This window comes from Phytoactinopolyspora halotolerans (genome assembly GCF_010550675.1).
In the GTDB taxonomy this organism is placed as follows: domain Bacteria; phylum Actinomycetota; class Actinomycetes; order Jiangellales; family Jiangellaceae; genus Phytoactinopolyspora; species Phytoactinopolyspora halotolerans.
The window spans coordinates 1-57,671 of sequence record NZ_JAAGOA010000020.1 but is presented as its reverse complement, the minus strand read 5'-3'; the positions used below and the strand labels follow the sequence as shown (position 1 = coordinate 57,671).

Genomic DNA, 57,671 nt, shown 5'->3' with positions numbered 1-57,671 from the left:
AGGCCAAGGACGCGATCGGACGCACCTGGCAGATGTCCACCATCCAGCTCGATTTCAACCTGCCTGAGTTGTTCGAGCTGGAGTACACCGCGGCGGACGGTAGCCGGCAGCGGCCGATCATGATCCATCGGGCCCTGTTCGGCTCGATCGAGCGGTTCGTCGGTGTGCTCACCGAGCACTACGCCGGCGCCTTCCCGCCCTGGCTGTCGCCGGTTCAGGTGGTCGGCATCCCCATCGCGGACGATCACGTGCCGCACCTGGACCAGGTGGCGGCGAAGTTGCGTGAGCACGGGGTGCGCGTCGAAGTGGACACCTCGGATGACCGGATGCAGAAGAAGATCCGCACGGCGCAGAAGCAGAAGGTGCCGTACATGCTGCTGGCCGGCGACGACGACGTCTCCAAGGGCGCGGTCTCGTTCCGGTACCGGGACGGTTCCCAGAAGAACGGCGTACCCGTCGACGATGCCGTCGCTGAGATCGTCGACGCAGTCCGTCGACGTGTCCAGATCTGAGCACACCCACAGCGCCGGAATACCAACGTCCTGAACATTGAGCGTCATAAGCCACGATCCGCAGGGCCTTGTGCGGTCGGTGTCCTGCACCGTGTGGCCGTCAGCACTCGCGTTTCGGGACGCTAGAGTCGGTCCGGGTAGAGGCTCTCGGACGTAGGCAAGGGGAGGAGCGACGTGCCGGATCGATTGCAGCGGCTGTGGACCCCCTACCGGATGGCCTACATCAAGGGCGAGCCCGGAAACGGCCGCGACGGTGACGAGTGCCCGCTATGCGCGATTCCGAAGAAGGCGGACGAGGACGGGCTGGTGGTCCGTCGCGGGGCCGAGGTGTACGCGGTGCTCAACCTGCACCCGTACAACCCCGGCCACCTGATGATCGTCACCTACCGGCACATCGGCGAGCTGGAATCGCTGACGGACGCCGAGTCGGCGGAGCTGAGTTCGATGACGCGGGACGCGGTCGTGGCGGTCAAGGCCGCGTCGAACCCGCACGGGTTCAACGTCGGCCTCAACCTCGGTGGGGTGGCCGGTGGGTCGCTCTCCGCGCACTTGCATCAGCACGTCGTTCCGCGGTGGAGCGGCGACGCGAACTTCATGACGGTGGTGGGAGACACCAAGATCATGCCGCAGCTGCTGTCGGAGACCCGGGCGCTGCTTGCGTCGAGCTGGCCCGTGGGGTGAGCGCCGGGACTTGCGTCCTCGCCCAGCGGATGGTCCTCGCACTGGTGTGAGGGGTGAGCGCCGGGACTTGCGTCCTTGCCCAGCGGCTCCTCCTCGCTGGAGCTCGTCGTCGCCGATGCCCACCACACCATGGACGCAAGTCCCGGCCCTCACCCCGCTGTGGTCGCCTCGGGTGCGCCGACCCTTCTCATCCGCGCGAGGTCACCTCGGGTGCGGCTTCTACACCGCACCTTGGCGACGACACGTCACCTTGCCATGCCGCCTGGCGTCGCGCATGTCACCTGGCGTCGCGCATGTCACCTGGCGTTACGTGATGGGCCGGAAATCGGAGCCTTCGCGATACAGGTGGTGACATGCGATACGCGAGGTGACATGCGCGTGGAGCAATCGAGCCGCGTGGTGTGCTCCGGGCATAGTCACGGGTAGAGCAGAGCACAGATCGGGCGGACTTACTCAAGGACCTTGGCGGCGAGGTTGTGCGGCATCGGTTCGTACCGGGCGAACTGCCGGGTGAACGTCGCGGTGCCGTGACTCATCGCGCGCAGCTCGATCGCGTAACGCAGCAGCTCGGTCTGCGGGACCTCGGCCCGGATCAGCGAGCGGCCCTGACCGACCGACTCGGTGCCGAGCACGTGCCCGCGCCGGCTGGACAGGTCACCCATGATGGTGCCCACATCGTCGTCATTGACCAGGATCGATACCTGATCGAACGGCTCGAGGAGGGTGACTCCGGCCGACTGTGCGGCATCCTTGAGGGCGAGCGCGCCGGCCATCTGGAACGCAAGGTCGGACGAGTCGACGCTGTGGGTCTTGCCGTCGAGCAGAGTGACCTTGATGTCCACCATCGGATAACCGACCGAGGTGGTGCCCTTCTCCATCTGGGCTCGGATGCCCTTCTCCACGGAGGCGATGAACTGCCGGGGGATCGCGCCGCCCACGATGCGGTCGACGAACTCGAAGCCTGCGCCCTCTGGCAGCGGCTCCGCCTCGATCTCGCACACGCCGTACTGTCCGTGCCCGCCGGACTGCTTGACGTGCCGGCCGCGACCCGGGGCGGAGCCGGCCAGCGTCTCCCGCAACGGCACGCGTACCTGGGTCTTGTCCACGTTGACGCCATACCGGCCGGACAGACGGTCGAGCAGGACGTCCACGTGTGCCTCGCCCATCGTCCACAGGATGAGCTGATGAGTCTCGGAGTTGTTCTCGATCCGCAGCGTCGGGTCCTCGGCGGCGAGCCTGTTCAGGCCCTGGGAGAGTTTGTCCTCATCGGCCTTGGTCCGCGCGACGATGGCCACCGGCAGCATCGGTTCCGGAACGTCCCACGGTTTCATCAACAGGGGAGCGGCGCAGTCGGAGAGTGTGTCGCCGGTCTCGGCGCGGGAGAGTTTGGCCACGGCGACGATGTCTCCGGCCCGGGCTTGCGGCACCGGGCGCTGGGTCTTGCCGAGCGGCGACGAGAGGGTGCCGACCCGTTCGTCCTCGTCGTGTTCCTCGTGGCCGCGGTCGGCCAGGAAATGTCCGGAGACGTGCACGGCGTCGTCCGGGCGGAGCGTGCCGGAGAAGACCCGGACCAGGCTGATCCGCCCCACGTACGGATCGACCGTCGACTTGATCACCTCGGCCAGCAGCGGGCCCTCGGGGTCACCGGTGAGTCCGGTCTTCGGCTTGCCGTCGACCGTCGTGACCTCGGGCATCGGGTGTTCGGCGGGAGAGGGGAACGCGCTGGTGATGACATCGAGGAGCTCCGTCACGCCCGGACCGCCGGCCGAACAGACCGGGATGACCGGGAAGAACGACGCTCGCGCGACGGCCCGCTCCAGGTCGTCGATGAGGACCTTGGGGTCGATGTCTTCGCCACCCAGATAGCGGTCCATCAGCGTCTCGTCCTCGGACTCTTCGATGATGCCCTCGATCAGCTCCCCGCGCGCCTCTTCCACCCGGACCTGATCCTCGTCGCCGAGTTCGGTCTCCTCCCGATGACCGTCGGCGTAGTTGTGCAGATGCTGACTGAGCAACCCGGCCAGGCCGGTCACCGTGCCCTTCTGAGGGCTCGGCAGGTAGAGGGGGAGGACCTTTTCGCCGAACGCGTCCTGGCACGCCTGCAGCGTCGCCGCATAGTCCGAGCGCGGGTGGTCGAGTTTGGTCAGAACGACGGCGCGCGGCATGCCGACGGCGGCGCACTCGTTCCAGAGCATCCGGGTGGTGCCGTCGACGGCGTCGGTCGTCGATACGACGAACAGGGCGCAGTCCGCCGCCCGCAGGCCGGCCCGAAGGTCGCCGACGAAGTCGGCGTAGCCGGGGGTGTCGAGAAAGTTGATCTTCACGCCGTGGTATTCGATCGGCACGAGCGCGAGGTTGACCGACCGTTGCTGGCGCAGCTCGGCCTCGTCGTAATCGCTGACCGTGGTCCCGTCCTCTACGCGGCCCGGCCGGGAGATCGTGCCGCTCGCGGCGAGCAGGGTCTCCAGGAACGTCGTCTTGCCCGCACCGGCGTGGCCGACCACCACGACGTTGCGGACGTCACCTACACCCGACGGCGCGGCATCACCGCCCGTCGCGGCTCCTGAATTGCGGTCGGTGGCGTGTCGAGTCGGCATGGCGCCCTGCCTCTCATCGTTGAGCGGCGCCGTCGCCTCCTCACCGTCGGGCGCTGAACGCGATGGCGCCGACTGTTCGTGCGTGGGTACTGACACTCTCCTGCGCAACGCGGCGATGTGCAAGTGGGTGACGGCATTCTTCCCCCGCACCAGTACGATGGCGTGGCCGGGTGGGTTCCGGGCGAGCTCAGCGTGCCCGGCAGACGACACGGATCATGCCGCTGTATTCTTGAAGAGACTGGACGAAGACCAGACAGATGCTGGACAAGTACACCCGGGTCTACACGACCCGAATACTGACGCCTACGGCGCGCGCACTGCTCAAGGCGCGGATCAGCCCCGACCTGGTGACGATGCTGGGCACCATCGGTGTCACCGTCGGCGCCTTCGCGTTCTACCCGCGGGGCGAGTTCTTCTGGGGGACGGTCGTCATCACCGCATTCGTCTTCTCAGACAACATCGACGGCATCATGGCCCGGTTGTCCGGACGCCAGAGCAATTGGGGCGCGTTCCTCGATTCGGTCTTGGACAGGTTCGGCGACGCGGCGATTTTCGGCGCGCTGGCGCTCTACTTCGCCGGAAGCGGTGACAACCTGCGGATGACCACGCTGCTGATCGCCTGCCTGGTGTTCGGCGCCGTCGTGTCGTACGCACGCGCCCGGGCCGAGAGCCTCGGCTACACGGCGTCGGGCGGAATCGCCGAACGGGCCGACCGGCTCGTGGCAATCCTGGTCACCACCGGGTTCGTCGGAATGCTCGACCTGCCGGTGGTGGTACTGGAGGTCGTGCTGTGGCTGTTGATGGCGGCGAGTGCGTGGACGGTGGTCCAGCGCGTGCGCGACGTGCACCGGCAGGCGGTGGAGGTATGACGAGCCTGCGGGACCGTCGGCAGCTGTGGATGTACAGCACCGGGTGGGCGATCGTGCGCGCCATGCCGGAGCGAGCAGCGTACGCCGCGTTCCGCACCATCGCCGACGTCGCCTGGCGCCGTCGAGCACCGTCGGTGCAGCGGCTGGAGCGCAACCTGGCCCGGATCGTCCACGGCGGCGAGGAAGAACTGCGGACGGTGAGCAAGGCCGCGGCCCGGTCCTACATGCGGTATTGGTGCGACGCGTTCCGGATCGGCGACTGGAGCCACGAGCGGATCACCGGCCGGGTGCGTACCGTCCACGAGGAGAGGATGCGGGAGCCGCTGGCCAACGGCCAGGGCGTGGTGATCGCGTTGCCGCACATGGCGAACTTCGATCATGCCGGGGGATGGGCGGGCCTGACCGGGACGCCGGTGGCCAGCGTCGCGGAACGGCTCAAGCCGGAGGGGTTGTTCCAGAAGTTTCTCGACTACCGCGCCCAACTGGGTATCACCATCTATCCGCTGACCGGTAGCGACGTGAACGTGATGGCCAAGCTCGCGGAACACCTGCAGGGCGGCGGGCTGGTGTGCCTGCCTGCCGAGCGTGACCTGTCCCAGCGGGGAGTGCCGGTGAAGTTCTTCGGCGAGGAGGCACGGATGCCGCCGGGGCCGGCCATGCTCGCGCTGCGCACCGGCTCCGTCTTGCTTCCGCTCACGCTGTCGTACGAGGGCAGGGAACCCAACCACGGCATTGTGCTGCATTTCCACGAGCCGGTCGAGGTCCCGCACGAACGGGCCAACCGGATCACCACCATGACGCAGCGGGTCGCCGAGGCCTTCGAGGAGGGCATCGGCCGGCACCCGGAGGACTGGCATATGACACAGCGATTGTTCCTGGCCGATCTGAAGCCGGACGATCCGCGACGGAACGAGCTTGTGGCGCCGTGAACATCGGGATCGTCTGTCCGTACTCCTGGAGCGTGCCGGGGGGCGTGCAGTTTCACATCCGGGACTTCACCGAGGAGTTGATGGCGCGCGGGCACAGCGTGTCGGTGCTGGCGCCGGGCGGTGACGAGGACGAGGTGCCGTCGTATGTGGTCAAGGCGGGACGTCCGGTGGCGGTGCCGTACAACGGTTCGGTGGCGCGCATCCTGTTCGGTCCCCGCGCGGCGACCCGGGTGCGGCGTTGGATGACGGACGGCAAGTTCGACCTGGTACACATCCACGAGCCGGAGACGATGAGCTTGGGGCTGCTGGCCACCTGGCTCGCCGATGTTCCGGCGGTGGGGACGTTCCATCAGGGCTCCACCCGGTCGCGGGCGATGACCGCGGCACACGGCATCCTGGTGTCTGCGCTGGAGAAGCTCAGCGCACGGATCGCCGTCTCGGAGGAGGCTCGGCGCACCGTGGTGGAGCATCTGGGCGGTGACGCCGTGCTGATCCCGAACGGCTTGTACGTGGACCGGTTCCAGGTACCGCCGCGGCCGGAATGGCAAGGTGAGACCGGAACATTGAGCTTCCTCGGACGGGTCGACGAGCAGCGCAAGGGTCTGCCGGTGTTGCTCGAGGCCTGGCCGGTGATCCATGCCCGGATGCCCGGCGTGCGGCTGCTGGTGGCCGGCCCGGGCGAGGTGGAGGAGATCCGTCGCGGTATCCCCGCCGAACACCGCGATGCCGTGACCTTCCTGGGCGCGATCAGCGACGACGAGAAAGCGGCCATGCTGGCCAGCAGTGATCTCTACATCGCGCCGCACACCGGGGGCGAGTCGTTCGGCATCGTGCTGGTCGAAGCGATGGCAGCCGGTGCGCCGGTGCTGGCGAGCGACCTGGTGGCCTTCCGGGCGGTGCTGGACGACGGCCGGCTGGGCGCACTGGTTCCGGTGGGGGACTCGGCGGCGCTGGCGGAGGAGGCGTGTGCGCTGCTGGCGGACCCAGAGCGGCGGAACCGGTACCGGCAGGCGGCGTCGGTGAGCGTGCGACGCTACGACTGGTCCGAACTGACGACGGAAGTGCTCGCCGTCTACGAAATGGTACTCGCGGTCGGTACACCGGCGAGCCGCCGGTTCTGGAAACCCGGCCGGTAACGCGCTGCCCGACAGGCAGGCCGCTGCCTGGCAGGCAGCCCCTCGTAGTCGGGCGCTGACGATAGCGTCGGGACCCGCCTCAGCCCGTTGACCGCTTCACCCCAGCGGCCACCTCTCACACGACCAACCGCACAGTTGGGGCCTTGCAGGCGACGGCCGCGGGCCCGCGTCCCAGCTCGGTTGAACCGTGCGGTTGATCGTGTGAAGAGCGGCCGCTCATCGAGTGTCGTGTGGCCCGTCGTGCGGGGTTTCGGCCGGTCGATGCAGCGGCGTGTGTCGAGTCGTGTGAGAACTGACCGTCGACGTCGCGGTCGTGTACCAGGTCGTGTGAAGAGTGGCCGCTTATCGGGCGTCGTGTGGCTGGTCGTGTGAGTGTGGGCCGGTTCTGGGGCGGTATGTGGCGTCGCGGGCGATGTCGTGTGAGAGGCGGCCGCCATACGCGGCCGGAACCCACACGGCCATCCGCACGAGGCGTCCGGGCGGCGTCCGCGCGGCCGAGCTTCACACAATCGATCGCACGGTCCCACCGTGCGCGTCCGTCACGCCGCACTGGGTGAGGCAGGGCGAGCACATCACGAACAGGGTGGGCAGCACACTCCCGCGACGCTGGTCCCCATCGGGCCGACCGCGCACCGCCCCGATAAGGTCTGACGTTGTGGTCTGGATCCCCGTCGTCATCCTCGTGCTGCTGTTGCTCGGCGTATACCTGTCGTGGACGGCGGGGCGTCTGGATCGGCTGCATGCGCGGGTGGACGCCTCGCGCGCGGTCCTCGATGCGGAGCTGCTGCGCCGGTCCGCGTCGGCACTTGAGCTGGCGACCCTGGGTCTGCTGGATCCGGCCACGTCGGTGGTGATCGCCGACGCCGCGTCACGCGCTCGCACGGTCGACGACGAGACCCGGTATCAGGCCGAGAGCGACCTCACCGCGGTGCTGTGTGCGGCCCTCGACGACCCAGAGGACGTCGCCGAGCTGAAGGAAGAGCAGCCCGGGCTCGCCGAGCCGCTGGACGAGCTGGGACTGGCCTGCCGTCGCGCCGCGCACGCCCGCCGGTTCCACAACGAGGTGGTGCGTGCGGCACAGCGGCTGCGTCGCAAGGTGCTGGTGCGCTGGCTGCACCTGGCCGGATACGCGCCCTGGCCGGAGACGGTCGAACTCGACGACACCGTCCCACGCGGCTTCAGCGCGTAGGACGGGAGATCCTCCCTGCCCGCCGGGCCGACGGGCGCGGGGGTCAGGTTTCGTTGCCGCGCCGGCGCAGGTAACGCTCGAACTCGCGGGCGATGTGCTCGCCGGACGCCTCGGGTAGGTCGATCGTGTCCGAAGCCTCCTCCAGGCGCTGCACGTACTCGGCGACGTCCGAGTCCTCCTGGGCGAGCTCCTCGACTCCGTGCTGCCACGCCTCCGCCTGGTCGGGCAGGTCGCCCAGCGGGATGGGCAGCTCGAGGATGTCTTCCACGCGGCGCAGCAGCACCACGGTCGCCTTGGGGCACGGCGACTGCCCGACGTAGTGCGGGACGGCCGCCCACAGCGAGAGCGCGTCCAGCTCGGCCCGCGCCGCCGCGTCCTGGAAGACCCCGACGATGCCGGTGGGGCCCTCGTACCGGGACGGCTCGATGCCGAGCGAGGTGGACGCATCCGGGTCGCTGGCGGCCACCGTCACCGGAACCGGCCGGGTATGCGGAACGTCGGCGAGGAGGGCCCCGAGCGTGACGACCTGCTCGATGCCGAGCTCGGCCGCGACACCGAGCAACTCCGCGCAGAAGCCACGCCAGCGCATGTTCGGCTCGATGCCACGGAGCAGCACGACGTCCCGATTCAGGTCCGGATGCTGGGCAAGGGAGATGCGGGTCGTGGGCCATTGCAGGGTGCGTCGGCCGTCGTCGCCGATGGATACGACGGGACGGTTGACCTGAAAGTCGTAGTAGTCATCCGGGTCGAGAGAGGCGAGTGTCTCCGCCTGCCAGGCCTGCTCGAGGTGCTCGACGGCCGCCGTGGCGGCCTCACCGGCGTCGTTCCATCCTTCGAACGCGGCGATGAGCACCGGCTCGTTCAGTTGTGGAACGCTCTCGAGTTCAATCACTTAGGCCGACCTTCCCCGCGTGTGCGTCGTATCGTCATGGGCCAGACTACGGCCAGATCGCCGACATGCGAACATGGAGCGCGTGACACAGCCTTACCCAGCCGCGGTCCTCTGGGACATGGACGGCACCTTGGTCGATACCGAACCCCTCTGGATCGCCGCGGAGAAGGAGCTGGTGGGCCGGTACGGTGGAACCTGGACCGACGCCGACAGCCTAGCCCTCGTAGGCAGCGACCTGCTTGCCGCAGGAGACTATATCCGGCGCAAGGCCGATCTGCCTATGACCGCCGCGCAGGTGCGCGATGCGCTGATGGAGCAGGTTCTGGACGGCGTGAAGCGTGGCGCCGATTGGCGACCAGGGGCGGTCGAACTGCTCGCCGCGCTCGATCTCGCCGCGGTGCCGTGTGCGCTGGTCACGATGTCGTACCGGCAGTTGGCCGAGACGGTCGTCGGACAACTGCCCGCGGGCCGGTTCACCACCATGGTGACGGGCGACGAGGTGAGCCGGGGAAAGCCGGATCCGGAACCCTACCTGGCGGCCGCCGCGGAACTCGACGTGAAGCCGGAGCAGTGCCTGGTGATCGAGGACTCGCCGCCCGGCGTCGAGTCAGGACTTGCCGCCGGGATGCGTGTGATCGGCGTGCCGAACGCGGTCGGGATCCAGCCGCGGCCGGGCCTCGTCCTCATGGAGACGCTGGCCGGACTCGGCGTCGACGACCTTCTGCTTGCCGTCGGTGATGCCGAGTCCGGACGCAGCGACCAGTAACGACCACATCAGTCCGTCATTCGGTGTTGATCGCTCTCAGCACGTCCAGCTTGGCGGCGCGGCGCGCCGGCCAGGCCGCGGCCAGGATCCCCACCAGCGCCGCCAGTATGACGAAGGTGATCAGCTGCCCGAACGGCACGGAGAGCGTGTCCAGCCCTTCGTCGGCGACCGCGCGCTGCAGCGAGACCCCGAAGATGAGCCCGAGACCGATCCCGAGCACCGCCCCGAGCACCGCGATCGCGACCGATTCCAGTCGGATCGTGGTGCGCAGCTGGCGCCTGCTGAGGCCCACCGCCCGGAGCAGCCCCACCTCGCGGGTGCGTTCCATCACGGACAGAGCCAGCGTGTTCACGATGCCCAGGATGGCGATCACGATGCCGAGCCCCAGCAGGGCGTACACGATGTACAGAAGCTGATTGACCTGGTCGCGCTGGGAGGCCTTGTACTCCTCCTGGTTCTGCACGGTCACCATCGGCAGTTCGGACGTCGCCTCTTCCAGATCGGCCTGGACGTGGCCCAGATCGGCTCCGGATTCGGTGACGACGTACACCGTCGAATCCGCCGGTGTGATGCCCAGCTCCTCGAGCGTCTGCAGCCCTGTGACGTACCCGGACATCAGAGGATGGTCGCCGTCGTAGACGCCGGCAACCGGCTGCTCGGTGCGACTTCCGCCAAGGTCCAGCGGAACCGTGTCGCCGACGGCGAGATTCTCGGAGTCGGCGGTGTCGCTGTCCACGATCAGGCCGCCACCGGAGAGGTCCATCGTGCCCTCCACCATGGTGAGCTCGCTGGCCTCGTTGAACGCATCGGGATCGACGGCGCTCAGGTAACTCTGCGAGCCGTCGATGACCGCGAACGAGCCGCGCATCACCGCCACCGTCGACACGCCGTCGATCTCACGCGCGGCGTCGGCGATGGCGGGCGAGAACGGCTGCCCGGACACGCTGGCGATCACGAACTCGGCGTTCATGCCGCGGTCGAGCGCTTCGTCGATGCTCTTGTTCGCCGACGCGCCGACGACGGAGATCGAGGAGACCAGCGCCAGCCCGATCATCAGAGCGGAGGCGGTCGCCGCCGTCCGGCGCGGGTTCCGCAGCGCGTTCTCCTTCGCCAGACGTCCCACCGTGCCGAACGTCTTCGGGTACCAGCCGGCGATCACGCGGACGATGGGCACCGAGATCACCGGTGCGAGCAGCGCCACCCCGATGAACACGGCCAGGATCCCGAGGCCGACGAACACGGCCGCCGACGGCGCGATGTCCAGCAGGCCGGCCGCCATCGCCGCGGCCCCACCGACGACGAGGACGCCGCCGGAGAGCACATGGTTCCGGCGGGACGAGCTCGGCAGCACCACGTCGTCGCGCATCGCCGCCACCGGCGGCACCTTGGACGCGCGCCGCGCGGGAACGAAGGCGGCGACCATGGTCACCAGGACGCCGACGACGTACGCCACGATCACCGTGCGTGGCTGCAGCACCAGACCGCCGCCGAAGTCCATGCCGAAGGCGGCGAAGATCGCCTGCAGACCCACCGCCACGGCGAGCCCGAGCAGCAACCCGAGCGTGGCGCCGACCAGGCCGACCACCACGGCCTCCAGCATGACCGACCGGGTGACCTGACGTCGGCTGGCGCCCAGCGCCCGAAACAGTGCCATCTCCTGGCTGCGTTGCGCCACCAGGATCGAGAACGTATTGAGGATGAGGAAGATCCCGACGAACAGCGCGATGGCGGCGAAGATCAGCAGGAACGTGTTGAAGAAGCCGAGACCTTCCTCCACGGCCGAAGCGGTCTCGTCATCGACCGCCTCTCCCGTCATGGCCTCGAGGTTGTCCGGAAGCAGGCCGGCGACGGTATCGCGCAGCGACTCGGCGTCGACCCCTTCGGCGGCCGTGACCGAGACCCGGTTGAAGGCGTTCTCACCGTCCAGGAAGAGTTCCTGCGCGGTAGCGGTGTCGAACGCGGCCAGGGTGGCACCGGCGAGGCTGCCGCTCTCCCCGAACCGGACGACACCCACCAGTTCGGCGGTGATCCGCGGCTGATCGCCGAGCGTGACCATCGGGATCTCGTCGCCGATCTGGTATCCGGTCGTGTCGATGGTCTGGTCGTCGAGGGCGACCTCCCCGGATCGTTCCGGCGCTCGGCCCTCGACGAGATCCAGGACCGGGTCCTCGTCGTCGCTGGTGGGTTCCTCGTACCAGTTCACGGCCACGCCGGGCGCACCGGCGACGCCGACCACGTCGCCGTCGCGGTCCAGGACATACAGGCTGGAGCTTTCGATCTCGCCGTCGGCGCTGGCGACCTCGGGCAGCGCGCCGATCTCCTCGACCGTCTGCGCGGGGATGGTCACCGAGGATCCGGCGCCGGCGAGCGTGGCCCAGCTCTCCTGGCCCTCCGGAGTGGCGGGCCGGACCACGACGTCGGCGCTGAGATCGCCGAAGATGTCGTTGAACGTGCGGTTCAAGGTGTCCGTGAAGACGTACGACCCGACGACGAACGCGACGCCGATCACGATCGCGAACGCACTCATCCCGAGTCGCAGCTTCCGGGCTGCGAGGCTCTTGAGGGTTGCTCTCAGCATCGGGTCAGGACACCTGCCCGATCGTGTCGAAGTTCTTCATCCGCTCCAGCACCTTCTCCGCGGTGGGTTCGGCCATCTCGTCGACGATCCGGCCGTCACCGAGGAACAGGACGCGGTCGGCGTACGCGGCGGCCCCCGGGTCGTGCGTGACCATGACGATGGTCTGCCCCAGCTCGCGGACCGAGTTGCGCAGGAAGGCGAGGATCTCGGCGCCGGAACGGGAATCGAGATTACCGGTGGGCTCGTCGGCGAAGATGATGTCCGGCTTGCTGACCAGCGCGCGGGCGCATGCCACGCGCTGCTGCTGGCCACCGGAGAGCTCACTGGGCTTGTGCTTGAGCCGGTCGCTGAGGCCGACCGTGCGGATCACCGTGTCGAACCACTCGGAATCGACGTCCTTGCCCGCGATGTCCAGCGGGAGAGTGATGTTCTCCTTGGCGTTGAGCGTCGGCACCAGGTTGAACGCCTGAAAGATGAAGCCGAGCCGATCCCGCCGGGTTCGGGTGAGATCCTTGTCGTTGAGCGAGCTGAGCTCGATGTCGCCGATGTAGACCTTGCCGGACGTCGGGGCATCGAGTGCGGCCATGCAATGCATGAGTGTCGACTTGCCCGAGCCTGACGGCCCCATGATGGCGGTGAAGTTGCCGGCGGCGAACTCGACGTCGACGTGGTCGAGAGCGACGACCTCGGTATCGCCCGATCCGTAGATCTTGGTCAGTTCGACCGCGGTGGCCGCGGCCGGCTGGTCATGTGTGTGGGTGGTCAAAGCGGAGCTCCTCATCGCAATCTGCTGAGTCTGTCGATCACGCTATTGCACGCGCGCGGGGGATCCGTCGGGTTCAGGGCGGGTTTCGACGATCCGACCGGCGGATGACCACGGCTCACGTTTCCTCCCTTGGGAGGAGACTCCCGGCCTCGTGATCAGCACGCGCCCCTTTGTGTCCATGCTGCCGCGGATCGGCCGCGGGCCGTCAAACACGGACCACTGGTATCGCGTTGCAACGGCGATGACCTGCTACCATGGGCTGGACTGAACCAGTGGTATGAGATTCTTGCTGACCGTGTGCGAACGCGACATGTGAGACATGTGAGGTGCCCGGCCCGATGGCTCGACCTTCGGTCAAATCCCGTCAGGTGCGTGACCTGCTGGTCCAGCAGTTCATCGCCAGCAGGCAGCCCGTAGACGTCTTGCCTTCCGAGCGGAGCCTGGCGGAGCTGTTCGGCGTGTCCCGCGTGACGGTTCGCACCGCGTTGAAGATGTTGGAGGACGAGGGGCTGCTGCGCTCCGCGCCGGGTGTGGGCACCTTCGTGGCGGCGCCACACGTCTCCACCAAGGCACCCGCGCTCAAGTCGTTCTCCGAGGAGATCCGGGAGCGAGGGTGGACCCCGGGTTCGAGGTTGGTGGAGACCAAGGTCGAGGCGGCCGATTTCGTCGTCGCACACGACCTGTCGATCGAGCCGGGCACGCCATACTACGAGATCACCAGGATCAGGCTGGCCGACGAGGTTCCGCTGTCCATCGAGCGGGTCCGGCTGCCCGAGGCGTACTTTCCGGGCCTGCTCGAGCACGACCTGACCGGATCCCTGTACGAGCTGCTGAGCACCGCGTACGGCGTGCGGGTCTTCCGGCACGAGCGGCGCATCAGCGCGATGAACGTCGACGCGCCGACCGCCGAACTCTTCGGTGTCGCCGAGCGGGCGGCCGGGCTCTACGTCGTGCAGACCGCCTTCGATCAGAACGGTAGGAAGGTCGAACACGGCCGATCGCTGTATCGGGGAGATCGGTACGACTTCAACACCGTGGCCTACGCGCATCAGGAGCAATGAGGGCTGTGACGGAGGAACTGGGCACCCGCGGTACGGCGTGGAACCCCGAGACCCGGCTGTACTCGGACGGCGTGGTGGTCGGGGACGACGGCGCGCCGCTGATCGTACCGCCCCACTCGGACCTGCGGCGGCTGCCGGGCACCGGCTACCTGGATCCCTCCAGCGGCACCTTGCCCGGTGCCGCCGTGCCGACCGCCGACGACGTCGACCGCGCGGTGGCCCGGTCGGCGGAGGCGGACTTGCCCGGCCGCGACACCCCGTACGTGCACATGGCGCGCGCAGCTCTGATCGACATCGAGGTGCTCACCTTCGACAACGGAGCCTTCGTAGCTGCCGGCAGCCCGTATTGGCGGTACGTGTGGCCGCGGGACACCGGGTTCGTCGCCGCGGCGCTGGCGATGTGCGGCCGGCACGGCGAGGCCCGGCGGCAGCTGGAGTACGTCGCATCGGTGCAGGAGGACGACGGCGGCTGGGAGGCGAGGTATCTGCCCGACGGCTCCGGTGACGTGCCGGATGGGCGCGGTCGCCAGCTCGACGGCATCGGGTGGACGCTGTGGGCCACCTGGGTCTGGTCCCGCACCGGATCCGGCGCTCCGCGTCGGGTGCCGGGCGGCCTGGCCCGTATGGTCCGCGCCGCCGTCGGGGCGGGCGTGGACGCGCTCCATCCGGAGACGTCATTGCCGCGCGCGTCTCAGGACTTCTGGGAGATGGACATCGAGGAAGCCACGCTCGGCTCAGCCGCGCCGCTACTGCTCGGGTTGCGGTGCGGGCGAGACATGCTCGCCGCGGGAGCGACCGGCACTACGGACGACGGCCCGGTCGGCGACGCGCGCCTTGCCGAGCGTGCCGACGATGCGGCACGCCGACTCGCCGAGGCCATCCGTACGACGTTCGGCCCGCACGGCTACACCCGCCGGAGCAGTGGCGACGGGGGCAGGGACGCATCGACGGCCTTCCTGCTGCCGCCGTTTGCGCCGCATGCCGACGACGTGGAGAGCGCATGGCGGGCGGCGCTGGCAGCCACCACCGTCGCGAACGGAGGTGTACGCCCGGGGGAGGAGTGGACCGATCTCTCGACCGCATGGACCCCCCAGGTCTCGCTGCACGCTCTGACCGCCGCTTCGGTGGGCGACGCGGCACTCGCACACCGGCTGCTGAGCTGGCTTGACGTCCGCCGCACTCGGCTCGGCTCGCTTCCGGAGAAGGTCACGGCGGCTGGCCTGCCGGCCGCCGTCGCCCCCCTGGGACTCACCGGAGCCACTGTGCTCCTCGCGCTGGCGACGCTCGAGGGCAGGCCGTCACTCGTACCACGATAGATGTCGCGTCTCGCCGGGCAGTGAGAGAACCAGTTACCGACCAGAGACCGTACAGCAAGCGCCGTTGACGCAATATCTCCAGGTCAGCGAGCGCGTATTGAATCGGGAAGCATTGTTCATGGTTTCTGATTGGTTTCCACCCGCGATTTTCCGAGGGCTATTCGCGAATGCGTCTTGTGGTGTTCACCTCGGCCTCCTACGTTGACTTCACAAATCCTCATCCGAGGTGCCGACGGAAGGAGACCACAGTGTCCGGAAGCGAAGAATTCATCCGCCCCGCCATGTCGCGGCGAAACCTTCTACTAGCTGGAACGGCCGGTGTCGCCGGCGCGGCCGGCCTGATCCATTCCAGTCAGGCGCTGGCAGCCGGGCCGTCCGCGCCACCCGGCGGGACGTCCGCGCCACCCGCACCCTCCGAGCCGCTGGACCTTGAGCCGTCGGAGGTCTCGGCGATGGCGTTGATCACGAGGGACTATCTTGGTACAACCGGTTGCAAGCTGTACTACGAGCCCAGCGGCAACCCGAACAGCTTCACCTTCAACGACACGTTCTACAACCAGTTGAGTTCTTGGAAGAATTTCATCTATAACAATGCGCCGGACAGTTGGGGCTGGCCGTCACGGATCTATTCCTATGGCGCCTACGTCGACAAGCCCGGAATGCATGGATCGGGCCGGGCATTCGACATCGGAAAGATTGTCTACAAGAACAGTAGCGGCACCACGCATACGATCAGCATGCGCTATGACGTATGGCACGGTGGGTCGAATGCGGCTTTGTATCGCAGGCGCTACTGGGGAGCGGCGGCCAGTTTCGCGCGCCGGTTCCGGCACGTGATCACCTACGCGGACAACAGCACCCATCACAATCACATCCACGCCGACAACGCGATCTACGGTTCCACGACCGATTGCTACTACAGCACCGGGTCCACGTCGCAGACCTACATCGTCCAAGGGTGCTGCCGAGTTGTGTGGGGACTCGGCACTGCGCTGGACGGCGACTACGGCCCCGAGACCGAACGTCACTCCACCCAGGTGCTGCGGCGGATCGGGCGGTCAAGCGGCAACATCACCAACAAGTACAACTTCCGGGCGTTCCTCACGGCCTCCTTCCGCAAAGCCGTCGGCACCCAGTCCTACTGACCGACCGCCCACCCGGCCCTAAATGATCATGTGAAGTAGGTTTCTTCGTGCACTACCAGGTCTGCAGGCATGGTAGTGCTGGAGAAAACCCACTTCACATGATCATTTAGGCGGAGTAGAGGATGGGGTTGGAGGGGGTGTCGGGGATCTCGCCGAGGGTGGCGCCGGGCATGAGGATGTCGAGGTCGTTCTGCTGCTCCGGCCGGACCAGTGGTCCTACGCGTATGTTCGCGTCCATGTAGATGACCGTCATCACGCGCCGGGGTTCGGTGCCGACGTTGCGCCCGGCGCGGTGGAACGTCCACCCCAGGTGGAAGCTGACATCCCCGAGCCGATACGGAGCCTCATCGACCTCGAACCGCTCCCGTTGCAGCGCCTCTTGGAGCGCTCGCTCCGACTCGTCGCTGATCTTCATGTCCCGGCCGAACTCGAACCGATGACTGCCGGCCGCGAACGACAGCGGCCCCATCTCCACCGGCGTATCCTGCAGCGGGATCCAGACCGTGCAGGTGCGATCGGATGACAGCGGCCAGTAATACTGGTCCGCGTGCCACGGGGTGATGCCTCCCGACGGTTCCTTGTAGAGCGCTTGGTCGGCGTAGAGCCGGACGCCGTCCACCTGCAGCAATTCGGCGGCGATGCGCGCCAGGCGGGGGGAGAACACTAGGTCCCGCGCTGCCTGGCTGTGCCGCCACAGGTTTCCGACCTGCAGGAACGCCTTCTGGGTGGTGGATCGCTCGTCCATCGGCGCATGGACCGTATTGAGCTCGAGGACCTTGCTGGTGATCTCCGGCTCGCGTTCGGTCAGCAGGTTAGGGTCGACGACGTTGGCCAGCCGCACGTAGCCATCGCGCTCGAACGCCTCGACGGCCGCGTCGGCGAGCGGGTACGGGTCGGTCAGTCCGGCGTCGGTCGCGCCGGTATCGGTCGCGGTCATGGCAGTGGACACCTCCGAACCATTGGTCTGCACTGTGACCTCATGTTTCGGCGAGCCTACCGCCTTGATTCCGTCATTACCAGACCAATGGACCGTTAATTTACAGAGCGCCGGGGGTGACCAGCCCACTCTCGTATGCGTAGATGGCCGCCTGGACCCGGTCCCGGACGCCGAGCTTGGTGAGGAGATTCCCGACGTGGGTCTTCACCGTGGTCTCGGACACCACCAGCTCGGCCGCGATCTCGGCGTTGGAGAGACCTCTGGCCACCATGGTGAGTACCTCACGCTCACGGGCCGTCAGGTGGTTCAGGCTGGCCGGCGTCGGCACGTCGCTGGCCGGCAGCCGGTTCGCGAACATGTCCAGCAGCCGGCGCGTCACGCTCGGCGCCACCACGGAGTCGCCACGCGAAACCGTACGGATCGCCTCCACCAATTGGTCCGCGGGCACGTCCTTGAGCAGAAACCCGCTGGCGCCGGCGCGCAACGCCTCGACGACGTACTCGTCGAGGTCGAACGTCGTGAGCACCAGCACGCGCGGCGGTCGTTCACGTGCGGCGCCCGTGATCGCACGGGTCGCCTCGACCCCGTCCATCCTCGGCATGCGGATGTCCATCAGGACGACGTCGGGCTGCAAAGCGCGGGTATCCGCGACGGCGGCCTCACCATCGCCCGATTCGCCCACGACGGCGATGTCCGACTCGGCCTCGAGGATCATCCGGAAGCCCGTGCGCAGCAGCGGCTGATCGTCGACGAGCAGCACCCTGACGGGTGGGGTGAGCGTCATGATGGCACCGCCGAATGTTCTGAGTAGTCCACTGGTATCCAAGCCCGGACCTGGTAACCGCCACCGCGGCGAGGTCCGACCGCCAGTTTGCCACCATAGAGCGTGACCCGCTCACGGAGGCCGACGAGCCCCAGGCCGGGCTGGTGCCCGTCCAGCTCGGCCGCGATGCCGCGCCCGTCGTCGCAGACGGCGACGGTGATCGCGTCACCGTCCCTGGCCAGCCTGACCTCGGCCGACGACGGCCCGGCATGTTTCAACGTATTGGTCAGCGCCTCCTGGACGATCCGAAAGATCGTGACGTCCACGCCCGCCGGCAGGTCAGCGCATCCGGGCTCGACCGTCAGATCGACGGACACACCGGCGGCTCGCATCTGCTCGACGAGAGTCTCCAGATCTCCGACGCCCGGCTGTGGACCCCGATGCGAACCGGCGGGCTCGAGCCGTCCACTGCGATCCGGACTGCGCAACAGGTCGACGATCCGCCGCATCTCGGCCAGCGCCGCGCGGCCGGTGTCCTCGATCGACTGCAGCGCGTCTCCGCTGCGCTGAGGATCCCGCTGCATCGCACGCCGCGCTCCGGCTGCCTGGACGGTCATGACCGATACGTGATGTGCGACGACGTCGTGCAGCTCACGAGCGATCCGGGAACGCTCCTCGGCGAGCGCCACGCGGACCTCGGCGTCCCGGGTACGTTCCAGACGGTATGCGCGATCCTCCAGCTCCGAGGTGTATCGCCGGCGTCGCTGCATCGCCCGGCCGAACGCCCACAGCCCGGCGTATCCGAACGCGGCGAAGGTCAGGTTCAGTGCGGCCGCGCTGCGCGGGCCGAAGTCCTCGGAGTGTTGAGCGACGTACGTGACGGTGACGGCGAGATGCGCGACGACCACGGCCAGGCCACGGTCCAGGCGAGCGTAGGCCCCCGCGCTGTAGACCGCGACCAGCATGGCGACGGTGACCGACATCGACGCATAGTCCCAGAGCAGGTATCCCGTGGTCGTGCCGGCGACGAGGAGGCCGGCGAACGCCGGGTGCGTCCGGCGGAACAGCAGCGGCGACACGTTGAGCACCGTCAGCACCGCGCCGATCAGGTCCGGATCGCGGTAGGTGTCGGACAGGTCCGCGTACAGCACCATCGAGACGACGCCGAGCGCGATCAGCAGCACCACGAGTGCTCCGTCGAAGACCACGGGTTTGACTCGTGGCTGGTGATCGACGGCGTCGCTCATACACCCAACGGTAAACGGACGCACCACGCCGACCGTCCTACTCCATGGCGAAGTGCTCCCTCCGACCCGAGGATGATCCGGCGCGTTCCCGCGCGCTACGTGATGGACCTGGTCGGCCCGATCGACGGGACGAGGCGGGAGGGGTGAATTCCCGGCCTGGGTAGGCTCGGGCATCGGCGAGGGAGGAGCCCTGCGACGACTTCGCCGCGGGCGGGGCCGGGAATTCACCCCTCCCGCCGGACTGGCCTACAGGTCGGCGCCGGAGGTCCGCGGCGACGGAGCGTCCGCCTCCGCGTCCGGCACCACCGGCGTGTCCGGCACAGGCGGGGGAGTACCTCCGTACGACGGACACAGGGCCTGGTGCGCACACCAGTCGCAGAGCTTGCTCGGACTCGGCCGCCAATCCTTACGCTCCGTGGCGCGTTCGATGGCGCTCCAGAGCGCGGCGAGCTTGCGCTCCGTCGCGCGCAGGTCGGCCTCGTCCGGCTCGTACCGGAGTACCTCACCGCTGCCGAGATAGACCAGTTGTAGGAGACGCGGAACCGAACCGTGCAACCGCCAGAGCACGAGCGCGTAGAAGCGCATCTGGAACATGGCGCGCTGCTCGAACCCGGCGCGCGGGGCCTTGCCCGTCTTGTAGTCGACCACGCGGATCTCTCCGGTGGCCGGCGCACGATCGACCCGGTCGATGTAGCCGCGCAGTCGTAGCCCGGACTCCAGTGTCGTCTCCACGTACAGCTCGCGCTCGGCAGGTTCGAGCCGCCGCGGGTCTTCGAGCGTGAAGTATCGCTGAACAAGTGCCTCCGCGCTGGTCAGCCACTCCTGGAGGGCGCTGCCGTCATCGTCGGAGTCGAACAGGGACGCGGCGTCCGGCTCCTCGGCGAGTAACCGGTCCCACTCCGGGCGGACCATCCGGACCGCCTCTTCGGCCGTACGCTCCTCGGCCGGCAGATCGAACAGGCGCTCCAGAACACCGTGCACGACCGTGCCGCGCGTCGCCTCTGGACTGGGCGGCTCGGGGAGCCGGTCGATGGTGCGGAACCGGTACAGCAGCGGACACGTCATGAAGTCCGCGGCGCGCGACGGCGACAGGCTCTTGACCGGCGCGGGCTGGTCTGCCTGCTGCTCCTGCGCCGTCTCGCCCGCTGCCACGTCTGCCGCTGCGGCTGCTACCGAGGTGTCCATGTCGGGAAAGCCTAGACGACCGCACTGACATGCGCGGCGCACCGTCGGCGCCGGTGCCACCGTAGTCTGGGGGCATGGGTTTCGGAGGCCGGGGCAGCATCCGGTTGGGCAGAGTCTTCGGGGTGCCGGTCTACGTCAGCCCGACGTGGTTCATCGTCGCGGCCGTCATCACCATCGGATTCGAGCCGATCGTCGCGCGCAGCTTTCCCGATCTGGGCGCCGGGACGTACGCGATCACCTTCGCCTTCGCGGTGCTGCTCTACGCGTCCGTGTTCCTGCACGAGGTCAGTCATGCCGTCACGTCGATCCGGCTGGGGATCGCCGTCCGCGGGATCACCTTGCATTTCCTGGGCGGGCACACGGAGATCGAGCGCGAGTCCCCGACGCCGGGCCGGGATCTGCTGGTGTCCGCGGCGGGCCCGTTGGTGTCGTTGGCGATCGGCGGTGCGGCCTACCTGGCGGCGCTGCCCGTGGACGCCGACATCCCCGAGTACCTGCTGCTGGTGCTGGCTTCGGCGAACGTCATCGTGGGCGCGTTCAACCTGCTGCCCGCGTTGCCGCTGGACGGCGGACACATGCTCCGCGCGGTGGTGTGGCGGATCACCGGGGACGAGAATCGGGGCACCGTGGTCGCCGCCCGTGCCGGTCAGGTCCTCGCCGTCGCCGTCATCGGGGTTCCGTTCCTGCTCGCGGGCGGCCGGCCGACGCTCTTCGGCATCCTCTGGGCGGCGCTGGTGGCGCTGCTGCTGTGGAACGGGGCGACACAGGCGCTGACGGTCGCCCGGATGCGTGCCCGGCTGCCGGAGCTGAACACATCCCGGCTGGCCCGGCCGGCGGTGAGTGTCTCGGCTGATCTGCCCGTGTCCGAGGCGTTGCGGCAGGCCCGCGAGGCGGGGGCCACGTCGATGATCCTGGTGGACGCGGCGGGCCGCCCGATCGCGGTGGTGAACGAGTCGGCGCTGGCGGCACTGCCGGAGGAGCGACGGCCGTGGGTCCCGATCTCGAACATGGCGAAGTCGCTGCAAGACGGCATGGTGTTGGGCCCCGGGGTGAGTGGCGAGGATCTGCTGCGGGCGATGCGGCGGCGCCCGTCGTCGGAGTACCTGGTGCTGGACGAGACCGGCCGGGTCTACGGGGTGCTGGTGTCCGCGGACGTCGACTCCGCGTTGTCCGCGCGCTGACCCGCCGGGCTGCCGGTGGGCCTGCATCGCTGTCGCAGGCCGACGATAGCCTGCTGAGCATGGCTATCACCGAGACGGCGCGACGGACAGGGCCGTTCAATGAAGGAGACCAGGTCCAGCTCACCGACCCCAAGGGACGCCACCACACGATCACGCTGCGGGCCGGCAAGGAGTTCCACACCCACAAGGGGTCGTTCGAACATGACGCGCTGATCGGGCAGCCGGAGGGAAGCGTGGTGATCTCGACCGGAGGCACCGCGTACCTGGCGCTGCGGCCGCTGCTCAATGACTACGTGTTGTCGATGAAACGGGGTGCGACGGTCATCTACCCCAAGGATGCCGCCCAGATCATCGCCATGGCGGACATCTTCCCGGGCGCGCGGGTGATCGAAGCGGGCGCCGGCTCCGGGGCGCTGAGCATGTCCCTGCTGCGGGCGGTCGGCCCGGAGGGCTCGCTGCACTCGTACGAGCGGCGCGCGGACTTCGCCGAGATCGCTACCGAGAACGTCCGCACCTTTCTGGGTGACGTGCCGGACACGTGGCGGCTCACCGTCGGCGATCTGGTGGAGGAACTGGACGACGACGCGGCCGACCGGGTGATCTTGGACATGTTGGCACCCTGGGACTGCATCGAGGCGCTGACGCCGGTGATCGTGCCGGGTGGGGTGCTGTGTTGTTACGTGGCGACGACGACACAACTGTCCAAGGTGGTGGAGAAGATCCGTGATCACGGCGGCTACACCGAGCCGTCCAGCTGGGAGACGATGCTGCGCACATGGCACGTCGAGGGTCTAGCCGTGCGGCCGAGCCACCGGATGGTGGGGCACACGGGATTCCTGGTGACGACACGCCGGTTGGCGCCCGGAGTGACCGCGCCGCCACGTCGTCGTCGCCCAGCGCCGAGCGCGGAGGCGTGATCATCCCCCGTCAACATCTCGTCACGATCGATGTCTAAGCGGCGAGATCGGGGTAAGCGAAGGTAGGGTCTTGTAAAGAGCGACACCCGACGAGGAGGTGCGACCGTGGCAACGCAGGATGACGGCTTCGAGCACATGCGTCGAGGATCGGGGCGAGAGCCTTCCGAGCTCGCTGGTGAGGTGGCCTTTCTTGAGGCGAGGCTGGCTTCGGTCACGGCACAGAATGAACGGCTCGCAGCAACGTTGCGCGAAGCTCGCGACCAGATTGTGGCGCTGAAGGAGGAGATCGACCGGCTGGCGCAGCCGCCCTCCGGATTCGGCACTTACCTGGCACGACACGACGACGGCACGGTCGACGTTTTCACGGGCGGACGCAAGCTGCGAGTGGCGGTCAGTCCCGAGGTCGACGTCGAGGCCCTCCGCCCCGGACAGGAGGTCATGCTCAACGAGGCGCTCAACGTGGTGCGCGCCTTGGAATACGAGCGCGTGGGCGAAGTCGTGATGCTCAAGGAGCTGCTCGCCGACGGCGAACGCGCCCTCGTCATCGGGCACACCGATGAGGAGCGCGTGGTTCGCATCGCGTCGTCGTTGCAGGACACTGGGCTGCGATCGGGCGACTCGGTACTGCTGGAGCCGCGCGCCGGATTCATTTACGAGCGGATCCCGAAGAGCGAGGTCGAGGAGCTGATCCTCGAAGAGGTTCCGGACATCGACTACCACGACATCGGTGGCCTGAGCGGTCAGATCGATCAGATCAAGGACGCGGTCGAGCTTCCGTATCTGCACGCCGACCTGTTCAAGGAGCACGAGCTGCGGGCGCCGAAGGGCGTGCTGCTCTACGGTCCTCCTGGTTGCGGGAAGACGCTGATTGCCAAGGCGGTGGCGAACTCGCTGGCCAAGGAGGTCGCTCGGAAGCTCGGAAAGTCCGAGGGCAAGTCCTACTTCCTGAACATCAAGGGCCCCGAGCTGCTGAACAAGTACGTCGGCGAGACGGAACGGCACATCCGCCTGGTGTTCCAGCGGGCACGGGAGAAGGCCAGCGAGGGCACCCCGGTGATCGTCTTCTTCGACGAGATGGACTCGCTGTTCCGTACCCGCGGTTCGGGCGTCTCCTCGGACGTGGAGAACACCATCGTCCCGCAGCTGCTGTCGGAGATCGACGGTGTGGAGAGCCTGCAGAACGTCATCGTCATCGGTGCCTCCAACCGCGAGGACATGATCGATCCGGCGATCCTGCGGCCCGGGCGACTGGACGTGAAGATCAAGATCGAGCGGCCGGACGCCGAGTCGGCGAAGGACATCTTCAGCAAGTACCTGACCACAACCCTGCCGCTGCACCCGGACGACCTCGCCGAACACGGCGGCGACCCGGCGGCGACCGTGGACGCGATGATCCAGCGGTCGGTGGAGCGGATGTACTCCGAGACCGAGGAGAACCGCTTCCTGGAGGTCACCTACGCCAACGGTGACAAGGAAGTGCTGTTCTTCAAGGACTTCAACTCCGGCGCGATGATCCAGAACATCGTCGACCGGGCGAAGAAGATGGCCATCAAGGACGCGTTGGAGATGGGCGCGAAGGGCTTGCGGGTCCAGCACCTGCTGAACGCCTGCTTCGACGAGTTCAAGGAGAACGAGGACTTGCCGAACACCACCAACCCGGACGACTGGGCGCGGATCTCCGGTAAGAAGGGCGAGCGGATCGTGTTCATCCGGACCCTCATCTCCGGCAAGACCGGAGGCGAGGCCGGCCGTTCCATCGATACGGTCGCCAACACCGGCCAGTACCTGTAAACCGGTCCCGGATCATCCGGGTACGTGAGGTCGGTCGTACATCCATCGTCAACCGTGCGGCGTCCTTGGACACATACTCCAAGGGCGCCGCACGGTGTCGTATGGCCCAAGGTGCCACACACCTGCCCTGCACACGTTCGCGGACGCTGGCGTGCATACAAGCCATGAAGACGACTTTGGTGGGTCATTGCGCCCCAAAGTCGTCTCCATGCGTCGTGGTACGAAGACGATGCCGGGGTTCAGCCGCGGCAGCACGACCTGGCTGAGCCGGTACCGGGCGGCTTCGGCTTCCCGCGCCCGATCCAGGGGGTCCGGGCCTGGTCTCGCGGCTCAGCGCCGCCGCAGGGGTTCAGCCCTTGAGCGCACCCTGCAGCAGCCCTGCGATGAAACTGCGCTGGAAGACCAGGTAGAGGATCAAGATCGGCAGGATGACGATCACCGTGCCGGCGGACAGCACCGGGATGTTCGTGGTGTGTTGTCCCACGAAGTAGCCCAGTCCGGCTGGTGCGGTGCGTCGGTCCGGATCCTGGATGAGGATCAGAACCAGCAGGAACTGATTCCAGGACCACATGAACACCAGCACCGCCAGTGTCATCAGCGACGGGCGGGCAAGCGGTAGCAGGATGCGACGCAGGATCACGCCCGACGACGCGCCATCCACCCGGGCGGCCTCCATCAGCTCAGCCGGTGTCGACCGGAAATGGGTGCGCATCCAGAAGACACCGAACGGCATGAACAGGGCGATCTCCACCAGGATCACCGCCCAGTATGTGTTCACCAGGCCGACCGTATCCAGGTTGTAGTACAGCGGGACGACGATCAGCTCGACCGGGATGGTGAGCCCGGCGACGAAGAACATGAACACCGCGTTCCCGCCCGGCAGCCGCATCGTGCCCAGCGCGTACCCGGCAAGGGTGGCCAGCAGGAGTGTCGCCGGCACCACGCCGAGGCAGATGATCAGGCTGTTCCGGATCAAGCCGGAGAAACCCGCTACGGACCACGCCTCGCGGTAGTTGTCCAGGCTCCATTCATCCGGCCAGGCCAGGCCGGTCACGGTGCTGCCGGACGGCTGCATCGACGCGAAGAAGATGCTCAGGAACGGCACGATGATCCCGACGGCCAGCAGGGTCAGGATCAGGTAGCCGGCCCAGCGCTCACTCTGCCGTAGTCTCATGGCTCCGTCCTGGACAACCGGTTGATCATGAAGACGATGACGAGGATCAGACAGGACAGGACGACGGCGATCGCCGAGGCCAGTCCCACCTTGCCCTCGGAGAAGGCGAGCCGGTAGACGAGCAGGCCCGGCACCGTGGTCTGCGTTCCCGGCCCGCCGCCGGTGGTGACGTACACGATGTCGAAGCTGGCCAGCGCCGCGACGGTGGTGACCGTCATGGCGACGGCGATCTCGCCGCGCAGTGCCGGCAGCGTGACGGTGACGAACTCGCGCACCGCGCCGGCCCCGTCCAGGCGCACTGCCTCGTACAGGCTGGTGTCGACCTTCTGGACGCCGGACAGGAACAGCATCATGCACAGCCCGCTCATGGCCCACGTGCCCACCAGGCCGACCGCGGGCAGGGCCAGATCGAAGTCACCGAGCCAGGCCCGGGTGACCCCGCCCAGACCGACGGCGCGCAGCGCCTGGTTGACGACACCGTCGTCGCCGTACATCCACCGCCAGGTGATACCGACGGCCACCAGCGGCACGATCTGCGGCAGGAAGAACAGCACCCGGTAGACGGTCATGCCGCGACGCCGGTGCCGCGACAGCAGGCCGACCATCAGGAGCCCGATGAGGATCGGAAGCCAGGAGAAGAAGGCGATGAGCAGCAGCGCGTGCCCCACCGCGTTGCGGTAGCGCGAGTTGGCGAAGACCTCGGAGTAGTTCTCCAGCCCGACGAAGGTGGCGAGCGTGACGCCGTCCCAGTCGAACAAGGACAGATAGGCGGTATGGAAGGCGGGCAGGACGGCGAAGGCGAGATAGAAGGCCAGCGCGGGCAGGACCCAGAGGTAGCCCTTGAACCGGCCGAGCCCTCCCCGGCTGTCGCCCGCACGTCGCTGTGCGCGGCCGACGGCCGGGGTCGGTGTCTCGCCTGCCTGGCGGGTGAGCGCGGACACGTGTGGCTACTCCGCGTGATGCTCGTCGCGGATGCCCTGCAGTTCCTCCAGAAACGCCGCCGGCTCGGTCCGCCCGGCGATCAGCTCCTGCACGCCGGAGGACATCGCGTCATACGTCGCCGGGGCGGAGAAGTCCGGGAAGACGTTGAGCCCGTCCGCCTCGACGACGCGGGCGAACTCGGTGTTCAGGTCACCCAGCACGCCGTCCGCGGCCGGGGCGGCGTCGACGTTCGGCGGCAGGAACCCACCTTGGCTCTCGATCTCCGCCGCCTGCTCGGAGGCGAGGAAGTCGAGGAACGCGGCGGCCGCCTCCGGGTGCTCGGTCTGTGCCGAGATCGCGTACGAGACGCTGAATCCAGAGCCCACGGCGGGGGAGTCCGGTTCCAGCCCCGGCAGCAGGAAGAATCCGGCGTCCTCGCCCATCTCGTTCGCGACCTGTGCCGCAGCCCAGTTCCCGTTCATCAGGAAGACGCTCTGGCCGTCGACGAACTGCGCGGTCGAGGCCTCCTGGTCGGTGCCGTTGGCGGATTCGTTGAAGTAGCCCTGCTCGGCCCATGCGGTGAACTTCTCGGTCGCCGCGAGCGCGTCGTCGCCGGTGATACTGCCGCCGGGCTCGCCGCCGACCCAGGCTCGGTAGTCGTCGACCGGCATCATCGAGTTGAGCAGTGCGGCCCACATGTGCGCGCCGCCGGAGTCGAGCGCACCGATGCTGATCGGGGTCTGCCCGGCCTCCTTGGCGGTCTCGAGCGCCTGCTCGAACTCGTCCAGCGTCGCGGGCGGAACCTCGATGCCGGCCTCCGCCGCCAGCTCCTTGTTGTAGAAGACACCGGTCAGCGACATGCCTGCAGGCACGGCCCGCAGACTCCCGGTTCCGTAGACCTTCCCGCTGTCGTCAGCGGTCAGCTGTTCCAGCCCGACCGGCGGGAATTTCTCCGGCCAACTGTAGGCCTCGCTGTACGGATCGAGGTCGAGCAGATGGCCGCTGGCGATCAGGTCGGACATGGCGCCGACGTTGAACTGCGCGATGTCCGGTGCGGTGTCCGAGGTCATGTTCAGCCGGATGCTGGCGACGTAGTCAGTGAACTCGGTGAACTGCGGATCGATCGTGACCTGCGGATACTCCTCCTCGAACGCTGCGATCAGCTCGTCCACCATCTCCGGGCCGTCGACGAACGCGAGCTTGAGGGTGACCTCCTCGTCCGGCACCTCGGTGGAGACGGTGTCAGGGCTCTCCGCGGAGCCGGTGTCGTCGGCCCCGGCGCTGTCGCTGCCCGGAGTGCATGCGGCCAGGATGGCCGTGACCGCGGCAGCGAGGCCGGCCGCGGTGATCGATCGTGTTGTCGCCATCGTGTTCCACTCCTCAGGTGTGGTCGGTGCTCAGGTGTGGTCGGTGCTCAGGTCGACGACCGAGCCCGTGGTGCGGGCGCGCTCGGCCGCCCAGACGAGCCGGTGGGAGGCATAGCTGTCTTCCGGTGAGGCGAGCGTCGGCGACGTGCCGCCCGCGGCGACGGCGTCGACGAAGGCGTCCACGAGTGCTTTGTCGCCGCCGCCGTGGCCACCGGCCGCCGTCGCGTCGTCGCCGGTGGTGGTGGTGATCACGTGCCGGTCCCGGGTGCGGAAGTCGAGCAGGCTGATCTGCTTGCCGTCGCCCTCGAGGTAGCCGTGGGTGCCGAAGATCCGGGTCTGCCGGAACATGTGCGGCGTGAACGCGGTCATGGTGAACGACGCGGTGACGCCGCCCTCGTATTCGATCGACACCACCTGGTGGTCTACGACGTCGTTGTCGCAGTCGTAGACGCAGCGCCCGTACGGACCGGTGCGCAGCGCGTCCAGTACTCCGGCGGGGGTCCGGGCGTCGGTGACGGTGGACAACGGCCAGTCTTCCCATGCCGGATCGCCCAGGCAGGAGAGGTACAGACGCGGCGCCGAATACGGGCACGACGACTCGATCGGGCAGTCGAGGCAGTTGTCGGCGGCACCCGTCGGCCGCTGCTCGGGGCGGAAATGGTGCAGACTGCCGAACGAGGCGACCCGCGCCGGCCGCCGGCCGATCATGTGATTCAGCCAGTCCAGGTCGTGCACCGACTTGGCCAGCAGCATGGGGGAGGAGTCGGCCTCACGCCGCCAGTTTCCGCGCACGTACGAGTGCGCCTGATGCCACCAGCCGACCGGTTCCAGATGCTCGACGCTGACGATCTCGCCGATCTGGCCGCTGTCGATGATCCGCCGCAACGCCTGCGTGTACGGCATGTAGCGCAGTACGTGGCACACCGCCAGCCGGACGCCCGCCTGGCGGACCGCGGCCAGGATTCTCTGGGCGCCCTGCTCGGTGGTGGCCATCGGCTTCTCCAGCAGGATGTGGTAGCCGGCGCGAGCGAGTGCCTCGCTCGGCTCCACATGCAAGGTGTCTTGGGTGGCGATCACCGCGGCGTCGGCCACCCGGGGCACGGCGGCGAGCTCCTGCCAACCGTCGAACAGACGGTCGGCCGGCACGCCGGCCTCATCCCCGAGTGACTTCTGCCGAGCCGGATCCGGGTCGGCCACGGCCACGATCCGGGCCTTGCCGCTCGCGGCGGCCCATCGCGCGTATGCCCGGCCGCGGTTCCCGGCTCCGACAACGGCGATGGTGATCGGCGGTCGGGCGTCGCTGGCGTGTGTATCCATTGGAGAGATATTTTTGAGAGTATCTAAAATATTTGTCAAGAGCTGCTCGTCCAGGTGCCGGACATGGCATCATCGCCAGCGGTGCGGTGCCAGCTCGGGTTGGCGCCGGAGCGGAAGGAGGTCTGGGTGGAGGAAGATGCGCCTCGCGGCGCCGATCCGGCGTACATGCGGCAGATCAACGCCACCAATACGCTGCGCCGGCTGTACCGGGCCGGTCCGATGACGCTGACCCAGATCGTGCAGGCGACAGGGCTGGCGCGCAAGACCGCGGAGGCGGCGGTCGAACAACTGGCGGCGCGGAACCTGGTGGCCGAGGTGCCGCGCGACGACGACGTCCGGCCGGTCGGGCGGCCGGCCCGCACGTTCCGGTTCTGCCCGGAAGCGGGATACGTGCTCGGCCTCCAGGTCGGCGGACATCGGGTGTCCGCCATCCTCGCCGACCTGCACGGCACCACGCAGGCGAAGTCCGCGGCGGCGGTGGACCGGGACGCCGGCCGACGGGAGCGGCTGCGCGCGATCGGCGCCGCCGCTCGCGAGTGCGCCGCACAGGCCGGCATCGACCTCGCGAAGGTGTGGGCGGCCACGGTCGGCACCCCCGGACTGGTGGAGCGGGGGAGCCACGTCAGCCTGTGCCACGTGCTCCCAGAATGGTCGGACTTCCCGCTGGCCGACGAACTGGCCGACACCCTGGGTGACGCGCTCGCCGACCGGATCCCGGCGCCGATCACGGTCGAGAACGACACGAACCTGTCCGCGGTCGCCGAGCATTGGCGCGGCGCCGCCACCGACGTCGACCACGTCGTCTGGGTGTTGACCGGGCGCCGGTACAGCGCCGCCATCCTGATCGACGGTTCGCTCTACCGTGGCGCCGACGGTGCGGCGGGAGAGATCGGTTGGCTCCCGGAGCTCGGGTGGACCAAGGCCAGCGAACAGACGCTGAGTTTCACCGGTGCGGGCGGTACCCCGGCCGGGGACTCCGCCGTCAGCATGTTGTCCCGGGCGGTGGCCGGCGACGACGACGCCCGGCGCGAGATGGACGCGTTCGCCGCGGCGCTCGCTCCGGGGCTGACCGCCCTGGTGCTGGCGCTCAACCCACGCTGCCTGGTGATCGGTGGCGGCATCGCGGCGGCCGGGGAGACTCTGACCGACCTGCTGGCCGAGCACATGCGACCGCACTGCCTGCGCCTCCCGGAACTGCGGATGTCGACACTCGGCGACGAGTCCGTGGCGCTCGGTGCGGTCCGGCTGGGCCTGGACCGTGTCGAGCACAGCCTGTTCTCACTCGCCCGCTAGGGTGACCGCCATGACACAGCGGGATGAACAGATCATCGGATGGGGCATCGTCGCGACCGGGGGCATCGCCCGAACGGTCGCCGGTGACCTGCGGCTTCTGGAGAACACGCGGCTGGCCGCGGTCAGCTCCCGGGATGCGGACCGAGCACGCGCCTTCGCCGACGAGTTCGGAGTGGAGCGGGCGTACGACTCGGTCAAGGATCTGGTCAACGACGACGGGGTGGATGTGGTGTACGTCGCCTCGCCGCATCCCCAGCACGCGTATGCCGTCCGGCTGGCCTTGGAGGCCGGGAAGGCGGTGTTGTGCGAGAAGGCGTTCACCCATTCGCTGGCGGAGACCGAGGCGCTGGTGGAGCTGGCCCGCGCACGCGGTGTGTTCTGCATGGAGGCGATGTGGACGCGGTTCAACCCACTGATCGTCCGCGCGCGGAGAATGATCGCGGAGGGCGTGATCGGTGAGGTCCGCTCGATCACGGCAGAACTCGGTTTCGCGGCGCCGGTGGATCCGGCGCACCGACTGTGGAACCCCGCGTTGGGCGGCGGGGCGCTGCTCGACGTGGGCGTCTATCCGGTGGCGTTCGCGCAGATGGTGCTGGGTGCTCCGGCACAGGTGTCGGCGGTGGGAACGTTGACAGAGCTCGGTGTCGACGCCGAAGCCGGGCTGCTGCTGAGCTGGCCCGGCGGCCCGCGAGCGCATCTCGAGGCCACACTGACCGCGCCCATCGCGGGCGCGGCGAGCATCGTCGGCACCCTCGGACGGCTGGAGATCGCTCCCCGGTTTCATCACCCGGCGCAGGTCGTGCATGTGGATGCGCCGGAACGCGGTGTGGAACGCAGGGAGGCGTTCGATCACACCCCGGAGGGCCGCGGTTACGTCCCGATGCTCCGGGCGGTCGCGCAGGCGGTGCGGGAGGGCCGTACCGAATGTGCGGAGATGCCGTTGAACGACACGGTCGAGGTCATGCGGGTTCTGGATGAGGCGTTGACCCAGCTCGGGGTGGAGTATCCGGAGCCCGCTCCGGTTGGTCTGTGAACGCTGTGGGTGCGGGGTCACGTATGTGTGCCGGGTAGCCCGCATGGGTACCGGAGATGACCGTGAATCACGAACTCTCACGTAGGCTCGATCCATGAGCGCACGTCGCATCATGGGCATCGAGACCGAGTACGGCATCTCGGTGCCCAGCAACCCAGCCGCCAACTCCATGCTGACCTCGTCGCAGGTGGTCAACGCCTACGCGGGACAGCGTGCCCGCGCCCGGCGGGCCCGCTGGGACTTCGAGGAGGAGAACCCGCTCCGGGACGCGCGCGGGTTCGAACTCTCCCGCACCGGGGCCGACCCGAGCCAGCTCACCGACGAGGAGATCGGCCTGGCCAACGTCATCCTGACGAACGGGGCGCGGCTGTACGTCGACCACGCGCACCCGGAGTACTCCTCGCCCGAGGTGACCAATCCGCTGGACGCGGTGATCTGGGACAAGGCGGGCGAGCGGATCATGGCCGAGGCCGCCCGGTTCGCGTCCGGCCTGCCCGGCGCGTCGCCCATTCAGCTGTACAAGAACAACGTGGACAACAAAGGCGCCTCCTACGGCTGCCACGAGAACTACCTGATGAACCGGGCGACGCCGTTCGCGGACATCGTCCGCTACCTGGTGCCGTTCTTCGTCTCGCGGCCGGTGGTGTGCGGCTCGGGCCGGGTCGGCATCGGGCAGGACGGCGGCCGGGACGGCTTCCAGCTTTCGCAGCGTGCCGACTACTTCGAGGTCGAGGTAGGGCTGGAGACGACGCTGAAGCGTCCGATCATCAATACCCGGGACGAGCCGCACGCGGATCCGGAGAAACACCGTCGGCTCCACGTGATCGTCGGGGACGCGAACCTGTCCGAGATCTCCACGTACGTCAAGCTGGGGAGCACCTCGCTGGTCCTGGCCATGATCGAGGAGGGCTTCCTGGGCTGGGACTTCTCGGTCGAACGTCCGGTCGGCGCTCTGCATGACGTCTCCCACGACCCGAGCCTGCAACACCAGGTGGAGCTGACCGACGGCCGTCGGCTGACGGCGGTTCAGCTGCAGGCCGAGTATGCCGAACAGGCCCGGAAGTTCGTGGAGGACCGGTACGGCACGGATGTGGACCCGGTGACCGCGGACGTGCTGGACCGCTGGGAGTCGATCGTCACCACGCTGGGCAATGATCCGATGGCGCTGTCCGACCAGTTGGACTGGGTGGCCAAGCTGGCGCTGCTGGAGTCGTACCGGGACCGGGACGGTCTGGACTGGGCGAGCCCGAAGCTGCACCTCGTCGATCTCCAATACTCGGATGTCCGCCCGGAGCGCGGCCTGTATCACCGGCTGGTAGAGCGCTCGCGCATGCAACGGCTGCTCACCGATGAGCAGGTACGGCAGGCGGTGGAGCATCCACCGGACGACACCCGGGCGTACTTCCGGGGTCGTTGCCTGGACAAATATGCCGACACCATCGCGGCGGCGTCCTGGGACTCGGTCATCTTCGATCTGCCCGGGCGAGACGCGTTGCAACGGGTACCGACGCTGGACCCGGTACGCGGGACGAAAACCCATGTGGGCGCGTTGCTGGACCGATGCGAAACTGCAGCCGACCTGGTCAGCGAGCTGACCGCGCGCTGATGGGTGCTCTGATGGGTGTGCAGCGCAGCGAGGCTCGCATGGCCGGGTTCGCTCATGGCGGAAGAAGAACTCCGTGTCATGATCTGGTCCCCAGGGGTCTAAGCGGGTGTTCTGTGGATAGGGTCTTAGGTAGCGACGAATCGGAGGTTGACGATGGCGCGTGATACCGCTGGCGGGCAGCAGCGCAAGCAGCCACGCCGTAACGAGGACGTCGAGTCCGAAGAGGCCCAGGCAGCCGAGGCCGCCGACGAGGTCAAGGACCGCCAGGAGAAGCTGGCGGACGACGTCGACGAGATGCTCGACGAGATCGACGAGGTGCTGGAAGAGAACGCCGAGGACTTCGTCAGGTCCTTCGTGCAGAAGGGTGGGGAGTAAGTGGATCTCTCCGGTTTCGGCCGCCTCCCAGCGGCCTTCATGACAGCCGGGACATCGTCGTTCACCGACTTTCTGAGCCAGTACGCCCCGGAGATGTTGCCGGGGCGTCGGCTTGCCGGTGCAACGGAGTACGCGGACCATTCCGGGCTCGCACCGCACGGCACCACCATCGTGGCAGTGACGTTCCCCGGCGGAGTCGTGATGGCCGGAGACCGCCGGGCGACGGCGGGAAACCTGATCTCGCAGCGGGACGCGGAGAAGGTCTTCCAGGCCGACGAGTACTCGGCGGTCGGCATCGCCGGCACCATGGGCATCGCCCTGGAGCTGGTGCGGCTGTTCCAACTGGAGCTGGAGCACTACGAGAAGATCGAGGGAACGGTCCTTTCCCTGGAAGGTAAGGCCAACCGGCTGGCGCACATGATCCGCGCCAACCTCGGGCTGGCGATGCAGGGTCTGGTGGCCGTGCCGCTGTTCGCCGGGTTCGATCCGGGCAACAGCCGGGGGCAGATCTTCTCCTATGACCCGACGGGCGCGCGGTCTGAGGAGCATGACTTCTACTCGGTGGGTTCGGGCTCGCTGTTCGCCCGGGGCGCGCTGAAGAAGCTGTTCCGGGAGGACTTCAGCAGCGAGGACGCCGTGGTGGCCTGTATTCAGGCGCTCTATGACGCCGCGGAGGACGACTCCGCGACCGGCGGGCCGGACATGTATCGCAAGATCTTCCCGATCATCACCGTGGTCGACGAGAACGGCTTCGAACGTTACTCGAACGAGTCGATCGCCCCACTGGTCGACCGGGTGGTGTCCGCCCGTGGCGACCGTCCGGACGGTCCGCAGGCGCCGCTGAGCTGACCGGCCCGGATACCCACCCGTCGTTGACTGACCCTGACCTGACCCAACCCGCCTCGGAGAGGATCACCACCGGTGTCGATGCAGTTCGGATACGTTTCGCCCGAACAGATCATGAAGGACCGGGCGGACTATGCCCGCAAGGGAATCGCCCGGTCGCGCTCGGTCGTCGTTCTGCAATACGAAGGGGGGATCCTCTTCGTCGCGGAGAATCCCTCGCCCTCGCTGCACAAGATCAGTGAGATCTATGACCGGATCGCCTTCGCCGCGGTGGGCAAGTACAACGAATTCGAGGTGCTTCGCCAGGCCGGCGTGCGGCTCGCCGATCTGCGCGGGTATTCCTTCGACCGGGTCGACGTCTCCGGTCGCGCGCTGGCCAACGTCTATGCCCAGACGCTGGGGACCATCTTCACCCAGGATCCGAAGGCCTATGAGGTCGAGCTGGTCGTGGCGGAGCTCGGTGCCGACGAGAGCAGCGACGAGATCTACCGGATCGTCTTCGATGGATCGGTGTTCTCGCAAGACGGCTTCAGCGTGATGGGTGGCCCGTCCGACCAGGTCTCCACCTACGTCCGGGAGAACTTCCAGCGCTCGGCCACCCTCGAGGATTCGCTTCGGCTGGCCGTGGACGCGCTCGGCCGGGAGAACGGGGGCGACGTGCGGGAGATCGCGACCTCGCAGCTGGAAGTCGCCGTTCTGGATCGTAGCCGCCCGCGCCGCACCTTCCGTCGTCTCCGGGGCAGCCAGCTGGAGTCGCTGCTGCACCGGACGCAGCCGGACGTGCAGGGTACGGGGGATGAAGACACAACAGATCGAGACATAACAGATACCCCGTCGGAGCAATCAGAGGACTAGAGTCGTTTTATGGATCGCCGCATCTTCGGGTTAGAGAACGAGTATGGCGTCACGTGCACCTTCCGAGGGCAACGCCGGCTCTCACCCGACGAGGTCGCGCGATACCTGTTCCGCCGCGTCGTCACCTGGGGACGCAGCAGCAACGTGTTCCTGTCCAACGGTGCGCGGCTGTACCTGGATGTCGGCAGCCACCCGGAATACGCCACACCGGAGTGTGACTCCATCACCGACCTGGTCGCCCATGACAAGGCCGGCGAGCGGGTGCTGGAGGGTCTGCTGGTCGACGCCGAGCGGCGGCTCGCCGAAGAGGGCATCGTCGGTGACGTCTACTTGTTCAAGAACAACACCGACTCCGCGGGCAACTCCTACGGGTGTCACGAGAATTACCTGGTCGGTCGGCACGGTGAGTTCTCCCGGCTGGCCGACGTCCTGATCCCGTTTCTGGTGACCCGTCAGATCATCTGTGGTGCCGGCAAGGTGTTGCAGACGCCGCGGGGCGCCATGTTCGCCGTGAGTCAGCGCGCGGAGCACATCTGGGAGGGTGTCTCCAGCGCCACCACGCGCAGCAGGCCGATCATCAACACACGCGACGAGCCACATGCCGACGCGGAGCGTTATCGGCGCCTGCACGTCATCGTCGGTGACTCGAACATGAACGAGAGCACCACGTTGCTGAAGATCGGCACGACCGATCTGGTGCTCCGGATGATCGAGGCCGGCGTCGGCCTGCGTGACCTCGGGCTGGAGAACCCCATCCGGGCGATCCGGGAGATCAGCCACGACATCACCGGTCGCCGCAAGGTCCGCCTCGCCGGCGGCCGGGAGGCGTCGGCGCTGGAGATCCAGGAAGAGTACTTCACGAAGGCGCGCAACTTCGTCGAGCGTCGAGAGATCGATACTCCGCTGATCCGGCGCATCCTCGAGCTCTGGGAGCGCACATTGAAGGCGGTCGACACCGGGGACCTGGCGTTGATCGAGCGCGAAATCGACTGGGTGACCAAGTACCGGTTGATCGAGCGCTACCGGGCGAAGAACGGCATCACGCTGTCGCACCCGAGGGTCGCCCAGCTCGACCTTGCGTACCACGACATCCATCGCGGCCGAGGTCTGTATTACCTGATGGAGCGACGAGGCTCGGTGGCGCGGGTCGCCCGGGACATCGAGATCTTCGAGGCGAAGTCGGTGCCACCGCAGACCACCCGTGCCAAGCTGCGCGGCGAGTTCATCAAGCGCGCGCAGGAGCGCCGCCGGGACTTCACCGTCGACTGGGTGCATCTCAAGCTGAACGACCAGGCACAGCGCACCGTGCTGTGCAAGGATCCGTTCCGTTCCACCGACGAGCGCGTGGCCCGGCTCATCGACAGCATGTAACGTTGTAGCGGCACTTGCTGGGCACGTCGGGTGTGCTGCGAGTTTCTTTAACGAGTTCTCAGCATCCGGGTCTAGGGTGGGTGTCTTGTGCCGTCCACATACTGAAGGTTTGAGGAATTGTCCACAGTGCGTACCACACGTCTGCTGATAGCACCGCTGGTGGCCGCGGGTCTGGTCTTGGCCGCATGCGGCGACGATGACTCGTCGTCGGATTCTGACATCTCCGTGACCGGCGAGTTCGGTGAGACACCGACGCTGGAGATCCCGGACACCGATCCTCCTGAGGAGCTCGAAGTCGAGGTCGTGTCCGAAGGCGACGGCCGCGAGGTCGGCGAGAGCGACTTCGTCGTCGCTAACTACCACGGCCAGACCTGGGAGCCTCGTGCGCCGCAGGAGGACGCGACCGGAGGCGAGCAGCCGGATGACGGCGGCGATGCCGAGGGCTCCGGCGATGCCGAGGGCTCCGGCGATGCCGAGGGCTCCGGCGATGCCGAGGGCTCCGGCGATGCCGAGGGCTCCGGTGACGCGGAGGGCTCCGGTGACGCGGAGGGCTCCGGTGACGCGGAAGACTCCGGCGACGCGGAAGGCTCCGGGGAGGGCGAGCCATCCGACGAGGCGACTGAGGAGTCCGATGCCGCGGCCGGCGGTGCCGCCGACGGGGAGGACGCCGAGACTGAGGACGAGTCCGGCGGAGACGGCGAAGAGCAGCCCTACGTCTTCGACAGTTCGTTCGAGCGGGGACAGGTGGCCGGATTCCCGCTGGGCGGCGTCATCACCGGTTGGCAAGAAGGGCTGACCGGCCAGAAGGTCGGCTCGCGCGTGGTGCTGACCATCCCGGCGGACCAGGCCTATGGTGCGCAGGAAGGTCACGACCTGCAGGAAGACACGCTGGTTTTCGTCGTCGACATCGTCGACTCGATCGATCCGGAAGCGAGTGCTTCGGGTGAGCCGGTAGAGGATCTGCCGGAGGACTTGCCGCTGGTCGAAGGTGGCGATAGCGGTCAGCCGACGGTCGACTTCTCGGACGCGCCGGACGCGCCGGAGGAGTCCGACACCACCGTCGTGGCTCGTGGTGACGGCGAGGAGATCGGCGAGGGCGCATTGATCGCCGCGCAGATGCTGGAGGCTCCGTACCCGGACGGCGAGAACTCGCAGGGCACCTGGGAGAGCGGCAACGGTCCGGGGCAGCTGATTCCGATCGAGAGCTTCGCCACCCTGCCCGGCTGGGACGACGTGTCCGACGGGCTGACCGTCGGTTCCCGCCTGATCACCCGCCTCACCTCGGAAGACGCCTCCGGAGGAACGGGCGAGGAGGACACGCCGGCCATCGCCCTGGTCATCGACATCGTCGGAAGCTACTAGGATCTCTGCCCTATGACGTTAGAACGACCCGAGGTCGACTTTCCGGTGGGCGCGGCGCCCGAGCAGCTCGAGATCACCGACATCTGGTCGGGCGACGGCTCGGAGGCCGTGCCCGGTGCCCAGGTGACGGTGCACTACGTCGGCGTGGATTATGACTCCGGCGAGGAGTTCGACGCGTCCTGGAACCGGGGCACGCCGATCGAGTTCCCGCTCACCGGGCTCATCCAGGGTTGGCAGGAGGGTATTCCCGGGATGCGTGAGGGTGGCCGGCGCCAGCTGGTCATCCCGCCGCATCTGGCGTATGGGCCGCCCGGGAGCGGCCATCGGTTGGCCGGGAAGACCCTGATCTTCATCATCGACCTGCTCGCCGTCGGCCGGTAGGCGCCGGGCCGACGCCGCCGAGACCGGCGAATGTTCACACGACAGGTCGCACATACAGTCGTGTGAATGGTGTGCTCAGCGTGACCTGCCCGGCGCCTGGCTCGATGACGCCGGGTAGGTTCGGTCAGCTGTCGTGGTGCAGCAACGCCTCGGCGTGCCGTCCCGCCGCCGCGGCGGCGAGGAAGTAGGCGTGGTCTTCGTCCAGCCCTCGTCCCATCGTGGACAACCGCACCGGCACGTCACGGAGCGCGCCGTCCAACCCGTCGACCGGCACCGTGACCAGATTGTGCCGGCCACGGAGCCGCTCTGCCTGCCCGGTGACCTTCTCGCCGAACTCCCCGTCCAGCCGGGGTACCACGACATCGGCTGAGGTCAGCGCCACGCGACCGTATGCGGTGAGACTGTGGTGCGATACGCCGTGGTGCCGGGGCCGCGCGTCGGCCTCGCTGATCCGCAGCGACGCGACCGGCCGGCCGCCCAGCATCACTGACGCGTTCACGGCTTCTCCGCACGCCACGCCGGAGAAACCCCACCGGGTGCCGGTGCCGAGGTTGCCCGGGCCCTGCGCCACCACGGCGATGTCCGCGCCGAGCACGTTGCGGGCCGCCAGCAGGCCAGTGTGCAGCGTGACCGCCTCGTGGTCACCGCCGAATGCCTGCCCTACGGTGATCGTCCCGGTCAGCCAGCCTGCCTCGGACAGGCCGGAGACCGTCCGGCTGAGCCAGAGTGGGAGTGCGCCGCCGTCGGTCATCACGTACGCCACCCGCGGCGTGGCGGTGGCGTCTCCCGTGACGTTCGCAGTCGCGTCCCCGGTGGCGTCCGCAGTGGCGTCCGCGGTCGCATCCCCGGTACCCGCACCGGCACGGATCCCGGCGACGATGGCCGGTAACGCGGAGTGCAGATCGGCGATCACCACCGGCATGCCCGCAAGGTCGTCGGCGTCGCGCAGCACCTCGTGGAACGGCGAGTCCTGCTCGTCCGCGCCGAGGACGGTCGCCTGCAGCGGTGTATACCGGGCTTTGACCAGATGGCCGGGGCCGGCAGGCGGGTCAGTGGGGAGCCGGTCCGGCACGGCGATGACGTGCGCGTAACCGCCGGTGCCGAGCCCCATGTCCAGCGCGGTGGTGTTGAGCAGCACGCGGTCGCCGGGTCGCGGCTCTCCGACCAGCCGGGTGTACGCCAGCGCCCGCACCTCGCGGGGTGGAGCGTCGCCGTTTCGATCGTGCTCGCCGGATGTGTCGCCTGTTTCCTGGATGCCCGCGTCCACCACGACTGTCAGCTCGGATGCACCGGGCCATGTCTTCCGGACCGCGCGCACCACGCCGCCTCGCCACCGAATCACCCCGAAAGCGTAGCCAAGAGGTAGTCTCGCGATGAAGTCGGCGCACGGGGGCACGTCTGCCTCACCCGAGGGATACTCACGTCGGCGTGAGAGGAGGTTGTGGTGTCGCAGCAGGCCAAGAGTGAACGGTTGATGAATCTGGTCATCTGCCTCTTGGTGGCGCGTGGCTATGTGCCGAAGAGCAGGATTCGGCGGGTGGTCGGCGGCTATGGTGGCCAGAGCGACGAGGCGTTCGACCGCATGTTCGAGCGCGACAAGGATGAGCTGCGCGAGGTCGGCATCCCGATCGAGACGGGGTCGAACGACCCGTTCGGCGACGAGGAGCCCGGATACCGCATCTCTCGCCAGGAGTTCGAACTCCCGGAGATCCGGTTGGAGCCGGACGAGGCGGCGGTGGTCGGATTGGCCGCACGGGTCTGGCAGCATTCCGGCCTGGCCGCGGCGACGAGCAATGCCGTGCTGAAGCTACAGGCGGCCGGGGTGGACGCGGACCGGCGGGCGCTGGGTGCGGTCGAGCCGCGCGTCGGTGGCGAGGAGCCGGCGTTCTGGCCGCTGTGGGAGGCGGTGCGGGACCGGCAGCCGGTGCGCTTCTCACACCGCAAGGCGTCCAGCGCCACCCCGATGCTGCGGCACCTGCAGCCATGGAGCGTCCTGTCCTGGCACGGTCGCTGGTACGTGCTCGGCTACGACACCGACCGCGAGGACGCCCGGATGTTCCGGCTCTCCCGGATCGTCGGCGACGTGGAGCCGGACGGTGTGCCGGGCAGCTACGACGTACCGCCGTCGGAGGAGGTCCGGGCCGCCGCGGCGGCGCTCGGACCGGCGGAGCCCCGGGACCTTCCGACCGCGAAGGTCCGGATCCGGGAGGGTAGCGGGCACATTCTGCGCAGCCAGGCGATCGACGTCCGTCCGGACGACGAGGCGGGCTGGGAGATCGCGACGGTGCGGTACTCCTCGACGACGCGGCTGGCCGAGGAGATCGCCACACACGGACCGGACGCCGTGGCGCTGGAGCCTGCGGAGCTGCGCACACAGGTGATCGCATGGCTGAGCAAGGTAGCGGGGGTGACGACGTGAGCCGGCAGCCGGTGAAGAGGAGCCAGTCCACACAGGCACGGGCCACACAGGCGCACTCTGGGCAGGAACAGTCTGGGCAGAAGCAGTCCGGACAGAAGCAGCCCAGGAACAAGAAGAGCCCGCCGAAGCCGCGGCCGGACAGTGCACCGGCCCAGGTGGCCCGGCTGTTGTCCATGCTGCCCTACCTGCGTTCGCACCCGCAGGCCCCGGTCTCCGAGGTGGCCGAGCTGTTCGGGGTCAGCGAACGCCAGGTCATCCGGGATCTTCGCGTGCTGTGGTTCTCCGGCCTGCCCGGACTCTCCATGGGCGACTATATCGAGGTCGACATGGAGGGCGTCGAGGGCGAAGGCGTGATCAGCGTCTCCAACGCGGACTATCTGGCACGCCCGCTTCGGCTGCGCACCGACGAGGCGGTGGCCCTACTGGTGGCGCTGCGCACGCTGGCCGAGGTTCCGGGCTCGTTCGAGCGAGACGCGATCGACCGCGCCATCACCAAGCTGGAGCAGGCGGCCGGGGAGGTCGCCGAACGGGCCGGCGCGGTACAGGTGCAGGTCGACGGCGACGCCGTGGCGGACGTGGCCGGCACGGTCCGATCCGCGCTCGACGACGGCCGCCGGCTGCACCTGTCCTACTGGGTGCCCGCGCGGGACGAGACCACCGAGCGCGACGTCGATCCGATGCGGCTGGTGGTCGTCGACGGACGGCTGTACCTGGAGGGCTGGTGCCGGCGGGCCGAGGAGGTCCGGCTGTTCCGGCTGGACCGTGTCGCCGGGATCAAGGTCCTCGACGTGGCGGCGCAGGTGCCCCGGGAGGCGCGGCCACGGGACCTGTCCGGCGGGCTGTTCCAGCCGTCGGCGGATGACGAGTTGGTGACGATTCGGCTAACTCGGGCGGGGCGCTGGATTGCGGACTATTACCCGTGCGAGAGCGCCGAGGAGATCGGCGAGGATGAAGGGCTCGAGGTGAAGCTGCGAGTGCGCGACCGGCGCTGGATCCGGCGCCTGGCGCTCCGGCTCGGCGCGAGCGGGACCGTCATCGACCCGCCTGACCTCGCAGAAGAGATCGTCGCCGACGCCAAGGCCGCGCTGAGCGCGTACGAGTGAGGTAGGTTTGTAACGATCATGTCGACGTTGGCGATCTGGCTTTTCATCGCGGTGGCCCTGCTTCTGGTGCTGGCCGTCGCACTCGTGGTCCTGGCCGTCCGGCGCACCATCGGCAAGGGCAAGGAACTTGCTCGCGAGATGGACGGTCTTTCCCAAGAGCTGGACCAGGCCATAGGATCAGGGGAGCGGCAGCACGAGCGATAAGCTGTGCGCGTCCCGAGTTCCCGACGACGCGGTCTGAGGGGATACGGGGCATCGTGGCGTAACATCGGTCATACCAGACCGCGAGGAGTTGGGGTTTTCGATGCTTGGAATGCAAGGGTGGCAGATTGTCATCGTCGCTGCGGTCATCCTGCTCCTGTTCGGCGCCAAGAGGCTGCCGCAGATGGCACGGGGCCTGGGGCAGTCGCTGAAGATCTTCAAGGCCGAGACCAAGGGCCTGATCGAGGATGACTCGAAGAGCGACTCCCTGGCCGACGACTCGGTGGCCTCGACCGGCACCACGGCGAAGTCGTCCGAGACGCCTGCGGAGCCGACGCCCGTCGAGCCGACGAAGGTCGAGACGCCGGCCGACCGGGCCAACGAATCCTCCGCTCGCGACGCCTAAGCGCGCAGGCATAGAGGCGTGGCGACCATCATCGGCCGTCGCGGCAAGGGATCTCGGCCCGAACGCGACCCCGAAGGCCGGATGACCCTGACCGAGCATCTGCGAGAGCTTCGCTCGCGGCTGTTCAAGTCAGCCCTGGCCGTGCTGCTGTTCGGCATCATCGGGTTCGTCTTCCATGAGCAGATCATGGAGTTCCTGCTGGATCCGATGCTTGAGGCGGCGGAACGGACGGGAGCCGACGCGCGCCCCACCTATCAGCAAGCGACTGACCCGTTGATCGTCCCGATGACGATCGCGATGTGGACCGGTGTGATGCTGGGCGCGCCGGTCTGGATCTACCAGATCTGGGGATTCATCACCCCGGCGCTTTACGCGAACGAGAAGAAGTGGGCGCTGGCGGTCGTCGGCGCCGCCGTTCCGATGTTCGCCGCCGGCGTGGTGCTCGCGTTGTGGGTGATGCCCAAAGCCTGGGAGTTCCTGCTCAATTTCACCCCGGATGACATCAGCAACTACATCACATTCCGGGACTATCTGAGTTTCGTCCTCCGGCTGACGCTGGTCTTCGGTGTCGGCTTCCTGTTGCCGATCTTCATCGTCCTGCTCAACGCGGTGGGCGTGCTGCGGCATGAGACGCTCTCGTCGGCGCGGCGCTGGGTGATCGTCGGGATCTTCGTCTTCGGCGCGGTGGCCACGCCGACCGGCGACCCGGTGACGCTGATGCTGCTGGCGACGCCGATGTGGTTGCTGTTCGAGGCAGCGGTGCTGATCTGCCGGATCTGGGACCGGCGGCGGGACAGCGACCCGATCGCCAACCTCAGCCCGGACGAGGCGACCCCTGACGATGCACTGGACAGAATCGGCCGCGTCGACGATGAGGACGACAGCTGACGCCGCCGTGCGCGGTGTGTCTGCGTCGACCCGGATGTGACCGGTAGCCTGGGCGGTATGAGTTCGCCCGCGGAGCGGTACGCGGCGCACCGACGCCGGTTGGCCTACCGCGAGTCGTCGCTCGGTCGTTTCCGCTCCAACTACGACTTCGATCTCGACGAGTTCCAGGTACGCGCGTGCGAGTCGCTGGAGGCCGGTCGCGGGGTGCTGGTGGCGGCGCCGACCGGCTCTGGCAAGACCGTCGTGGGGGAGTTCGCGGTCCATCTGGCGCTGGAAGAGGGCCGCAAGTGCTTCTACACCACACCGATCAAGGCGCTGTCGAACCAGAAGTTCCATGACCTGGTCGAACGGCATGGCGCAGCGTCGGTCGGGTTGCTGACCGGGGACAACACGGTCAACGGCGAGGCGCCGATCGTCGTGATGACCACCGAAGTCCTGCGGAACATGCTCTACGCCGGCTCGCCCACGCTGGCCGGCCTCGGGTATGCGGTCATGGACGAGGTGCACTACCTCGCCGACGTGTTCCGCGGCGCGGTATGGGAAGAGGTGATCATCAACCTCCCCGAGTCGGTGAGCGTGGTGGCGCTGTCGGCGACCGTCTCCAACGCCGAGGAGTTCGGCGAGTGGCTGACGACGGTGCGCGGCGACACCGACGTGGTGGTGGAGGAGCGCCGGCCGGTCCCGCTGTGGCAGCACGCTATGGTCGGCTCCCGGATGATGGACTTGTTCGCGCAGGCCGGCGAGGGCGCTGAAGGCAAGCGAGCCGTCAACCCGCAGCTGCTGCGGTACACGCGGGAAGAACAGTTCCGCCGTCCGGGCGGCCGTCGGCGCAGCGGCACCCGGGGTGGAAACGGTCGCGGCGGAGACGGACGCGGCGCGAACGGCCGAGGGCCGAGGCCGACCGGCTCCGCATATACCCCCAGCCGGGTCGAGGTGCTGGACCGGCTGGAGCGTAGCTCGCTGTTGCCGGCGATCATCTTCGTCTTCAGCCGGGCAGGCTGTGACGCGGCGGTCCAGCAGTGCCTGAGCGCCGGGATCCGCCTCACCGACGCCGCCGAGCGAGACCAGATCCGGGAGATCGTGGAGCGGCGCTGCTCCGAGATCCCGGCCGAAGACCTGCGTGTGCTCGGCTACGACGGATGGCTGGACGGCCTCGAGCGCGGCATCGCCGCGCACCACGCCGGGATGCTGCCGACATTCAAGGAGACGGTCGAGGAGCTGTTCGTGCGTGGGCTGCTGCGTGCGGTGTTCGCTACCGAGACGCTTGCGCTGGGCATCAACATGCCGGCCCGCTGCGTCGTGCTGGAGCGGCTGGTCAAATGGAACGGGGAGAGCCACGCTGAGATCACCCCGGGGGAATACACGCAGCTCACCGGCCGTGCGGGCCGCCGAGGCATCGACATCGAGGGCCACGCCGTGGTGCTCTGGCAGCCCGGCTTCGACCCGATGAGCGTGGCCGGGCTGGCATCGACCCGGACGTACCCGCTGCGCTCGTCGTTCCGGCCGTCGTACAACATGGCGGTCAACCTGGTGGACCGGGTGGGCCGGGCCACGGCGCGGGAGATCCTGGAGTCCTCGTTCGCGCAGTTCCAGGCGGACCAGGCAGTGGTGGGGCTGGCGCGGCAGTTGCGCCGCAGCGAAGAAGCGTTGGAAGGCTACCGGGAGGCGATGACCTGCCACCTCGGTGACTTCGAGGAGTATGCCGGGATCCGCCAGGCGATCAAGGACCGGGAGAACGAGCTGGCCCGCGAGGGCACCATCCAGCGCCGGGCGGCAGCCGCGACGTCGCTGGAGAAGCTGCGGATGGGTGACGTGATCCGGGTGCCGGCCGGTAAGTTCGCCGGTCTGGCTGTCGTGCTGGATCCGGGCATGCCCGGCGGCTCGACTCGGGGCGAGGGGCCGCGCCCGACGGTGCTGACCGAGAGCCGCCAGGTTCGCCGGCTGTCGCTGACGGACTTCCCGGACCCGGTGGAATCCCTGACCCGGATGCGGATCCCGCGCTCGTTCAATCCGAAGGTGCCCGCGTCCCGGCGCGACCTGGCCGCCGCTCTGCGGGAGAACGCGCCGGACGACGTGGACCGGCGGAGCAAGCCGAGCCGGCGCCGCAGTGGGCGCGGCTCGGACGGGGACGACGAGCGGCTGGCACGGTTGCGGCGAGAGATGCGCGCGCACCCCTGCCATGGCTGCGCGGATCGGGAGGAGCACGCCCGCTGGGCACAGCGCTGGTACAAGCTGCGCCGGGAGGCGGCACAGCTGTCCCGGCGGATCGAGTCCCGGACCAACACCATCGCCCGGCAGTTCGACCGGGTCTGCGCGGTGCTGGATACGCTGGGCTACCTCGACGGAGACAGCGCCACCGAGGCGGGAAAGCGGCTGGCGCGGTTGTACGGGGAGCTCGATCTGCTGGCCGCCGAGTGCCTGCGTGAGGGGATCTGGGACGGGCTGGACCCGGCGGAACTGGCGGCGTGTGTCTCGGCGCTGACGTTCGAGTCACGTCAGCCCGACGACGCGGGGCGGCCGGCGTTGCCGGGAGGCCAGGTGCGCGACGCGCTGGGTGAGACCGTCAGACTGTGGGGCCGTCTGGAAGACGTGGAGGCCGATCACGGGGTGGACTTCCTGCGCGAGCCCGACCTGGGATTCGCCGCCGCCGCGTGGCGCTGGGCCAGCGGCCACCGGCTGGAGGCGGTCCTCGAAGAGGCCGGCCTGGCCGCGGGCGACTTCGTCCGAGCGGTCCGGCAGTTGCTGGATCTGCTGGATCAGGTCGGCGACGCCGCGACCAATCCGGAGCTGCGCAAGACCGCGCGGCTGGCGGTCAGCTCACTGCGACGCGGCGTCGTCGCCTACGACATGATCGCCTGACTACCCCATCCCCACCGCGCCTTTGCAATGCACACATATACGCAACGTTGCGTATATGTGTGCATTGCAAAGGCGGCGACACAGGCTCCGGTCAGGCGGGCTCTCCGGCCTGATCTTGGGCGGTGAGGGCCGACAGGACCCGGTTCATAGAGCCGCCGAGCCCCCAGCGTTCGGTGAGCGCGTCCAGCACGAGCCGATCGGCGGGTGCGCCCGGCAGCGCGAAATCGATGTCCGGGATCGGCACATCGGTCCGGACGGCCACCACGTCCCCGGCGACGCGCAGATAGTCGTCGGCATCGAGCAGTTTCCGTCGCACGGTCGGGGAGAGGTCAGAGCCGGGGTCGTGCGCGGCCGCTACCAAGTTCTCGATGTCATCGAACCGGTTGATCAGCGTTGCGGCCGTCTTGTCGCCGACGCCCGCGACGCCGGGCAGCCCGTCGCTCGGGTCCCCGCGCAGCGTGGCGAAGGCTGCATAGGCCGAGCCGGGGATGCCGTACTTGGCCGTCACCACCGACTCGTCCACCACCTCATGTTTGCCGACGCCGCGCGCGGTGTACAGGATTCGGACCTCGCGGTCGTCGTTCACCAGCTGGAACAGGTCACGGTCACCCGTCACCACATCTACCGGACCGGTGTGTGCCACCGCGAGCGTGCCGATGACGTCGTCGGCCTCGAAACCGGGCACACCCACGTGGGCGATGCCCAGCGCATCGAGCACCTCGACGATGATCGGCACCTGGGCGGCGAGGGTCGGCGGTACCGTCTCGGCTCCCGTCGCCGCGTCGGCGAGCCTGTGCTCCTTGTATGACGGCAGCAGCTCCACCCGGAAGGCGGGCCGCCAATCGGCGTCGAGGCAGGCCAGCAACTGGTCGGGCCGGTAGTCGGTCACCAGGCGGGCGATGAAGTCGAGTAGGCCGCGGACGGCGTTGACCGGGGTCCCATCCGGAGCAGTGATCTTCTCCGGAATGCCGAAGAATGCGCGGAAGTACAGCGACGCGGTATCGAGAAGCATGAGCCGGTTCACACGGACAGCTTGCCACGGATCGGCTCCGCTGCCGACATCCCATGCAGCCTGGGGCGGTACCAGCTCATACCGATGCCGGGCGTGACGATCGGGCGACCGTCGCGCCCTGTCGGCGGTGGAAGGCGCCGGGCCCGGGGCGGGGTGTGCTTGGCGCCGGGACGTTCGGAGTAGGCTCGCCCCTGTGCACGATGTGTTCAACAACCGCCTGGCCAGGGCGCGTGCGGCGGCCGACGCGGCCGGGATCGACGCGCTGCTCATCACTCCCGGATCGGACCTGCGGTACCTGACCGGATACGCGGCGTTGCCGTTGGAACGGTTGACCTGTCTGGTGCTACCGGTCGACGGGGAGGTCGTGCTCGTCGTCCCCGAGCTCGAGGCGCCGGCAGCGCGGGCTTCCGCGGCCGGTGAATCGCAGCTACGAATCGAGCCGTGGGCGGAGACGGACGACCCGGTGGCGCTGGTGGCGCGGATGCTGCCGCAAGCGCGCCGCGTGGCACTGGATGATCACATGTGGGCGGAGAAGGTGCTCCGTTTCCGGGTGGCGATGCCGGCCACGGAGCAGGTCGTCGCGGGCTCCGTCCTGTCCGGGCTACGGATCGTCAAGGACTCCGCCGAACTGGACGCGCTGCGCGCCGCTGCGGAGGCGATCGACCGGGTGCACGCACGCGTGCCGGAGTGGCTCAAATCGGGGCGCACTGAGCGAGAAGTCGGACGCGACATCGCCGACGCGATCATCGCTGAGGGCCACGAATCGGTGGACTTCGTCATTGTCGCGGCGGGGCCGAACGGAGCCAGCCCTCATCATGAGACCGGTGAGCGGCTCATCCGGGCGGGCGACCCGGTGGTCGTCGACATCGGCGGCACCACGGCGGCCGGATACTGCTCCGATGAGACGCGCACCTACGTCATCGGTGAGCCACCGGCCGGCTTCGTCACCGAGTACGGCGCGCTCAAGCAGGCGCAGGAGGCCGCCGTGGCGCAGGTCAGGCCAGGGGTGAGCGCGGAATCCGTGGATGCGGCGGCACGGGACGTGCTGCGCGAGGCCGGGCTGGGGGAGTACTTCGTCCACCGGACCGGTCACGGAATCGGGCTGGACACGCATGAAGACCCGTACATCGTGGCAGGGAACGCACGTCCGCTGGAGCCGGGGATGGCGTTCTCGATCGAGCCCGGGTTCTACCTGCCGGACCGGTACGGCGCGCGGATCGAGGACATCGTGGTGGTCACCGACGACGGCGTCGAGCGGCTGAACCGCCGCCCGCGTGAGCTGACCATCATCGAGCCGTGATGGCGGGTGAATCTGTGATGGCGGGTGAACCAGCGAGAGCTGCCGCGCTGTGATGGCCGGCAACCCGGGGACGACCGGACACCGCGTTGTCGCGCACACGGCGGACATGCAGGTTCAGGCATGGGCGCCGAGCGTCGGTGAGTGCCTGGCTGAGGCGGCGAAAGGGCTCGTGCACAGCTTCGCGGACATCCCGGCGGTTACGGACGTCTCGGAGGCTCCGGACGACGCCGACGACGCCGCGGTGCGGCAGCTGGACATCCCGGCGGCCGCTCCGGCCGACCAGCTCGTGACCTTGCTCGACGAGGTGATCTATCGGATGGACGCGCACGGCGAGTTGCCACGCGACGTCACCGCGGAGCCGTCCGCCGGCGGTGGACTGCATGTCCGGTTCCAGATGGTCGACACGACCACGGTTGACACGGTGGGTGCGGTCCCGAAGGCGGTGTCGCTGCACGAGCTCAGCTGTACCGAAGACGACGACGGCTGGGTGTGCTCGGTCACCATCGACGTCTAGCCGGCCTGCCGACGCCTAGCCGGCGACCGCCGCGGTCTAGCCGGTCAGCCGTTCAGCCCTTCAGCACGCCGATGGGCACCAACCGCGCCACCAGCGCTGCCAGCCCGGCCCGTTCGCTCACGGTCACCACCTCGGATACGTCCTTGTATGCCGTGGGCGCCTCTTCCGCCAGGCCTTTCCACGATGTACCGCGCACCGCGACGCCGCCGGCCTCCATCTGGTCACGGAGCGTGCGGCCATTCACCGCCTTGGCCGCCTGGTTCCTGCTCTGCACCCGTCCCGCGCCGTGGCAGGTGGAGTAGAACGCGCCGCCGCCCGGCACGCCGGCCAGTACGTATGACGATGTCCCCATAGTCCCCGGGATCAGGACCGGCTGACCTACCGTGGCAAGATCACCTGGCAGCTCGGGATGCGCCGGCGGAAGCGCCCGGGTGGCTCCCTTGCGGTGTACGCACAGCTCGCGCTCCCGGCCGTCGATCTGGTGCCGTTCGAGCTTGGCCAGGTTGTGCGACACGTCGTACACGAGCTCCACGTCCGTGCCGGCCACGGCGTGGAAGGCGCGCCGGACGGATTCACCGAGCAGGTGCCGGTTGGCCCGGCCGTAGTTCGCCGCGGCCGCCATCGCACCCATGTAGGCACGTCCCTCCGACGAATCGACCGGCACACAGGCGAGCTGCCGGTCCGGCACCGTGATGCCGTACCGGCCCATGGTCCGCTCCATGGTGCGGACGTGATCGGTGCACACCTGGTGCCCGAGCCCGCGTGAACCGCAGTGGATCATCACACACACCTGGCCGGCGCGGAGCCCGAAGGCCGCGGCGATGCGCTCGTCGTGAACCTCGTCGACAACTTGGACCTCCAGGAAGTGGTTTCCGGAGCCCAGGCTGCCCAGCTGGTCGCGGCCGCGCTCGATGGCCCGCGCACTGACGTGCTCGGGCTGGGCGTCGGCGACGCCACCACCGTCCTCACACCGGTCCAGATCGCGTCGGACACCGTGGCCGAGCTCGACCAGGTAGCGGGCGCCGCTCTCCAGCACGCCGCGCAGGTGTCTTCCAGAGTCTCGCGCCGGCCACACGGCGCCCTTGCCGAGTCCGCGCGGCGTACCTTCGTCGAGCCGGTCCATCAGGTCGTTCAGCACCGGTGGCGGCATTCGGTCGCGGGTGAGGTCAGCCGCCAGCAGCCTGACCCCACACGAGATGTCGAACCCGACGCCGCCCGGCGACACCACTCCGCCGTCGGTGACGTCGGTGGCGGCGACGCCCCCGATGGGGAAGCCGTACCCCCAGTGGATGTCCGGCATGGCATATGACGCCTCGACGATTCCCGGCAGGGTAGCCACGTTCGCCACCTGTTCGAGTGACTTGTCGGCACGGGCATCGGGGATCAGCGCCCGCGAGGCGAAGACGACGCCGGGCACGCGCATGTCACCGTGCCGCTCGACACGGAAGCGGTACGGGCGCTCCTCAACGATGTCCATTCCGGCCTCTCTACCACAGGATGGCGCTGCGGCACGGGGAGATGCCAGCCGGTTCGACGGCGCGGCGCGGGGAGTTCGTTACGGCACCGCGCCGTCCTCTCAGGCCGCGACGCCGACGGCTGTCCGAACGGCATTCGGCTCCTCAACGGCGGCGAGGATCGCGTGTGCGAGGTCCGCGCGCGCAATCCGGTAGCCGCCGCGCACATTCAGGCCCAGCCGAGTACGGTACTCGCCGGTGAACGGCCGGCCGGTGAGCATCGGGGGCCGCAACGTCGTCCAGTCCAGAGCGCTGCTCTGCAGAATGCGCTCCATCTCGAGCGCATCGGCGATCGAGCGACGCAGCATGATCCTGAGCATCGGCTTGACGAACAGGCGGGTGAACGGGCCGTCGCCGGCGGTGTGTGCGGCCGCCACGCTGACCGTGACCAACCGGCGGGGACCGGCGTCGTACATCGCTTCCACGATTGCCCGGGTGCCGTCCGCGCAGACGGTGGCAGGTCCGCCTCGTGTGGGGCCCAGCGTGGACAGGACGGCATTGTGTTCCCGCAGATGCGGCGCCAGACCGCCCGGGTCCATGATGTCGGCCTCGACCGTGGTCAAACGCTCGTGCCGCACGTCGGCCAGTTTCTCCGGATGCCGGACCGGTGCGGTGACGGTGTATCCGCGATCCAACGCTTGCTGAACGAGATGCCGGCCGGTGCGCCCGGTTGCTCCGATGATGACGAGTTTCATGCGTCTCCTCGAAATAGCGGTGGCTATGCCCTTGACAGGGGTGAGTGAATACTTACCAACTACTAGGATGGTGAACGCTTACTAACCTGTCAAGGAGGGCCACGTGACGACACGCGATCGCATCTTGGACGCAGCGGCGCAGATCATGCGCGGCGATGGCATCGCACGCGCGACCACCAAGGAGATCGCGAGTCGCGCAGGTTTCTCCGAAGCGACGCTCTACAAGCATTTCCCGGATAAAGTGGCGATCTTCACTGCCGTGCTGAACGAGCGTCTGCCGGATCTGGGTAGTGTGCTGCAGGGCCTGCCGGAGCGGGTGGGAAAGGGCAGCGTCGAGGAGAATCTGCGTGACGTGGCCGCTGCTGCGTTGCGCTTCTATGAACAAGGCTTCCCGATGGCGATGGGGCTGTTCAGCGAGCGCCGGTTGCTCGCGGCCTACCGCGACGGCCTGCAGCGACACGGTGCCGGCCCACGACACGTCAATCTCGCCTTGCGTACGTATCTGGAATCGGAGCGCCAGCACGGTCGGGTACGGCCGGACGTCGATGTGGACGCGGCAGCAGCGCTGCTGCTCGGCGCATGCTTCCAGGATGCCTTCTACCGTCACTTCTACGACGAGTCGGCGGACGAACCGGCGGAGCGTGCTCGGTCGCTTGCCCGGACCGTCGTCGCCGGGCTCGTCGTCCCTGCGGCCGGCGACGATGGTTCCACCGGCGATGGGCGGTGACCGGCAGCGGAGGCGACGGAGGGGAAAATCAGTTGTCCGTACCGCTACCGGTCTGCTGAACTTGCTGCGCACTGGTAACTGGCCGAGTCGACGACAGCAGGAGTGGTAATGCGCCGGACGTTCATGTCTACCCAGACCCGATCCGTACTTCACGCAGGGGACATGACGTTTGGCACGCACACTGAACCTGGGAATCCTGGCCCATGTCGACGCCGGTAAGACCAGCCTGACCGAGCGGCTGCTTTATGCGGCCGGTGTCATCGACACGATCGGCAGCGTCGATGACGGCAACACCACCACCGACTCGCTCGCGCTGGAGCGGCAGCGGGGCATCACCATCAAGTCCGCCGTCGTCTCGTTCACCCTCGACGACGTCACGGTCAATCTGATCGACACCCCCGGTCACCCGGACTTCATCGCCGAGGTAGAACGAGTACTGAATGTACTCGACGGCGCCGTCCTGGTCGTCTCCGCGGTCGAAGGCGTGCAACCGCAGACCCGGGTGTTGATGCGGACGCTGCAGCGCCTTCGCGTACCCACGTTGATCTTCGTGAATAAGATCGACCGGACCGGTGCCCGCGACGACGGCGTGTTGCGCGAGGTGTCCGAGCGGCTGTCTACCGCGATCGCACCGCTTGTCGCCGTGGACCGCATCGGCACCAGGGACGCCGCCACGCGGCCGTTCGATCCCACGGACCAAGGGTTCAACATCCGGTTGCTCGAGCTGCTCGCAGAGAACGACGACGCGCTGCTGACCGCATACGTCAACGGAACCGACGTTGCGCACGGCCGGTTGCGCCGCGCTCTCGCGAGACATACCGCGCAGAGCTTGGTGTATCCGGTGCTGTTCGGCTCGGCGATCACCGGGGCCGGGATAGAGCCGTTGACAGCGGCCATCCGAGAGCTGTTGCCGGCCGTCGTCGGAGATCACGAGGCGGACGTCGCTGCGAAGGTGTTCAAGGTCGAACGCGGCCCGCGAGGGGAAAAGGTGGCCTATGTCCGGATGCATACCGGCGCCGTGCGGACGCGGGAACGCGTGCGGTTCGGCGACGGCAGCGCCGAGGCGAAGGTCACCAGAATCACGGTCTTCCACCAAGGCAAGGAGATCGAGCGTTCCTGCGTACGGGCAGGCCAGATCGGCAAGCTCTGGGGCCTGAACGACGTTCAGGTGGGCGACGCGGTCGGCGCAGGGCACACGGCTAGGGACGAACACTATTTCGCCCCGCCGTCGCTGGAGGCCGTCGTCGTGCCTGTCGACGGCGTGGACCGGGGCGCTGTGCACTCGGCACTCGCGCAGCTGGCTGAGCAGGACCCGCTGATCGACGTGCGGCAGGATGATCTCCGGCAGGAGATATCGGTCTCCCTCTATGGAGAGGTGCAGAAGGAAGTCATTCAAGCGACCCTCGCGGACGAGTTCGGCCTGGCGGTGTCGTTCCGTGAGACCACCACCATCTGCATCGAGCGTCCTGTGAGCAGGGGGTGGGCGGTCGAGACGATCTACGTCGAGCCCAACCCGTTCCTCGCCACGGTCGGGCTGCGTGTCGAGCCTGCACCGGTGGGCGCCGGCGTCACCTTCGGCATCGAGTTCGAGCTAGGAGCGTTGCCTCCGGCGTTCCTGAAAGCGGTCGAGGACACGGTGTATGAGACGTTGCGTGAGGGCCTGCACGGGTGGGAGGTGACCGACTGCCGGGTGACCATGACCCACTCCGGCTACGCACCCCGGCAGAGCCATGCACACCAGGGTTTCGACAAGAGCATGTCGAGCACCGGTGCGGACTTCCGGCTGCTCACTCCGCTGGTGCTGATGGCAGCGCTGAAAGAGGCGGGTACCGGGGTCTTCGAGCCGATGCATCGGTTCCGGCTGGAGTCTCCGCGCGATGTCTACGGCAGCCTGGCGCCGGCGCTGGCGAGCCTGGGAGCGATCCCGCGGCAGCAGGAGGCTAGGGGAGAGGCGTATGTGATCGATGGGCACATCCCCGCCGCACGCGTGCACACCTTGCAGCAGCGCCTACCAGCCCTGACGCGTGGCGAGGCGGTGTTGGAGACAGCGTTCGATCACTATGCGCCGGTGCGGGCGCCGGTACCGGAACGGGCGCGCATCGGGGTGAACCCGCTGGACCGACAGGCCTACTTGCTGCACACGACGCGTCGTGTCTAGGCAGGCGTCGTGTCAGCGGTGAGGGCGTCCAGCGCCATGTCGACGTCGTCACTGGTGTTGTAGAGATGGAACGACGCGCGGAGCCGGCCGCCGCGCACCGCAGCTCGTACCCCTGCCGCCTCCAGACGTCGCTCCGCATCCGGAACGTCGGCCGAGACGATGGCCGAATCGCCGGCGTCCATGCCTAAGCCCGCCCGGAACCGGTTGGCCAGCGCGACGTCGTGCGCGTGGATCGAGTCGATCCCGACCTGCTCGACCAGCTCCAGCGCCGGAGCGGTGCCGACCCAGCTGAACCATGCTGGTGAGATATCCAGGGAACGGGCGTCGTCGGCCAGCCGCAGCGGTGGGCCGTAGTAGGAGGCATGCGGGTCCTCGCCCGCCCACCAGCCCGCCTGCGACGGTACCAACGTGCTACGTAGCTCAGGTTTGGTGACCAGGAACGCCGTTCCACGCGGAGAGAGCAGCCACTTGTAGGCGCCGACGACGGTGGCGTCGTAACGGCTCGCGTCCACCGGAAGCCAACCGCACGCTTGGGTCGCGTCGGCGACAGTCACGGCTCCTGCCTCGGCGGCCGCAGCGGTGATCGCGTCGACGTCGGCGACCGCCCCGGTGGCGGATTGGACCAGGCTGAAGGCGATCACACCAGTCTCGGCGGTGACGACGTTCGCGAGGTCCGCCGCCGGTACCGGACGGACATCCAGGCCCCGCCGTTGTTGGACGAGCCACGGAAAGAGGTTCGAGGTGAACTCTTCCTCTGGTACCACCACCTGGGTGCCTTCCGGCATGGAAGATGCGATCACGGCCAGCATCTGCGAGACCTGAGCACCGATGGAGACGTCCGACACCGGCACGTTCACCAGGCGGGCGAACGTCTCCCGGGCGTGTCCGGTCGCCTCGCCCCACCCCTTCCACGACGTACGCCCACACCGCCACTCATGTAGCGCTGTCTGCAAGGCCTCCCATGCAGGCGTGGGCGGGAGCCCGTAACTGGCCGTGTTGAGCCAGCCTGGGTCCGGTGTGAATAGCCTCTGGGCTGCTTCGATGTCCACAAGGCGATCCTCCCACGGACATGCCGGCCACTAACGGACTCGTCACGATTGCACGCCACGCCCAGTTAGTTCAGGAGCGGCGATTCGGCTGAGCGTCTACAGTATGCGCGTGGAGGATATCGACAGGCAGATCGTGTCGCTGCTCCTGCGTGACGGCAGGATGAGCTTCACCGACCTGGGTAAGGCCACCGGATTGTCGACGTCGGCGGTGCATCAGCGCGTCCGCAGACTCGAAGAGCGGGGCGTCATCCGCGGCTACACCGCGGTGGTCGACCACGAGGCGCTGGGCCTGCCGTTGACCGCGTTCATCTCGATCAAGCCCATCGATCCGAGCCAGCCCGACGACTCACCGGACAGGCTCGCCGACATTACCGAGATCGAGGCGTGCTACTCGGTCGCCGGAGACGAGAACTACATCCTTAAGGTGCGCGTCGAGCGGCCGGTGGCTCTCGAGGATCTGCTCGCGCGGATCCGCTCGTCGGCCAATGTGTCGACTCGTACGATGATCGTCCTCTCCACGCCCTACGAGAACCGGCCCACCATCGGCTAGCCCATTCCCGCACACGTCAGCCTGTCAGAAGGGCGGTATTTCGTCGTCTTCGGGGCGGACGCTGAGGCGTTGGGCGGTGGTACTGTTCGTCATGTCAGCGGGTTCCGTAGTGCCCTCACGGTCCGAAGCGTGATCGGCGCTGTCAGCGTTGCGGTTGCCTTGGTCGGCGGTTGCGGTGGTGGCGTGGCGGATGCGGCGTAGTTTCTCGGCCACACGCGCCTTACTGCCGTGCCCGCCGTCGCCGGCATCGTCACTGTCGTCGTTGGTGTGGTGGTCGTTCCTGGTGGTTGCGGGGTGGGGGTTGGGCAGGGTGGGGATGATCGCTGGGGCGCGGTTGGTGTAGCGGTGTCCGAGCGGGCTGTGCCAGATGGTGGTGCCGGTGTCGGGGCGGTGGGCTTTCCAGCCGCCGTCGTGGCGTAGGCGGTGGTCGTGGCGGCATAGGCAGGCCAGGTTGCCCGCGACGGTGAGTCCGCCGAGGCAGAATTCGTGTTCGTGGTCTTGGTCGGTGCGTACGGCGGGCATCCGGCAGGTCGGGTGCGTGCAGCAGCGGTCCCGGATCTGGATGTGTCGGCGCAGCCCCGCCCCAGCGCGACGCCGACGCACCCCCGCGTCCCCGTCGGCACCGTCACCTGTACCGGCGCCATTGGCCGTGCCGATACCGGAACCCGCTCCGTTGCCGGAACCCGCTCCGTTGCCGGAACCCGCTCCGTTGCCGGAACCCGCTCCGTTGCCGGAACCCGCTCCGTTGCCGGAACCCGTACCGGTGCCGGACCCGGGACTCGTACCGGTGCCGGAACCGTTACTCGAACCCGTTTGGGTGCCGGTGGTGGTCTCCCCGGCGGTGGCATCGGTGTGTTGGCGGGCGAGGTCGGTGATGACCGCGGCCCAACGGGCACACTCCTGCACCGTGTGGGCAGGCTCATCCGCCGCCTGGCCGTCGGTGGTGGTGTGGATCAGGGTGGCCAGGCGGGCCAGCATCGAGATGGTGACATGCAGTTCGAGGATGCCGCCGCGGCGGGCATCCCGACGCACCGCTTGCTCGTCGGGTGAGCGGGGCCGGGCGGTGGTGATCCCGGTCTGGATCAACTGTCCGTCGTTGTTGCAGATGGCGAACCGCCACTGCGCGGAGTGCATTCGTGCGGCGATCTGGCGGGCGACGGCGGCGGGGATGAAGTCCCAGGCGGGTATCTCACCGGGGTGCTCGTCCACACCGAGCAGGCTCGCCAACCCGATACGCAACTCCGGCACCGACCAACCACCCACACCAGGGCGCGACGATGACGCACCTGCACCATCCGCATCAGCCGAGGCTGTGTTGTCGTCGGTGGGAGAGCTGGTCGCACCGCTACCGGGTGTATCGGTCTGGCCGGCAGGGCCGGTCGTGTCCGCGTCATCGTGAGGATCGCACGTGTTCGTGCTCGTGGTGCGAGCGCTGGAGGAATCATCCTTGCCGCCGCGCTGGCCGGAGTCACGACCTGCGCGGCCGCCGCCAGAGCCAGGACTACCGTCGCCGGCGCCAGGACCGTCGCCGGAGCCGTCGTCACCGGGGTTGTCGTCGTCGGGTGCGTCAGGCCCGCTACCGCCACCCGGAGCGTCGGAACCGCCGTCGCTGTCGTCGGGACCGGGGCTGTCGTCGGAACCGCCAGGGCCGTCGGTGTCGGAACCGCCGTGGCCGTGGTCGTCGTCGGTGCCGTTGTCGGGGTCGTTGCTGGGACGGTTGGAGCCGTTGCTGGTGGGGGAGCCATCGCCGCTGGGACGGTCGGTTCCGCCGCTGGTGTTGGTGTCGGCGGTGTTGCTGGTGGTGGTGTCGTCGGTGAAGGGGTGGTTGAGGATGTGGGTGATGATCTGGTCTTCGTCGAGATCTTCCAGACTCCCGTCGAGCATGCCCAGGAACAGATCGACCCGGATGTGGTCGAT

50 protein-coding genes and 1 pseudogene (1 of these 51 running past the window's edge) are annotated in these 57,671 nt (G+C 68.1%); 33 read left to right on the top strand and 18 right to left on the bottom strand.

Going from position 1 to position 57,671, the window contains the following annotated elements:
* Positions 1 to 512 carry the 3' end of a threonine--tRNA ligase gene (thrS, locus tag G1H10_RS23875; RefSeq protein ID WP_163742649.1) on the top strand. The gene continues 1,627 nt to the left of window position 1, outside the view, so 512 of the gene's 2,139 nt are visible here — the last part of the coding sequence; the start codon falls outside the window, past its left edge; its stop codon occupies positions 510 to 512.
* Between the two features lie 213 nt (positions 513 to 725).
* Positions 726 to 1,193 carry an HIT family protein gene (locus G1H10_RS23870; RefSeq protein WP_163742801.1) on the top strand — a complete coding sequence of 156 codons (468 nt, stop codon included), beginning with the start codon at positions 726 to 728 and terminating at the stop codon, positions 1,191 to 1,193.
* Positions 1,194 to 1,642: 449 nt separating this feature from the next.
* Here the strand turns inward: G1H10_RS23870 and G1H10_RS23865 are convergent, their stop codons facing one another.
* Positions 1,643 to 3,790, bottom strand: a complete 2,148-nt coding sequence (locus G1H10_RS23865) for an elongation factor G-like protein EF-G2 (RefSeq protein WP_163742645.1) — start codon at positions 3,788 to 3,790, stop codon at positions 1,643 to 1,645.
* A gap of 257 nt (positions 3,791 to 4,047) precedes the next feature.
* Between G1H10_RS23865 and pgsA the strand changes: the two genes are divergently transcribed.
* From pgsA to G1H10_RS23845, 4 genes are all read left to right on the top strand, one after another.
* Positions 4,048 to 4,659 (top strand): phosphatidylinositol phosphate synthase, encoded by a 612-nt coding sequence (gene pgsA / locus G1H10_RS23860; RefSeq protein WP_163742643.1) that lies wholly within the window; start codon positions 4,048 to 4,050, stop codon positions 4,657 to 4,659.
* Entirely contained in the window at positions 4,656 to 5,588 is a 933-nt protein-coding gene (locus tag G1H10_RS23855; protein WP_163742640.1) for a phosphatidylinositol mannoside acyltransferase, read from the top strand. Before pgsA ends, G1H10_RS23855 begins: the two co-directional genes overlap by 4 nt.
* Entirely contained in the window at positions 5,585 to 6,724 is a 1,140-nt protein-coding gene (locus tag G1H10_RS23850; protein WP_163742637.1) for a glycosyltransferase family 4 protein, read from the top strand. The genes G1H10_RS23855 and G1H10_RS23850 overlap by 4 nt, the downstream gene beginning before the upstream one ends.
* Positions 6,725 to 7,379: 655 nt before the next feature.
* Entirely contained in the window at positions 7,380 to 7,913 is a 534-nt protein-coding gene (locus G1H10_RS23845) for a hypothetical protein (protein ID WP_163742635.1), read from the top strand.
* 43 nt (positions 7,914 to 7,956) lie between these two features.
* Here G1H10_RS23845 and G1H10_RS23840 read toward each other — a convergent pair whose 3' ends face one another.
* A complete protein-coding gene (locus G1H10_RS23840; protein WP_163742632.1) occupies positions 7,957 to 8,805 on the bottom strand; it encodes a PAC2 family protein in 849 nt (282 codons plus the stop codon).
* Positions 8,806 to 8,878: 73 nt separating this feature from the next.
* Here G1H10_RS23840 and G1H10_RS23835 point away from each other — a divergent pair, with 73 nt between their 5' ends.
* On the top strand, positions 8,879 to 9,571 hold the full coding sequence (locus G1H10_RS23835) for an HAD family hydrolase (RefSeq protein WP_163742629.1): 693 nt from the start codon (positions 8,879 to 8,881) through the stop codon (positions 9,569 to 9,571).
* A gap of 16 nt (positions 9,572 to 9,587) precedes the next feature.
* On the opposite strand, the gene G1H10_RS23830 is transcribed toward G1H10_RS23835, so the two are convergent.
* On the bottom strand, positions 9,588 to 12,149 hold the full coding sequence (locus tag G1H10_RS23830; RefSeq protein WP_163742626.1) for an ABC transporter permease: 2,562 nt from the start codon (positions 12,147 to 12,149) through the stop codon (positions 9,588 to 9,590).
* A gap of 4 nt (positions 12,150 to 12,153) precedes the next feature.
* Positions 12,154 to 12,930 (bottom strand): ABC transporter ATP-binding protein, encoded by a 777-nt coding sequence (locus G1H10_RS23825; protein WP_163742623.1) that lies wholly within the window; start codon positions 12,928 to 12,930, stop codon positions 12,154 to 12,156.
* A 323-nt stretch (positions 12,931 to 13,253) separates the two neighbouring features.
* Here G1H10_RS23825 and G1H10_RS23820 point away from each other — a divergent pair, with 323 nt between their 5' ends.
* From G1H10_RS23820 to G1H10_RS23810, 3 genes are all read left to right on the top strand, one after another.
* Positions 13,254 to 13,976, top strand: coding sequence for a GntR family transcriptional regulator (locus G1H10_RS23820; RefSeq protein WP_163742620.1), 723 nt, complete (start codon positions 13,254 to 13,256; stop codon positions 13,974 to 13,976).
* Entirely contained in the window at positions 13,973 to 15,292 is a 1,320-nt protein-coding gene (locus tag G1H10_RS23815) for a glycoside hydrolase family 15 protein (protein ID WP_163742616.1), read from the top strand. Before G1H10_RS23820 ends, G1H10_RS23815 begins: the two co-directional genes overlap by 4 nt.
* A 248-nt stretch (positions 15,293 to 15,540) precedes the next feature.
* Complete coding sequence (locus G1H10_RS23810; RefSeq protein ID WP_163742613.1) at positions 15,541 to 16,437, top strand: extensin family protein; 897 nt, start codon at positions 15,541 to 15,543, stop codon at positions 16,435 to 16,437.
* A 106-nt stretch (positions 16,438 to 16,543) separates the two neighbouring features.
* Here the strand turns inward: G1H10_RS23810 and G1H10_RS23805 are convergent, their stop codons facing one another.
* From G1H10_RS23805 to G1H10_RS23790, 4 genes are all read right to left on the bottom strand, one after another.
* Positions 16,544 to 17,374 carry a phytanoyl-CoA dioxygenase family protein gene (locus G1H10_RS23805; RefSeq protein ID WP_163742611.1) on the bottom strand — a complete coding sequence of 277 codons (831 nt, stop codon included), beginning with the start codon at positions 17,372 to 17,374 and terminating at the stop codon, positions 16,544 to 16,546.
* A gap of 100 nt (positions 17,375 to 17,474) precedes the next feature.
* The gene (locus tag G1H10_RS23800) at positions 17,475 to 18,158 is read right to left on the bottom strand and encodes a response regulator (RefSeq protein ID WP_163742609.1); all 684 of its coding nucleotides are present in this window, start codon (positions 18,156 to 18,158) and stop codon (positions 17,475 to 17,477) included.
* Positions 18,155 to 19,384: a sensor histidine kinase gene (locus tag G1H10_RS23795; RefSeq protein ID WP_163742606.1), complete on the bottom strand. Its 1,230-nt coding sequence runs from the start codon at positions 19,382 to 19,384 to the stop codon at positions 18,155 to 18,157. Before G1H10_RS23795 ends, G1H10_RS23800 begins: the two co-directional genes overlap by 4 nt.
* A 246-nt stretch (positions 19,385 to 19,630) precedes the next feature.
* The gene (locus G1H10_RS23790) at positions 19,631 to 20,569 is read right to left on the bottom strand and encodes a RecB family exonuclease (protein ID WP_163742603.1); all 939 of its coding nucleotides are present in this window, start codon (positions 20,567 to 20,569) and stop codon (positions 19,631 to 19,633) included.
* Between the two features lie 74 nt (positions 20,570 to 20,643).
* On the opposite strand from G1H10_RS23790, the gene G1H10_RS23785 reads away from it, so the two are divergent.
* From G1H10_RS23785 to arc, 3 genes are all read left to right on the top strand, one after another.
* The gene (locus G1H10_RS23785) at positions 20,644 to 21,750 is read left to right on the top strand and encodes a site-2 protease family protein (RefSeq protein ID WP_163742600.1); all 1,107 of its coding nucleotides are present in this window, start codon (positions 20,644 to 20,646) and stop codon (positions 21,748 to 21,750) included.
* Positions 21,751 to 21,809: 59 nt separating this feature from the next.
* Complete coding sequence (locus G1H10_RS23780) at positions 21,810 to 22,667, top strand: tRNA (adenine-N1)-methyltransferase (protein WP_163742597.1); 858 nt, start codon at positions 21,810 to 21,812, stop codon at positions 22,665 to 22,667.
* 135 nt (positions 22,668 to 22,802) lie between these two features.
* Positions 22,803 to 24,458, top strand: coding sequence for a proteasome ATPase (gene arc / locus G1H10_RS23775; protein WP_163742799.1), 1,656 nt, complete (start codon positions 22,803 to 22,805; stop codon positions 24,456 to 24,458).
* Between the two features lie 349 nt (positions 24,459 to 24,807).
* Here the strand turns inward: arc and G1H10_RS23770 are convergent, their stop codons facing one another.
* The 4 genes from G1H10_RS23770 to G1H10_RS23755 are packed head-to-tail and all read right to left on the bottom strand — an operon-like array spanning position 24,808 to position 29,237.
* Positions 24,808 to 25,632: a carbohydrate ABC transporter permease gene (locus G1H10_RS23770; protein ID WP_163742594.1), complete on the bottom strand. Its 825-nt coding sequence runs from the start codon at positions 25,630 to 25,632 to the stop codon at positions 24,808 to 24,810.
* Entirely contained in the window at positions 25,629 to 26,573 is a 945-nt protein-coding gene (locus tag G1H10_RS33305) for a carbohydrate ABC transporter permease (RefSeq protein ID WP_163742591.1), read from the bottom strand. The genes G1H10_RS23770 and G1H10_RS33305 overlap by 4 nt, the downstream gene beginning before the upstream one ends.
* Positions 26,574 to 26,579: 6 nt before the next feature.
* The gene (locus tag G1H10_RS23760; protein ID WP_163742588.1) at positions 26,580 to 27,920 is read right to left on the bottom strand and encodes an ABC transporter substrate-binding protein; all 1,341 of its coding nucleotides are present in this window, start codon (positions 27,918 to 27,920) and stop codon (positions 26,580 to 26,582) included.
* 30 nt (positions 27,921 to 27,950) lie between these two features.
* Entirely contained in the window at positions 27,951 to 29,237 is a 1,287-nt protein-coding gene (locus tag G1H10_RS23755) for a Gfo/Idh/MocA family protein (RefSeq protein ID WP_163742585.1), read from the bottom strand.
* 63 nt (positions 29,238 to 29,300) lie between these two features.
* Between G1H10_RS23755 and G1H10_RS23750 the strand changes: the two genes are divergently transcribed.
* From G1H10_RS23750 to G1H10_RS23710, 9 genes are all read left to right on the top strand, one after another.
* Entirely contained in the window at positions 29,301 to 30,530 is a 1,230-nt protein-coding gene (locus tag G1H10_RS23750; protein ID WP_163742583.1) for an ROK family protein, read from the top strand.
* Between the two features lie 10 nt (positions 30,531 to 30,540).
* Positions 30,541 to 31,563, top strand: coding sequence for a Gfo/Idh/MocA family protein (locus G1H10_RS23745; RefSeq protein WP_163742579.1), 1,023 nt, complete (start codon positions 30,541 to 30,543; stop codon positions 31,561 to 31,563).
* Positions 31,564 to 31,657: 94 nt separating this feature from the next.
* A complete protein-coding gene (gene dop / locus G1H10_RS23740) occupies positions 31,658 to 33,169 on the top strand; it encodes a depupylase/deamidase Dop (protein WP_163742576.1) in 1,512 nt (503 codons plus the stop codon).
* 153 nt (positions 33,170 to 33,322) lie between these two features.
* On the top strand, positions 33,323 to 33,544 hold the full coding sequence (locus G1H10_RS23735) for a ubiquitin-like protein Pup (protein ID WP_163742573.1): 222 nt from the start codon (positions 33,323 to 33,325) through the stop codon (positions 33,542 to 33,544).
* A 39-nt stretch (positions 33,545 to 33,583) separates the two neighbouring features.
* Complete coding sequence (gene prcB / locus G1H10_RS23730; RefSeq protein ID WP_163742570.1) at positions 33,584 to 34,393, top strand: proteasome subunit beta; 810 nt, start codon at positions 33,584 to 33,586, stop codon at positions 34,391 to 34,393.
* 72 nt (positions 34,394 to 34,465) lie between these two features.
* Positions 34,466 to 35,245, top strand: coding sequence for a proteasome subunit alpha (prcA, locus tag G1H10_RS23725; protein WP_163742567.1), 780 nt, complete (start codon positions 34,466 to 34,468; stop codon positions 35,243 to 35,245).
* A gap of 9 nt (positions 35,246 to 35,254) precedes the next feature.
* The gene (gene pafA, locus G1H10_RS23720; RefSeq protein WP_163742564.1) at positions 35,255 to 36,616 is read left to right on the top strand and encodes a Pup--protein ligase; all 1,362 of its coding nucleotides are present in this window, start codon (positions 35,255 to 35,257) and stop codon (positions 36,614 to 36,616) included.
* Between the two features lie 126 nt (positions 36,617 to 36,742).
* Positions 36,743 to 37,978, top strand: coding sequence for an FKBP-type peptidyl-prolyl cis-trans isomerase (locus G1H10_RS23715; RefSeq protein WP_216853601.1), 1,236 nt, complete (start codon positions 36,743 to 36,745; stop codon positions 37,976 to 37,978).
* 12 nt (positions 37,979 to 37,990) lie between these two features.
* Positions 37,991 to 38,359 carry an FKBP-type peptidyl-prolyl cis-trans isomerase gene (locus G1H10_RS23710; RefSeq protein WP_163742561.1) on the top strand — a complete coding sequence of 123 codons (369 nt, stop codon included), beginning with the start codon at positions 37,991 to 37,993 and terminating at the stop codon, positions 38,357 to 38,359.
* A gap of 124 nt (positions 38,360 to 38,483) precedes the next feature.
* Here the strand turns inward: G1H10_RS23710 and G1H10_RS23705 are convergent, their stop codons facing one another.
* Positions 38,484 to 39,701 carry a DUF3866 family protein gene (locus G1H10_RS23705; protein WP_163742559.1) on the bottom strand — a complete coding sequence of 406 codons (1,218 nt, stop codon included), beginning with the start codon at positions 39,699 to 39,701 and terminating at the stop codon, positions 38,484 to 38,486.
* Positions 39,702 to 39,803: 102 nt separating this feature from the next.
* Between G1H10_RS23705 and G1H10_RS23700 the strand changes: the two genes are divergently transcribed.
* The 6 genes from G1H10_RS23700 (at position 39,804) to G1H10_RS23675 (ending at position 46,235) form a co-directional block, all read left to right on the top strand.
* Positions 39,804 to 40,778, top strand: a complete 975-nt coding sequence (locus tag G1H10_RS23700) for a helix-turn-helix transcriptional regulator (protein ID WP_216853600.1) — start codon at positions 39,804 to 39,806, stop codon at positions 40,776 to 40,778.
* Positions 40,745 to 41,881, top strand: a complete 1,137-nt coding sequence (locus tag G1H10_RS23695) for a helix-turn-helix transcriptional regulator (protein ID WP_216853599.1) — start codon at positions 40,745 to 40,747, stop codon at positions 41,879 to 41,881. The genes G1H10_RS23700 and G1H10_RS23695 overlap by 34 nt, the downstream gene beginning before the upstream one ends.
* 27 nt (positions 41,882 to 41,908) lie before the next feature.
* Positions 41,909 to 42,085: a hypothetical protein gene (locus G1H10_RS23690; RefSeq protein WP_163742556.1), complete on the top strand. Its 177-nt coding sequence runs from the start codon at positions 41,909 to 41,911 to the stop codon at positions 42,083 to 42,085.
* 100 nt (positions 42,086 to 42,185) lie between these two features.
* Complete coding sequence (gene tatA / locus G1H10_RS23685) at positions 42,186 to 42,488, top strand: Sec-independent protein translocase subunit TatA (RefSeq protein WP_163742553.1); 303 nt, start codon at positions 42,186 to 42,188, stop codon at positions 42,486 to 42,488.
* Positions 42,489 to 42,506: 18 nt separating this feature from the next.
* A complete protein-coding gene (gene tatC, locus G1H10_RS23680; RefSeq protein ID WP_163742550.1) occupies positions 42,507 to 43,376 on the top strand; it encodes a twin-arginine translocase subunit TatC in 870 nt (289 codons plus the stop codon).
* Between the two features lie 57 nt (positions 43,377 to 43,433).
* Positions 43,434 to 46,235: a DEAD/DEAH box helicase gene (locus G1H10_RS23675; protein WP_163742548.1), complete on the top strand. Its 2,802-nt coding sequence runs from the start codon at positions 43,434 to 43,436 to the stop codon at positions 46,233 to 46,235.
* A gap of 91 nt (positions 46,236 to 46,326) precedes the next feature.
* Here the strand turns inward: G1H10_RS23675 and G1H10_RS23670 are convergent, their stop codons facing one another.
* Positions 46,327 to 47,247 carry a 5'-3' exonuclease gene (locus G1H10_RS23670; protein ID WP_163742778.1) on the bottom strand — a complete coding sequence of 307 codons (921 nt, stop codon included), beginning with the start codon at positions 47,245 to 47,247 and terminating at the stop codon, positions 46,327 to 46,329.
* Between the two features lie 193 nt (positions 47,248 to 47,440).
* Between G1H10_RS23670 and G1H10_RS23665 the strand changes: the two genes are divergently transcribed.
* Positions 47,441 to 48,547 carry a M24 family metallopeptidase gene (locus tag G1H10_RS23665; protein ID WP_163742545.1) on the top strand — a complete coding sequence of 369 codons (1,107 nt, stop codon included), beginning with the start codon at positions 47,441 to 47,443 and terminating at the stop codon, positions 48,545 to 48,547.
* A gap of 52 nt (positions 48,548 to 48,599) precedes the next feature.
* Positions 48,600 to 49,061 (top strand): archease, encoded by a 462-nt coding sequence (locus G1H10_RS23660; protein ID WP_163742542.1) that lies wholly within the window; start codon positions 48,600 to 48,602, stop codon positions 49,059 to 49,061.
* 52 nt (positions 49,062 to 49,113) lie between these two features.
* Here G1H10_RS23660 and G1H10_RS23655 read toward each other — a convergent pair whose 3' ends face one another.
* Positions 49,114 to 50,538, bottom strand: coding sequence for an RtcB family protein (locus tag G1H10_RS23655; RefSeq protein WP_163742540.1), 1,425 nt, complete (start codon positions 50,536 to 50,538; stop codon positions 49,114 to 49,116).
* 99 nt (positions 50,539 to 50,637) lie between these two features.
* Positions 50,638 to 51,270 carry an NAD(P)-dependent oxidoreductase gene (locus tag G1H10_RS23650; protein WP_163742537.1) on the bottom strand — a complete coding sequence of 211 codons (633 nt, stop codon included), beginning with the start codon at positions 51,268 to 51,270 and terminating at the stop codon, positions 50,638 to 50,640.
* Positions 51,271 to 51,373: 103 nt separating this feature from the next.
* Between G1H10_RS23650 and G1H10_RS23645 the strand changes: the two genes are divergently transcribed.
* Together G1H10_RS23645 and G1H10_RS23640 are read left to right on the top strand one after the other, a co-directional pair.
* Positions 51,374 to 51,997: a TetR/AcrR family transcriptional regulator gene (locus tag G1H10_RS23645; RefSeq protein WP_163742534.1), complete on the top strand. Its 624-nt coding sequence runs from the start codon at positions 51,374 to 51,376 to the stop codon at positions 51,995 to 51,997.
* Positions 51,998 to 52,166: 169 nt separating this feature from the next.
* Positions 52,167 to 54,155 (top strand): elongation factor G, encoded by a 1,989-nt coding sequence (locus G1H10_RS23640; RefSeq protein ID WP_174264611.1) that lies wholly within the window; start codon positions 52,167 to 52,169, stop codon positions 54,153 to 54,155.
* Here G1H10_RS23640 and G1H10_RS23635 read toward each other — a convergent pair.
* Entirely contained in the window at positions 54,152 to 55,204 is a 1,053-nt protein-coding gene (locus G1H10_RS23635; protein ID WP_163742531.1) for an aminotransferase class V-fold PLP-dependent enzyme, read from the bottom strand. The two genes, G1H10_RS23640 and G1H10_RS23635, sit on opposite strands and share 4 nt — an antisense overlap.
* A gap of 109 nt (positions 55,205 to 55,313) precedes the next feature.
* Here G1H10_RS23635 and G1H10_RS23630 point away from each other — a divergent pair, with 109 nt between their 5' ends.
* Positions 55,314 to 55,754, top strand: a complete 441-nt coding sequence (locus G1H10_RS23630) for an Lrp/AsnC family transcriptional regulator (protein ID WP_312856633.1) — start codon at positions 55,314 to 55,316, stop codon at positions 55,752 to 55,754.
* A gap of 24 nt (positions 55,755 to 55,778) precedes the next feature.
* Here G1H10_RS23630 and G1H10_RS23625 read toward each other — a convergent pair.
* Positions 55,779 to 57,671, bottom strand: a pseudogene (locus G1H10_RS23625) (HNH endonuclease); the annotation flags it as partial.

What these genes read in the sequence shown, in the direction of transcription:
- G1H10_RS23675 (WP_163742548.1), top strand. Translation starts at nt 43,434, where the DNA reads ATGAGTTCGCCCGCGGAGCGGTACGCGGCGCACCGACGCCGGTTGGCC.
- G1H10_RS23710 (WP_163742561.1), top strand. Translation starts at nt 37,991, where the DNA reads ATGACGTTAGAACGACCCGAGGTCGACTTTCCGGTGGGCGCGGCGCCC.
- G1H10_RS23735 (WP_163742573.1), top strand. Translation starts at nt 33,323, where the DNA reads ATGGCGCGTGATACCGCTGGCGGGCAGCAGCGCAAGCAGCCACGCCGT.
- G1H10_RS23870 (WP_163742801.1), top strand. Translation starts at nt 726, where the DNA reads ATGGCCTACATCAAGGGCGAGCCCGGAAACGGCCGCGACGGTGACGAG.
- G1H10_RS23750 (WP_163742583.1), top strand. Translation starts at nt 29,301, where the DNA reads ATGGCATCATCGCCAGCGGTGCGGTGCCAGCTCGGGTTGGCGCCGGAG.
- dop (WP_163742576.1), top strand. Translation starts at nt 31,658, where the DNA reads ATGAGCGCACGTCGCATCATGGGCATCGAGACCGAGTACGGCATCTCG.
- G1H10_RS23830 (WP_163742626.1), bottom strand. Translation starts at nt 12,149, where the DNA reads ATGCTGAGAGCAACCCTCAAGAGCCTCGCAGCCCGGAAGCTGCGACTC.
- G1H10_RS23820 (WP_163742620.1), top strand. Translation starts at nt 13,254, where the DNA reads ATGGCTCGACCTTCGGTCAAATCCCGTCAGGTGCGTGACCTGCTGGTC.
- G1H10_RS23755 (WP_163742585.1), bottom strand. Translation starts at nt 29,237, where the DNA reads ATGGATACACACGCCAGCGACGCCCGACCGCCGATCACCATCGCCGTT.
- prcB (WP_163742570.1), top strand. Translation starts at nt 33,584, where the DNA reads ATGACAGCCGGGACATCGTCGTTCACCGACTTTCTGAGCCAGTACGCC.
- G1H10_RS23650 (WP_163742537.1), bottom strand. Translation starts at nt 51,270, where the DNA reads ATGAAACTCGTCATCATCGGAGCAACCGGGCGCACCGGCCGGCATCTC.
- G1H10_RS23670 (WP_163742778.1), bottom strand. Translation starts at nt 47,247, where the DNA reads ATGCTTCTCGATACCGCGTCGCTGTACTTCCGCGCATTCTTCGGCATT.
- G1H10_RS23770 (WP_163742594.1), bottom strand. Translation starts at nt 25,632, where the DNA reads ATGAGACTACGGCAGAGTGAGCGCTGGGCCGGCTACCTGATCCTGACC.
- G1H10_RS23800 (WP_163742609.1), bottom strand. Translation starts at nt 18,158, where the DNA reads ATGACGCTCACCCCACCCGTCAGGGTGCTGCTCGTCGACGATCAGCCG.
- G1H10_RS23660 (WP_163742542.1), top strand. Translation starts at nt 48,600, where the DNA reads ATGGCCGGCAACCCGGGGACGACCGGACACCGCGTTGTCGCGCACACG.
- G1H10_RS23795 (WP_163742606.1), bottom strand. Translation starts at nt 19,384, where the DNA reads ATGAGCGACGCCGTCGATCACCAGCCACGAGTCAAACCCGTGGTCTTC.
- G1H10_RS23760 (WP_163742588.1), bottom strand. Translation starts at nt 27,920, where the DNA reads ATGGCGACAACACGATCGATCACCGCGGCCGGCCTCGCTGCCGCGGTC.
- tatA (WP_163742553.1), top strand. Translation starts at nt 42,186, where the DNA reads ATGCTTGGAATGCAAGGGTGGCAGATTGTCATCGTCGCTGCGGTCATC.
- G1H10_RS23865 (WP_163742645.1), bottom strand. Translation starts at nt 3,790, where the DNA reads ATGCCGACTCGACACGCCACCGACCGCAATTCAGGAGCCGCGACGGGC.
- G1H10_RS23815 (WP_163742616.1), top strand. Translation starts at nt 13,973, where the DNA reads ATGAGGGCTGTGACGGAGGAACTGGGCACCCGCGGTACGGCGTGGAAC.
- G1H10_RS23790 (WP_163742603.1), bottom strand. Translation starts at nt 20,569, where the DNA reads ATGGACACCTCGGTAGCAGCCGCAGCGGCAGACGTGGCAGCGGGCGAG.
- arc (WP_163742799.1), top strand. Translation starts at nt 22,803, where the DNA reads ATGCGTCGAGGATCGGGGCGAGAGCCTTCCGAGCTCGCTGGTGAGGTG.
- G1H10_RS23780 (WP_163742597.1), top strand. Translation starts at nt 21,810, where the DNA reads ATGGCTATCACCGAGACGGCGCGACGGACAGGGCCGTTCAATGAAGGA.
- pafA (WP_163742564.1), top strand. Translation starts at nt 35,255, where the DNA reads ATGGATCGCCGCATCTTCGGGTTAGAGAACGAGTATGGCGTCACGTGC.
- G1H10_RS23825 (WP_163742623.1), bottom strand. Translation starts at nt 12,930, where the DNA reads ATGAGGAGCTCCGCTTTGACCACCCACACACATGACCAGCCGGCCGCG.
- pgsA (WP_163742643.1), top strand. Translation starts at nt 4,048, where the DNA reads ATGCTGGACAAGTACACCCGGGTCTACACGACCCGAATACTGACGCCT.
- G1H10_RS23855 (WP_163742640.1), top strand. Translation starts at nt 4,656, where the DNA reads ATGACGAGCCTGCGGGACCGTCGGCAGCTGTGGATGTACAGCACCGGG.
- G1H10_RS23805 (WP_163742611.1), bottom strand. Translation starts at nt 17,374, where the DNA reads ATGACCGCGACCGATACCGGCGCGACCGACGCCGGACTGACCGACCCG.
- G1H10_RS23785 (WP_163742600.1), top strand. Translation starts at nt 20,644, where the DNA reads ATGGGTTTCGGAGGCCGGGGCAGCATCCGGTTGGGCAGAGTCTTCGGG.
- G1H10_RS23655 (WP_163742540.1), bottom strand. Translation starts at nt 50,538, where the DNA reads ATGGACATCGTTGAGGAGCGCCCGTACCGCTTCCGTGTCGAGCGGCAC.
- G1H10_RS23835 (WP_163742629.1), top strand. Translation starts at nt 8,879, where the DNA reads ATGGAGCGCGTGACACAGCCTTACCCAGCCGCGGTCCTCTGGGACATG.
- G1H10_RS23695 (WP_216853599.1), top strand. Translation starts at nt 40,745, where the DNA reads ATGGCTGAGCAAGGTAGCGGGGGTGACGACGTGAGCCGGCAGCCGGTG.
- G1H10_RS23745 (WP_163742579.1), top strand. Translation starts at nt 30,541, where the DNA reads ATGACACAGCGGGATGAACAGATCATCGGATGGGGCATCGTCGCGACC.